Raw genomic sequence first — 56761 nt, forward strand, 5'->3', positions numbered from 1 at the left:
TGGATGAACATTATGACCAGCTCAAGTTCGGCATGTGAGGATGGCCGCCTTCAGGCGGCTCAAATTCTTGCCCCTTTGAGGGGCTAACAAAATAAAGCCCCCGGCTTTGCCGGGGGATATTTACTATCGTAAAGGGTCAAATAGTCCCTGATGATAAGAAGAGAATTGGTAGCGATACAGCTCGCCGCCTCAGTACCTACGCTCTGAGGTTTAGTGATATTGTGATTTCGCGAAGGGGAGAAATTGGCCGCTGTGCCGTCGTCAGGGAAGAGCAGGATGGTTGGCTCTGTGGAACGGGATGTTTCGTCATTAGGACTTCATCTACAGTAAATCCTGATTTTATTGCTCACTTGTTGCGCTCGTCTTGGTATCGGGGGCAGCTTGAGAAACTGTCGTCAGGCGCAACAATGCTAAATCTTAGCAATAAAGCTATTTCTAATTTAAAGATCTCGCTGCCAGGCATAGAGCAGCAGAGTGAGTTCGTTAGGCAGATAGCGGACCTTGCAGAAGAGTGCTCTAGAGTTGAAGCCATCTACCAACAAAAACTCACCGCCCTCGCCGAGCTCAAGCAGTCCCTGCTGCACAAGGCCCTCTCCGGCGAGCTGACGGCCAGGGAAGCCGAGGCGGTGGTGGAGGAGGCGACGGCATGAGCACCGAGAGCCAGACGCCTATCGTCATCTATCAGGAGGCCGACCAGGCGGTCGAGGTGCGGCTGGTGAAGCCGGAGGTGAGGAACAGGGCAGCGGCCTGGACAAGGTGGTCGCCGAGGTCGAGCTGTACCAGTTGCCACCGCCGTTGTTCCGGGAAGGCGACAACTCCATGCAGGTGGTGCTCTATGGCCCTCGGACCTTTGCCAACATGACGCCAGATGAGCGAATTCGGGCCTGCTATCAGCACGCCGTGCTGAGGTTCCTCAGCGGCGGGGAGCGGATGAAGAATGCGACCCTGTGCGAACGTTTCGGCATCGACCCCAAGAATGCCTCCCAGGCCTCGGCGGTGATCAAGAAAGCACAGGAGGCTGGGTTGATCAAGGTCGCGGACCCAGAGCACCCACGTGCCGGGTATGTGCCCATCTGGGCCTGATTTCTTGATCGGGTTTTGATTCCAGGGGGAGGAGTAGGCATCGTCTCTGAGGCTATGTTCCTAAAAACAATAGGTTAGCCTGTGCTTCTGGGCTTGTGATTTCTTTATCGTGTTTTCATCGGCAGGCCGCTCTTCGAGCAGATGGGTGGCCAAAGGGCCAGCGTCACCGTGCGTCGGCGAGTCAGGGGGGCCGTTGTCGATCGAGCAACTTGTAAGGATTTCTTACACGTTGACCCCGTGGTTGGACATCTCGCCGCCGAATCGAGATAGTGAGTTGAAGGGCACTTAAGGACGCAAGGAACGCACCATAGTGAAGCCGCTCATGAACGAGGCCGATACCCGCGCCGAGCTGATTGACCCCGCCCTCAAGGCCGCCGGCTGGGGCGTGGTCGACGGCAGTCGGGTACGGCGCGAGGTCATCACCCTGGGGCGGCTGCAGGGCGCCGGGCAACGCACCCGCGGCGACATCGCCGACTACGTGCTCTTCTACAAGGGCCAGAAGCTGGCGGTGATCGAGGCCAAGAAACGCGACCTGCCGGTCACCGAGGGTCTGGCCCAGGCCAAGCGCTACGCCGAGCGGCTGCAGGCCCGCTTCGCCTACGCCACCAACGGGGTGGGGATCTACCGGGTCGACATGCACACCGGCGAGGAGGGGCCTGTAGCCGACTACTCCACGCCGGAGGCACTCTGGGCCGAGACTTTCCCCGAGCAGAATTCCTGGCGCGAGCGTTTCGGTGAGGTGCCGTTCCACGACAACGGCGGCCAGTGGCAGGCGCGCTACTACCAGCACAACGCTATCAACCAGGCCCTGGAGGCGATCGCCGCTGGCCGTAGCCGCGTGCTGCTCACCCTGGCCACCGGCACCGGCAAGACGGCCATCGCCTTCCAGCTGGCCTGGAAGCTGTTCCACAGCCGCTGGAACCTGGCGGCCTGGCAGGGCGACGCCGCCACCCGGCGACGCCCGCGCATCCTCTTCCTGGCCGACCGCAACATCCTCGCCGATCAGGCCTACAACAGCTTCTCCGCCTTCCCCGAGGATGCCCTGCTACGCATCGCACCGGACGTGATCCGCAAGCACCGTCGAGTGCCCAAGAACGGCAACCTCTTCTTCACCATCTTCCAGACCTTCATGAGCGGGCGCGACGACGAGGACAACCCGACGCCCAGCTTCGGCGAGTATCCGCCGGACTTCTTCGACCTGATCATCATCGACGAATGCCACCGCGGTGGCGCCAACGATGAGAGCAGCTGGCGGGCCATCCTCGAGTACTTCGCCCCGGCGGTACAGCTCGGCCTCACCGCCACGCCCAAGCGCACCACCAATACCGACACCTACGCCTACTTCGGCGAGCCGGCCTATGTCTACTCGCTGAAGGAGGGCATCAACGACGGCTTCCTGACCCCGTTCAAGGTGCGCCAGATCGCTACCACCCTGGATGACTACGTCTACACGCCCGACGATGAGGTGCTGCAGGGCGAGGTCGAGCAAGGCAGGCGCTACGCAGAGCCTGACTTCAACCGCATCATCAGGATCAAGGAGCGCGAGCAGTACCGGGTGAAGGTATTCATGGAGATGATCGACCCGCGCGAGAAGTCGCTGGTGTTCTGCGCCAACCAGGAACACGCTCTGGCGGTGCGCGACCTGATCAACCAGATCAAGACGAGCCCTGACCCCAACTACTGCGTGCGGGTGACGGCCGACGATGGCGCCGAGGGTGAACGCTTTCTGCGCCGCTTCCAGGACAACGAGAAGAGCATCCCCACCATCCTCACCACCTCGCAGAAGCTCTCCACCGGGGTGGACGCCCGTAACATCCGCAACATCGTGCTGATGCGTCCGGTCAACTCGATGATCGAGTTCAAGCAGATCATTGGCCGCGGTACCCGCCTGTTCGAGGGCAAGGACTACTTCACCATCTACGACTTCGTCCGCGCCTACGAGCACTTCAACGATCCGGAGTGGGACGGTGAGCCGATAGCCCCGGAGCCTTGCAAGCGCTGTGGCAACAGCCCCTGCACCTGCGTGGTGACACCGCCCGAGCCCTGTGAGATCTGCGGCAACAGGCCCTGCACCTGCGAGAAGGCCCCGCCGGAACCCTGCCCGGTATGCGGCGAGGCGCCTTGCCAGTGTGACGGTGGAGGCGAGCGCCTGGTGGTGGAGATCGAACTCGCCCCCGGCAAGTACCGCCAGCTGCAGCACATGAGTGCCACCACCTTCTGGAGCCCCGACGGCAAGCCGATGTCGGCGGCGGAGTTCATCAGGCAGCTCTACGGTGACCTGCCGGACCTCTTCCAGGACGAGGACATGCTGCGAGAGCTGTGGGGCCGGCCGGATACCCGCCAGGGGCTGCTGGAGGCCCTGACCGAGAAGGGCTACGGCGCCGAACAGCTCAGGGATATCGGCCGCCTGGTCGGTGCCGAGAACAGCGACCTCTTCGACGTGCTGGCCTACGTCGCCTTCGCGCTGCCGCCGATCAGCCGCGAAGAGCGTGTGACCGCTCACCGCGAGCGCCTCTTCGCCGACTATGACTATCGCCAGCGGGAGTTCCTCGGCTTCGTGCTCGGCCACTACATCCAGGACGGCGTCGGCGAACTCGCCCAGGACAAGCTGCCGAAGCTGATCCAGCTGAAGTACCAGACGCCGACCGACGCCATCGCCGAGCTTGGCAGCGTCGAGAACATCCGCGAGGTATTCATCGGTTTTCAGGCGAGGCTGTATGAGTCGATTGAGAAGTAGTAAAAATAATCGATAGCTGTCGGGCCCCAGGTGATTGATTACCCGGGGCCCGACAGCTAGGGAAATGAGAGACGTCCCCCTCATTGCACTGGCCGGCAGAGGCTGGGGATAGGCGTCTGTGGCGCCATTCCCGCCATGCTGTGGGCCGCGTGGCAGTGCCTCCCTCCTATAGGGTGGCTATCGCTGGCCGCCGCTGCCGATCGTGAGCCGCAGCGCCTGGAGCCCGTCCAGCTCCATGCGGACCTCGTCCGAGAATACCGGGTGACCGGTGAGGCGGAGTTCCACGCTGGCCTCGGCTCCGCGGTAGATGACCTCGGCCACCACCCTGGCCTCGTTGCTCACCGGGGCCTGCGGGGGGTAGTCGACCCGCGCCACCTGAAGCGCGGTGAAGCCGAGCGCATCCAGCTCCTCCTGGACCAGCTGCTTCACGGCCACGCCGTAGTAGAAGTAGAGCCCGCCATAGGCCAGGCCGGCGAGCAGAGCGAGATAGAAGACGAAGCGGCCCATGGCCTCCTCCCTGGTAGCGTGGGTCGGGTTTCCTGCCGGTGGTGTTTATATCACAGGCGAGGCGGCCAGGCGCCCTCGCGGATCACCGGGTAGCCGTCCACGTCATGGTTGTAGAGATAGAGCCAGGCTGGCCCGAAGGAGGTCGGGTAGACGACGCGATCGAAATCGCCCTGCTTCGGGGACCTGACGCGGTAGTCCTCCAGCCGATCGAGTCGGGCCAGTTGCGGCGCCGTGACCCGGAAGACTTCCACCGCGATGCCCCGGGAGGGTTCCGGCTTGGCGCCGGGGAAGGGCCCGAGGTCATAGAGCGTCGCCGTGGTGAGGGTGTCCGTGCCGAGGAAGTCGGCGCCATGGAGCCAGTGGTGGTTGCGCAACCCACGCTTCAGGGTGCCGTAGACGGCCACCAGCGGCGTTCGGGTGACGGCGAGGGTGGGGGTGTGCATGGCGAGGCCTCCGGGGGCCGCGGCCGCCCTATGGCAGGCGGGCGCGGCCGAGGGTGTTGGCATCGGTGCCGAACGGCACGGGCATTCTCTACGTAGTCTGGCCCATCCGGGGCTCGCCATCCGCCCGAGCGGGGCTACTCGGCTCCGTGAGTGTAGCAATCTTCCCGCGAGGCCCGACGGGGTGCCAAGGGGGGCGCCGTTTGCGATAGCCTGGGATGATCGTGGGACGAGAGGAGGACGAGATGTCGCATGACGGGTGCCTGGGAATCCTGCTTCCCGAGGATGGACCGACCGACTACGAGTGGTATGAACTCGGCCCGGGGCGAGGCGCCGGCGCCGATGATCTGCCCCGGATCGAGGTGGGGCAGGTGCCGAGCGATGGCCACCATGCGCCGGCGGCGCTGACGGCGCTCGGGGCGACGGAGCGGCTGGCGCCGGTGGGCGAGCGGCTCGTGCGTGAGAAGGGAGCCCGGGCCGTGGTGTGGGCCTGTACCAGCGCGAGCTTCATCGGCGGGCTCGACTGGGCCCGGGACCAGGCCGACGAACTGGAGACGGCGCTGGGCGTGCCGGTGACCAGCACGGCGCTCGCCTTCGTCGAGGCGCTGTCGGCGCTCGGAGAGCGTCGCGTGGACCTGCTCAGCCCTTACCCGGAGGACGTGACCCGGCGGCTGGTGCACTTCCTGGGGGAGGGCAAGGTGGAGGTCGGGCATGTCAAGGCGCTCGATTGCCCCTATGCCGCGGATTCGCACCGCCTCGACATCGTCGAGGCGGTGCGGGCGTTCTGCGAGGCGTATCCGGATTCGGCCGCGCCGCTGCTGGTGCCCGACACGGCGGTCAACACCCTGCGGCGGCTGGATACGCTGCACCGCCAGGCCGGCCGCGTGGTGCTGACGGCCAATCAGGTGAGCCTGTGGGCGGGCCTGAAGCGGCTGCCGTGGTCGGGGCTTCCGGAACGGTATGTGAAGGGGCTCGCTTCCCGGTGATGACGGCCTCGAGGCAGGCGGTCGTGGCCACCCGCCCGAACTCGATGCGGACCGTGCCGGGGTTCGTGACAAATTGTCAGCCGACAAGACATTCTCGCCGATCGGTTGTCGTACCTCGGGCAACCCTCAAGGAGACGTTCGATGATCCGACTCGCACTGAGCGCCATGGTGTTCGCCCTGGGGGCCGCCTCGGCACTCGCCCAGCCCGGTACCGACGAGCAGGACCGGGACAGGGCGGGAGCGATGACGCCGGAAGAGCTGCAGCAGGAACCCATTGCCTTCGAGCTCGATGTTCCCTATGCACAGACCGACAACCCGCGCCAGCGCCTCGATCTCTACCTGCCGGAAGCGCCGGCCGCGGAGGCGTTGCCGGTGCTCGTCTTCTTCCACGGCGGCGGCTGGTTCCAGGGCGACAAGGCCGATGGCGCCGCGCGGCTGATACCCTTCGTGCGGGGCGGCGACTATGCCGCGGTGTCGGTGGGCTACCGGTTGTCGGAAGAGGCCATCTGGCCGGCTCAGCTGCACGACGGCAAGGCGGCCATCCGCTGGATCAAGGCGAACGCCGACGAACATGGACTGGATCCCGATCGGATCGCGGTCTGGGGCCGCAGCTCGGGCGCCCATCTCGCCCTGATGCTCGGCCTGACCGGCGACGAGTCCGAGCTGGAGGGCGACCTCGGCCCCTACGAGGAGGTGACCAGCAAGGTCGCCGCGGTGGTGAACTTCTTCGGCGTGACGGACATGCTGGCCCTGGTCGACCAGCCCAGTGATTTCGATCGTTCGGGCCCCGAGGCGCCCGAGGCCCGGCTGCTGGGCAGTGCCCTACCCGAGAGCGAGGAGCAGGCGGTCGGGGCGTCACCGGTCACCCATGTGAGCGCCGATGATCCGCCGGTGCTCACCCTGCACGGCGACGAGGACACCGTGGTGCCCTACGACCAGGCCGTTCGCCTCGACGTCGCCCTGACCGATGCCGAGGTGCCCAGCTACTTCATCACCGTTCCGGGCGCCGGCCATGGCGGTTTTCCGGAGGAAGCCGAGAAGCGCCTGGCGATCTTCCTGTCCCGGGTGCTGCTGGGCGAAGAGGGCGAGATTCCCACCGAACCGCTGGTGACGCAGGCGGCGAACGAGTGAGCGGTGCCGCCACACGTCGGCCCGAGATCGCGGAGGTGATCATCCGATGAAGAACCTGTTCGCATCGATCCCCGACGGCCTCGACGACGAGCTGTTCGAGGAGATCGTGCATGGCGAGAGTGTCCGTGTGGAGCGCATCGTGTCACGTGGGCACAGCTCACCCGCCTCGGGCTGGTATGACCAGCCACAGCACGAATGGGTACTGGTGCTCGAGGGCCAGGCGATCCTGGCGTTCGAGGATGGTGAGGAGGTGACGCTTGGGGCCGGCGACCACCTGGAAATACCGGCTCACCGGAAACACCGGGTCAAGTGGACGACCCCGGAGCGGGCGACCCTGTGGCTGGCCGTCCATTATCCGGCATGAGTGCGTTTCCCGGGCCCGAGCGCGCGTGCCGACTCTCGTGATCGTTGGAGGTGAAACCATGCTGCTCGAAGGATCCTGTCACTGCGGTGCAGTACGCTTCAGCGTCGAGTCGCCGCACCCCTACCCCTACCAGCGCTGCTACTGTTCGATCTGCCGCAAGACCGCGGGGGGCGGTGGCTATGCGATCAACCTCAGCGGCCGTGCCGACACCCTCAGGATCGAGGGCGCCGTGCACAAGAAGGTCTACCACGCCGTGATCGATGGCGAGGAGAGCCCCGGCGAGCGGCACTTCTGTGCGCACTGCGCCAGCGCGCTCTGGGTCTTTGACCCGCGTTGGCCGGAGCTGGTGCATCCCTTCGCCTCGGCGGTCGACACCGAGCTCCCGGTGCCGCCGGAGCGGGTTCACCTGCTGCTGGAGAGCAAGGCCGGCTGGGTGGAGCCCGAGGTGCGTGACAACGACAAGTGCTTCGACGGCTACCCCGAGGAGAGCATCGCCGAGTGGCATGAGCGGCGGGGACTGGTGAAGTAGGGTGGACGCACGGCGGGGCGGTGTTGTCCCCTTCCTGTGCGACAATAGTGCCGTACCGGCGCAAGAGGTGGCGCAGAGTGGCGTCGACGCGAGAGGAGGGCCCACGCATGGTGGATCGGACCTCGGCCGAGGAAGGCATCCCGGTCGGCATCAGCACCTGCCTGATGGGCGAGCCGGTTCGCTACAACGGCGGGCACAAGCGCTCCCGCTACTGCCTGGAGGTGCTGCAGGGGTGCTTTCGCTTCGAACCCTTCTGTCCCGAACTGGCGGCGGGGCTGGGCGTGCCGCGCGAGCCGATTCGCCTGGTGGGTATCCCCGGCGAGACGCCGCGGGTGGTGGGCACCCGGGACCCTGGCATCGATGTCACCGACCGGTTGGCCGAGGTGAGTGCGGAATTCGCTGCGTGTCACCGCCATCTGCGCGGTTTCATCCTGATGAAGGGCTCGCCGAGCTGCGGGCTGGCGCGGGTCAAGGTCTACCACGAGAACGGCATGCCGAGCCATGCCGATGCGGGCGCCTTCGTGCGCGCCCTGCGCCGCCACTTCCCCGAGCTGCCGCTGGAGGAGGAGGCGCGCTTGAACGATGCGGTGCTGCGCGAGAACTTCATCACCCGGGTCTACGCCTTCGACGACTGGAAGCGTCAGGTGGAGGCGGAGCCCGGCTACCACGCCCTGCTGCAGTTCCACAGCCGCCAGAAGTACCTGCTGATGGCCCACCACGTGGAAGCCTACCGCGAACTGGGGCGCTACCTGGCCGAGGCCCATGCGCTGCCGCTCGAGGAGGCGATGGGCCACTATCTCGAGCGCTTCATGGCGGCGCTGTCCCGGCCCGCCACGCGCAAGACGCACACCAATGCGCTGATGCATGTGCTGGGCTACCTCAAGCACGCCCTCGACGGCGAGAGCAAGCGGGACCTGCTGCAGGTGGTGGAGGAGTATCGGCTGGGGCATGTGCCCCTGGCGGTGCCCATTCGCCTGATCAATCATTACGTCAAACGCCACGGTTCGGACTATGTCCGCCGGCAGACCTACCTCGACCCGCACCCCTATGAACTGGGGCTGCGCAACGCCATCTGAGGCCGTTTCTTGCCGATTTCCCACGCCGACCGCCTTGCCCGGCTCACCGTCCTGCTCGCCGAGTGGCAGGGCGCCTGGCGGCCGCTGCCGTTCCAGTATCGCCAGCCGCCCTGGACCGGGCGCCTTCCCGGGCTCGAGCGGGCGCTGCTGGCGCTCTCCGATGAGGCCTGCGAGCGGTTGCAAGCGGCCCCCTTCGACGATTCACCACTCGCGGCCTGGCTGCCGGTGGTCCAGCTTGGCGAGCTGGTGGAACTGCCCGAGCTTCCCGGCGCTGACGCCTGCCTGCCGGAAGCCTGGAGCCAGCACATCGGCGGGCGCAAGTGGCGGCAGATCCAGGCCTTCGTATCCCGCATGACGGTGGCCCCGGGCCAGGCCCTGGTGGAGTGGTGTGCCGGCAAGGGCCACCTGGCACGGACCCTGGCGCGTCGGCACGGGGCCGAGGTCACGGCGCTGGAGTGGCAGCCGGCGCTGTGCGACGACGGCCGGGCGCTGGCCGACCGCCAGGGCGCGGCGGTGCGCCTCCAGGCGCAGGACGTGCTGGCACCGGCGGTCGAGCGGTGGTTGACTGCCGATACCCATGTTGCCGCGCTGCACGCCTGCGGCGATCTGCATGTCCGCTTGCTGGAAGTGGCGGCAAAGCACGACAGCACGGTGTCCCTGGTGCCGTGCTGCTACCAGCGCACCCAGGCCGAGCGTTATCGGCCGCTGTCGTGTCGTGGCCGCGAGCTGGCCGACCGGCACGGCCTCGCGCTCTCCCGGGACGACCTGGCCATGGCGGTGCAGGAGACCGTCACCGCGCCGCGCCACGCGCGGCGCAATCGCGAGCGGGCCAATGCCTGGCGGCTGGGGTTCGATCTGCTGCAGCGGGAGCTGCGCGGCGTCGACGACTACCTGCCGCTGCCCAGCCTGGCCCATGGCCGCCTGCCCGAGAGCTTCGCCGGCTTCTGCCGCTGGGCGGCGGAGCGGAAGGGGCTGAGACTGCCGGCCTGCGTCGACTGGTCGGCATTCGAACGGGCGGGAAGGCGGCGCCAGAACGATGTGACCCGACTGGAGCTCGTCCGTCATCTGTTCCGCCGCCCGCTGGAAGTCTGGCTGGTGCTGGATCGCCTGTTGCTGCTCGAGGAGGCCGGCTTCACGGTGGAGCTCGGTACCTTCTGCGACCGCGCGCTGACCCCGCGCAACCTGCTGCTGCGCGCCCGGCGAGCCTGACCCCAGCACGCTTCAGAAGCGCGATGCCGGCAGCCAGACATCCGCTCGGGCCCAGGCCTGCTCGAACCGCTCCGCGACGCTGGCGGCCGCTTCCTCCTCGCCCTGGGCGGCCAGGCTCTGCGCCAGGCCCTTCAGTGACCAGCCGTTGTCCGGGTGGATCTCCAGGGCTTCGCGATAGACCGCCTCGGCCACCTCGGGCCGGTTCGCCTCGAGCAGTATCGCGCCGAGCACATGACGGGCCGGGATCGGCCAGGGCTCGGGCTCCCGATAGGGCAGGCCGTCTTCCAGGACGATCGCCTCGTGCAGTGACGCCACGGCGTCCCCCTGCCGTCCGTCGGCGGCGGCGATCTCGCCGCCGAGGATGTGCTCGGCGATGCCGAGCAGGGCGCGTCGGTAGGCGGCGTCTTGAGGTGTCTCGTCGCGGACGCGGCGGATCGCCTCCAGCGCTTCCCCGGCCCCGCGCGGGTCGCCCGTGCGCAGGGCGGCAAGCCCGCGGGCGAACTGCCCCATGGCGGAGGGGAAGTCCTCTTCCGACACGGGAGATCGCTCGAGCAGCTCCTCCCAGCGGCCGAAGCGGGCGAGCTGCAGCTCGTAGTGGAACGCCATGGCGGGAGAGTCGCGGGCCAGGTCCCGGGCCGCCGACAGGGCCACGCCGCTCTGCCCGTCCAGCCCGGCGGCATGGACCAGCATCGCCGTGTTGTGGGTGGCATAGACGCTGACCGCCTCGCCGTACCGTGCGGCCTGGTCCATCAGCCGCGCCCGCTGGTTGGCGTGCACGGCGTCGCCGTAGCGGCCGATGTTCACATGGATGTGCGAGGGCATGTGCTGGATATGGCTCACGCCGGGAATGGCATCGGCCAGCCGGTCCGCGCAGCCCTCGGCGCGCCCTGGGTCCCAGGCCTCCACGGTGTGGATGTACAGGTGGCAGGCGCCGGGGTGGCCCGGGTCCCCGGCCAGCACCGCTTCCAGCGCCGTGGTCGCGTCTCGGGCCTCCTCATGGGGCCGGCCGTCGGCGTCGACCAGGTCCCAGGGGCGCAGCATCAGCAGCGATTCGGCATACAGGGTGCGCACCTCGGGGTCGTCCCCAAGCACGGCCACCGCCTCGGCCATGGCCGCGGCATAGCGTTCGGTCGCCGCCGCCCCGTCGCCGGAATCCGGGTAGCGCACGGCCATGGCCTCGATCAGCGCCCGCTCCCATGGCATGGCGCCCTCGGCCCGCTCCCGGGCCAGCCGTGCGGCGCGGGCGGCATCGTCGGGATCGCCGACGCCGCCGGGGGCGTTCAGGTAGGGCCCCAGTGCCCAGGCCTCGCCCCAGTAGCACAGGGCGCACCCCGGATCATGCGCCTGGGCGGCCCGGAACGACCTCGCGGCCTCGCGGCGGGCGAAGCCATAAGCCAGCCGCAGCCCCTGGTCGACATATGCCTGGGCCGACTCCGACTCGGTGCTCACCGTGCGCCCATAGTCTCCCAGGTTGGTGTAGCGGGGAGCGGCGTCGCCTGCCTGGGCAGGCGCGAACGCACAGCCGGTCGTCACGCTCAGGGCGAGGCCGGCAACGGCTCCGGTGGTCGGGCGTGTCTTCGAGAAAGCGGTCAGCAATCGCGTGGGCATGGTGGGTTCTCCCGAATCGTTGGCGCCGCTCGCTGCCCCGCCGGCTATTCCTTCTCGCGTGTTGCCAGCCAGTCGTCGAAGTAGTCGTTGATGCGCCCCAGGGTGCGGGCGTACCACTCCTCGTCCTTGGCCAGGGCCCGTTCGGCGTTGAGCGGATGGGTGGGAATGTGCAGGCGCATGTCCACGCCGCTGTCGGGGTGGGTGGTGACCCGGACGGCGGCCGAGCGGCGAGCCGGGCCGTAGGGGATGTGCCGCGCCAGCTCGGCGAGGCGCTCGGTGGTGGTGGCGAAACGGAGGAAGTCCCGGGCGGCCTCGGGGTGGGGGCTGCCGCGGGGAATCACCCAGGTCTCGTGTTCCTGGACCTGGGCGTCCCAGAGGATCTCGATCGGCGCCCCCTGGTTGACCATGGCATCGAAGAAGCGGCCGTTGTAGCCCGACGCCATGACCACCTTGCCTTCGGCGAGCAGCCGCGGCGGGGTGTCGCCGGCCTCCCACCAGTGAATCTCGTCGAGGTCGCCGAGCCGCTCCAGCGCCAGGCGCAGGCCGCGCGGGGTGCTGAGCAGGCCGTAGAGCTCCTCCCGGGGCACGCGGTAGGAGAGCAGGGCCCATTCCAGGTTGACGGAGGGCGTGCGCTGCAGGGCGCGCGGCCCGGGAAAGCGCTGCTGGTCGAAGAGATCGGCGATGGTGGTGGGGCGCTGACCGGGGAAGGCGTCGCGCCGGTAGGCGACCACGGTGGCGAAGATGGTGTGGGTGATGGCACAACGGCCGAAGGCGTCGGGCAGGAAGTCCCGCGCGGGTGAGGTGCCGTCCGGTGCCGGGGCCAGCAGCGAGGGCGAGAGCGGTCGCAGCAGGCCCTCCTCGCAGGCGGCCATGGCCTCGCTGCGGGTCATGTCGATGAGGTCCCAGGGCACCTCGCCGTCCGCGGCGGCGCGGCGCAGCCCCTCGAGCCCGCCGTCGTACTGCGCCACCTCGACCCGTCGGCCGGTGCTGGCGGTGTAGGGGTCGAAGAGGGCGGCCCGTTGGGCGCGCTCGTAGGCACCGCCCCAGCTCAGCACGGTCAGGGGGGAATCGTCGGCGGCGCCGGCCGGTGCCGCCAGCAGCACCAACCCCAGCACGCCGGCCAGCCACCGGTGTCGTTCAGCCCGTGCCATGTTCCTCCCGTCGCATCTCGTCGCTGTGGCGTAGATAGGCGCGGGCGATGCTCGCCTCGTAGACTACCCCCAGGAAGGCATCCTCCGCGGCCTCGTCGACCACCGGCAGGGCCTCGCCGGTGACATCCTGCAAGCGCGCCATGGCGTCCCATAGCGAGGTATCCGGGCGTAGCCGTGGCCGCTCGGCGGTGGCGACCTCGCCCACCGCGCGGGAGCCGCCCCGCGCCTCGCGGGCGGCCTCCAGGTCGGCGAGGGTGACGCAGCCCCGATAGCGACCCCGGGCGTCGACCAGGTAGGCCTCGCCGTGCCGGGCCCGGCCGAGCCGGCTCACCGCCTCGGCCACCGGGGTCTCCGGCAGCAGGGTCACGCAGTCCCGGGTCAGGTGCTCGGCTACCGGGGTGCCGCGCAGGACGGCGCGTCCGCGACCGGCCGAGAGGTCCAGGCCGCGCATCTCGAGCTGGATGTCGAACAGCGACCGTCCGAAGAGCTGGGCGGCGATGGGGCTGGCCAGGGTCACGCTGGCCAGGGCGGCGGTGGTCAAGGCATAGCTGCCGGTCAGTTCGAAGACGATCAGCAGCGTCGTCAGCGGCGCGCCGATCACCGGCGCCGTCACCGCCACCATGCCGCAGACGGCATAGAACACGAAGGTCTCCTGGGGGGCGCCGCTCAACTGGCCGACCAGGCTGCCGCACAGGGCCCCGAACAGGGTGCCGATCACCAGGGCGGGGCTGAACACGCCACCGCTGAAGCCCATGCCCAGGCAGAGCGCCGTGGCGGCGATCTTGAGCCCCAGCACCAGCAGCAGCTCGGCCCCGCCGAAGGCGCCGGCGATAGTGGCGAAGCGCAGGGTTTCCTGGCCCATGCCGAGGATGTCGGGGATCCAGAGGGCGGTGAGCCCCAGCAGGGCACCGGCCACCATCGGGCGCAGCGGCGGGGCGAGCGGCAGGTTGCCGGCCAGGCGTGCGACACCGAGGATGGCGCGCATGTAGGCGCCGGCGACCAGGGCACCGAGGCCGCCGATGACGAGGAAGACGGCGAACTCCCAGGGCCTGGGCACGGCGGTGTCGGCGACATGGAACAGGGCGCCGCGCTCCAGTACGTTGGTGGCGATCACGTAGCCGACGATGGCGGCCGCGGCCACCGGGGCGAAGGCGCGCAGGGCGTAGTGGCGCAGCACCACCTCGTGGGCGAAGACGATGCCCGCCAGGGGGGCATTGAAGGCGGTGGCGATGGCCGCGGCGACCCCGCAGGCGATGGTGATGTTGTCGTCGGAACGTCCCAGGCGCAACAGCCGCGCTCCCAGCGAGCCCAGGGTGGCGCCCAGGTGCACCAGGGGACCGTACTGGCCCACCGAGGCCCCCGACCCCAGCGAGATCATCGCGCTCAGGGCCGACAGGCCGCCGGCCCTGGCCGGTAGCCGGCCGCGGCGGGTCTGCACCGCCGCAATCACGTCGGCCGGCGCATGAGGCCGCCGTTCCGGGATGGCGAGGTGCAACAGGCCGACGATCAGGCCGCCCAGGGTCGGCACGGCGATGGTGAGCGCGATCAACGCCCCGGCGTGGTCGAACATCATGCGGCTGCGCGGCGAGATCAGCAGGCTATCGTTGAGCCACAGCACCGCGGTGACGAAGCCCACGGCGAAGAGGGCGGCGATGGCGCCGATGACGGCCCCCAGGAAGACCAGGCCCAGGAAGCGGACGACCGCCAGGGGGCCGCGGCCGGGGCCGATGCGTGCCGGAATCGTGTCCATCTTCAAGGTGTAGGTGCGAAGGGGGGGCAGGGCAAGCGCGGACACGATGGGGGCATGGGCCTCTTCCGGTCGTTCCGGCGCCGGCGGCGTATCGGCTCATGGGGTCTGACTGGTACTCTCTGGATCCATGACGCACACCAATCTTCCCCTCGATCCCGAACGCCTGCCCCGGCTGGAAGCGACACCGCTGACGCCCGTGTCGCCGCGGCTGGCCCCCTGCCAGGCCCTGCAGCAGCTCTGGCGCTGGCTGCTGCTGGCGGTGGTGGCGAGCCTGGTCCCCCTGGCGGAAACGCCGCTGGCCGACTGGCAGGGGAGGCTGGCCGTCGGCGTCGCCGGCCTGGGGCTGGCGATGGTCGTGCTGGCCTGGGTCGAGGCGCGGCGGCGCGCCTACGGGCTGCGCGAGCACGACCTCTGCTACCGGCGCGGGCTCTGGGTCAGGCGCACCCAGGTGCTGCCGCTGGTGCGCCTGCAGCACGTGGAGACGCTGAGCAACCCTATCGAGCGGGCCTTCGGCCTGGTGCGCCTGGCCTGTTTCACCGCCGGGGGGCGTGGCGCCGACCTGATGCTCGAGGGCTTGCCCGCCGAGCGGGCCGAGGCGGTCAAGCAGCATCTGCTGGCGCGTCTGGAAGGAGAGCCGGCCACGGCACGGCCCGTGCCGCCGGAGGAGGAACGCCCATGACCCGCGCTCCGGGGGATGATGGCCTGGCCGACTGGCAGCGTCTCTCGCCCTGGGCCATCGGGCTGACGCTGGCGACCACCACGGTCACGCTGATCCGCCAGCACCTGCCGCTGCTGCTGGCGGCCGGGGCGGGCCTGGCCGTCAGCGAGCGTGTCGGGTTGCGCGAGGCGCTGCTGGGCGGTGGCCTGCTGGCCCTGGGGGGGCTGCTGTTGAGCCTGCTCTACTACCGGCGCTTCCGTTTCCGCTTCGACGCCGACGTCCTGGTGATCCAGAAGGGGCTGTTCGTCCATCGGGAGTTCAAGGTCGCGGCGCGCCATGTGCAGCAGACCAGCGTGCAGCAGCCGCCCTGGATGCGGCCCTTGGGCGTGGTGCAGTGGGAGGTCGAGACCCTGGCCGGCGAGGCCGCCTCCATCGCCTTGCCCGGCATCCGCCGCGAGCTGGCCGAGGCGCTCGAGGCGCGTCTGGGCGGGGCCGCTTGCCGCGAAGGCTCGATTGACGGCCGGTCGGCGTCGCCCGAGGCGACCTCGCCGGTGGTGCGTTTCACCATCACCCCCGGGGCGCTGGTGTTGCACGGGCTGACCAGCCGGTCGCTGGTGGTGATCGCCGCGCTGCTCTCGCCCCTGGTGCGGCCGCTGGAGCGCTGGCTGCATGACCGCTTGCCGCAGCTCGACCTGTGGGCCTGGCTGCCGTCGTCCCCGCTGCTGGCGGTGGCGGTGGGTGTCGCCGGCGCGGTAGTGGCGTTGATGCTGCTCGCGGTGCTGGCGGCCTGGTGGCGCTTCCATGGCTATGTGCTGCGTGACGATGGCGAGCGGCAGGTGCAGGTGAGCGGCTTGCTCCACCGCCGCTCGCAGACCCTGACCCTGCACCGGCTGCAGGTGGTGGAGTGGGTGCAGACCGGGCTCGGCCGTGCCCTGGGACGGGGCTACCTGGTCTGTCACCAGTTCGGTGCGGTGGAGGGCGGTGAGGTCGCCGAGGCCAGGCGTTTCCTGGTGCCCGGCCTGATCGCGACCCGGGCCGATGCCCTGGTGCTCCCGTTGTGGCCCGGGCGGGCCGCCCCGCCCTCGATGACGGCACCGCTGCAGCGGGTGAGCGTGCTCTACCGCCGGGTCCTGCTCCTGCGCCTGCTGCTGGCCCTGAGCGTGGGGCTGGGGCTGCTCGGCTGGACGGCGGGCGATGCGCTCGCCCGGTGGCCGGCCTGGGGGCTGGGACTGACGCTGATGGGGCTGGTCGTGCTGGCGGCGGGCGCCGCGCATCTGCGCTGGCGCTCGCTCGGCTGGGCGCGTCGGGGCGACTGGCTGAGGGTGCGTCATGGTCTCTGGGGGCGGCGTACCAGCCTCTTCCCCGCCGAGCACCTGGTCGCGCTGCAGGTGCAGCAGAGCTGGCTGCAGCGCCGCCGCGGGGTGGTGACCCTGCAGCTCTACCTGGCCAACGGTCGCCTGAGTCTGCCCTTCGTCGAGGAAGGGGCGGCCCTGTCGCTGGCCAACCGACTGCTGGCGAGCGTCGAGGGGCTACCGGACGAAGGGGTGGCCACGGCGTGATGGCGGCGGCCGGCTTCAGGGTTCCCGCTCTCCGCGGGTCGCCCTGAGCAATATCCAGTCCATGCCCCGCGTGGGCAGCAGCCGCTTCAGGGCCGCGAACAGGTGGGTCGGCACGGTCACGCGGTAGCGCGCCCTGGGGCGCTGACTCTCCAGGGCATGCAGCAGCTTGCCTACCACGGCATCGGCCCCGAGGGTGAAGGGTGCCGCGGGACCCTCGCCGGCCAGGCGTGCCTCCACGGCGCGATAGGTCGCGGCATGGTAGCTGCCGGCGGTGTCGATGTTGTCGCGGAAGGCGCGGTAGGCGTTCTCCCGGAAGCGGCTGGTGATGGGGCCCGGCTCGATCAGGCTGACGTGGATGCCGGTACCGACCAGCTCCTGGCGCAGGGCATCGGTCAGGCCCTCGAGGGCGTACTTGGAACAGACGTAGGCGCCGCGGTAGGGCAGGGCGGCAAAGCCCAGCACCGAGCTGTTCTGCACGATGCGCCCGCCGCCCTGTTCGCGCATCGCCGGGATGACGCGGGTGGTGAGCTCATGGGTGCCGAGCAGGTTGGTTTCCAACTGGGCGCGCAGCACCTTGCGCGAGAGGTCCTCCACGGCGCCCGGCTGGCCGTAGGCGCCGTTGTTGAACAGCGCATCGAGGCGTCCTCCGGTGCGGCCCAACACCTCCTCGACACAGGCGCCGATCGACTCGCTGCTGGCCAGGTCCAGCGGCAGGGCTTCCAGCCCCTCGTCGCCGAGCCGTGCCACGTCGTCCCGCTGGCGGGCGGTGGCGAAGACCCGCCAGCCGCGCCGCACCAAGGCATGGGCGGCCGCATGGCCGATCCCGCTGGAACAGCCGGTGATGAGCACGCTTGGCGTTGCCGAGCCGCTGTGGTCTTCCATGTGTCCGCTCCTTCCTCGCTTCTGGTTCGGCAGCACTCTGGCGCGTGTCTCGGCATTGGGCAACCCCGGAGGCGTGACGAGGACACCGGCGAGCTGACGGTGACGCCGTCCGGCCAGTGAAATGCGGCGATTGCGTATAGACTGAGAATTGGCCGCACCTCTCAGTATCCCTCGGCAGCGAGCTGGCCCCGTCGTCGATGCCGAGGAGTCTCCGGGTCTACCGGCGAAAGGGAGGGCGGTGCCGCAGGGGCCGCAGGGAGCCAGTTTCCTATCCAGACGTGAAGAGGAGGCTGTCATGAAACGACTCATCGTAGGGCTTCTGGCGTTGGCCCTTGGGCTCGTGTCGCATCACGCGCTCGCCCAACGTCAGTTCCTGACCATCGGCACCGCCAGCGTGGTGGGCATCTACTACCCCGTCGGCGGGGCGACATCCCAGATCATCAACCAGGCCGATATCGGCCTGCGGGCCACGGTCGAGGCCACCGGAGGCTCGGCCTTCAATGTCCGCGCCCTGGCGGCCGGTGAGCTGGACCTGGCCCTGGCCCAGTCCGATGTGGTGTTCCAGGCCTATGAAGGCCAGGCCGGTTTCGAGGGCGAGGCCGTGGATCGGCTGCGCACCGTGATGGGGCTGCATGCCGAGCCGCTGCATCTGGTCTGCGCCCGTGACGCGGGGGTGAGCAGTGTGCGCGATATCGTCGGCAAGCGCGTCAACATCGGCAATCCCGGGTCCGGTATCCGCTTCACCGTGGAGCAGGCCCTGGAGGCACTGGATATCAGCCTCGACGATTTCGAGGCCCAGAGCCTGACCGCCCCCGAGGGGGTCGATTTCCTGCGTGACGGCCGGGTCGATTGCTTCTTCTACACCATCGGCATCGGCGGGGCGGCGCTGCTGGATATCAGCACGTCCCAGGACGTGGTCTTCGTGCCCATGGATGAGCCCGAGTTCGAGAGCCTGGTGGACGAGTTTCCCTACTTCGCCTTCACCGAGGTGCCGGCCGGCACCTATCGGGGCCAGGACGAGGCCGTCACCCTGTTCGGGGTGAAGGCGCTGTTCGTGACCACCACCGATCTCGACGAGGAGGTGGTCTACAACATCACCAGCACGATCCTCGACAACCTGGAGGACTTCACCCGGATCCACCCGGCGCTCAACCACCTGACCGAGGAGGACTTCCTGAGCGGGCTCGGGGCCCCGCTGCATCCCGGCGCCGAGCGCGCCTTTCAGGAGGCCGGGCTGCTCTGAGATCGATCGCGTCGGGCTTGGCCAGGGGGCGCTCGTGCGCCTCCCTGGCCTATCTGACGGCTTCTGCCGGGAGGCGCCATCATGGCCGAACACGATCCGCGCCAGGAGGCCGCCTCGTCATCCGGGGACGCGCGGCAGTTCGATGCCGAGGCGGCGCGCCGGGCGCGGCAACTGGTCGAGGAGTTCGAGACCGGAGCCAGGGTGCCCAGCGGTCTCCTGCTGTGGGCGATCGTCGGTCTGGCGCTGGCCTGGTCGCTGTTCCAGCTGGGGGTGGCCAGCGTGCTGGCGGTCGACGTGGTCATCCAGCGGGCGATCCATGTGTGCTTCGGCATCACCCTGGCCTTCCTGGTGTTTCCCGCCGTTCGCGGCCGCAAGGGACCCTCCCCGTTCCAGCGGATCGTGCTCGGCGTCATCAGCCTGGGAGTGGGGGCGACCACGGTGATGCTGGTGGCCGAGGTCACTCCCCTGGCATTACCGGGCTGGTTGGCGATCGGGGTCGGGGGGCTGCTCTGCGCGGCGGTGCTGGCGACCCTGCGCCTCGATCAGGTCCATCGGGTGCCCTGGTTCGACCTGCTGTTTGCCCTGCTGGCGGGGCTGGGCGCGCTCTACCTGGTATTCGACTACCATGGCCTGCAGATGCGGCAGGGCCTGGCGCTGCCCCGCGAGATCTGGATCGGCCTGCTGTTCATGCTGCTGCTGCTGGAGGCGACGCGGCGCAGTCTGGGACCGGCGCTGGCGGTGATCGCGGGGATCTTCTTTCTCTATCAACTGGTGGGGCCACGCGGCGCCGTTCCCTGGCTGGCCGGCTGGGTGCCCGATCTGCTGGCCCATCGCGGTGCCAGCCTGCAGCGCGCCATCAGCCAGCAGTACGTGACCACCGAGGGCATCTTCGGCGTACCGGTGGGGGTGTCCACCGCCTTCGTCTTCCTGTTCGTGCTGTTCGGCTCGATGCTCGACAAGGCCGGGGCCGGCAAGTACTTCATCGACGTCGCCAACTCCTTCCTCGGCCACCTGCGCGGAGGGCCGGCCAAGGCCGCGGTGGTCGCCTCGGGGATGACCGGGATGGTGTCGGGCTCGTCGCTGGCCAATGTGGTGACCACCGGCACCTTCACCATTCCGCTGATGAAACGCACCGGCTACCCCGCCTACAAGGCCGCGGCCTGCGAGGTGGCGGTGTCGACCAACGGCCAGCTGATGCCGCCGGTGATGGGGGCGGCGGCCTTCATCATCGCCGAGTTCGTCGGCGTGCCCTATATCGAGGTGGTCCGGGCGGCGGTGATCCCGGCCTTCGTGGCCTACTTCGCGCTCTTCTACATCATGCACCTGGAGGCGCTGAAGCTGGGCCTGCACGGCATCCCGCGGGACGAACTGCCACCGCGGCTCAAGACCTTCATCGGCGGGATCCACTTCCTGATCCCGGTGGCGGTGCTGGTCTACTACCTGGTAATCGTGCGGCGCACCCCTGGCTATGCGGTGATGGTGGCGATCCTGGCGCTGGCGGTGCTGATGCTGGTGCAGGAGCCTGTCAAGGCCTTCCTGCAGGGGCGCCCGCTGCTGCCGGCGCTATGGCACGGCGTGGTCACGTTGTTCCACGGCCTGATCGCCGGGGCGCGCAACATGGTGGGTATCGCCGTGGCGGTGGCGGCCGCCGGCATCATCGTCGGCTCGGTCAGCCAGACCGGGGTGGGGCTGCGCCTGACCGAGATCATCCAGATCATCAGCGCGGCCATGGCCGGCGGCATCGGCCTGATCACCCTGCCGGTGGTGGAGTTCCTCGGCGGCGACGTGGGGCGCTTCGACACCACCACCCAGTTCGTCATCGTGCTGCTGATCACCGCGGTGGCCAGCCTGATCCTCGGGCTGGGGCTGCCCACCACCGCCAACTACGTGGTCATGGCGACTCTCACCGCGCCGGTGATCTACAATCTGGGCAACGAGTTCGGCTTCGCCATTCCGCTGCTTGCCGCGCACCTGTTCGTGTTCTTCTTCGGCATCCTGGCCGACGACACCCCGCCGGTGGGGCTGGCCGCCTACGCCGCCGCCGGTATTGCCCGCAGCAACCCGATCCGCACCGGGGTACAGGGCTTCGTCTACGACATGCGCACTGCGATCCTGCCGTTCATGTTCATCTTCAACACCCAACTGTTGCAGATCGACGTGGAGGGCTGGTTCCACATCCTGCACATCTTCGCCAGCGCCCTGGTGGGCATGCTGGCCTTCGCGGCGGGGGTGCAGGGCTTCGTGCGCATCCGTACCCTGATCCCCGAGCGGCTGGTGCTGCTGGGCGTCGCCTTCATGCTGATCCAGCCCAACTGGTTCACCGACATTCTCGGCGTCAGCCTCTACGCCCTGGTCTATCTGTCCCAGTGGGCCCGGTTGCGGCATCGAGCGGGTGCGGCGCGATGAGCGGGAGGTGCCAGTGACGCGTCAAGCAGGCATGGCGGTGATGATCGGGCTCGTGGCGGGACTGCTGCTGGCCTTGATGGCGCTGGGGGGAGGCTACTGGATGATGTTCCAGATGCCGGGGGTTTCCTACCAGGGTACGCCTCCTCCGCTGGACGACGAGGGACAGGCCCTGCGTGAGCGCCTCCGGGAGCATGTCCGGGTGCTGGCCGACGAGATCGGCGAGCGACACTACTGGCGCCCTGAAGCGCTTCACGCCGCGGCCGATGCCATCGAGCGGGCCTTCCGCGAGGCGGGTCACGAGCCGGTCCGGCACCCCGTGCCGACCCGGGGGCGGGTCTTCGACAATATCGAGGTGCGCCTGCCGGGCAGCGGGGCGACGGACGAGATCCTGGTCATCGGTGCCCACTACGACACCGTGCGCGGCACCCCCGGCGCCGACGACAACGCCTCGGGCGTGGCCGTGCTGATCGAGCTGGCGCGGCTGCTGCGCGAGGCCGGCCTCGAGCGAAGCCTGCATCTGGTCGCCTTCGTCAACGAGGAGGCCCCCTTCTTCGGCAGTGACGCCATGGGCAGCCTGAGGTATGCGCGCGAGGCCCGGGCGCGGGGCGACGACATCGTCGGCATGATCTCGCTGGAGATGCTGGGCTACTACGTCGACGAGCCGGGCAGTCAGCGCCATCCGCCGCTGCTGGGCCATTTCTATCCCGACCGGGGGGACTTCGTGGCCTTCGTCGGCAACCTGGCGTCGCGGCGGCTGGTGCACCAGGCCATCGGCGCCTTCCGCGAGGATGCCGAGATCCCTTCGGAGGGGCTGGCCGCGCCGGAGTTGCTCGGCGACATCCGCCGCTCCGATCACTGGGCCTTCTGGGAGATGGGCTATCCGGCGATCATGCTCACCGATACCGCCAACTTCCGGAACCCTGGCTACCACGGCCCCCACGACACCCACGACCGCTTGGACTATGAGGCCATGGCGCGACTGACGTCCGCGCTGGCCAGGGCCGTGGAGAGCATGGCGCGACGCGGAGCCGGCGGTGAGCGTTGAATGCTCCAGCCTCGCCGCCTGGCCATCTCGCCTACTGTGACATCATCGGACATGGTGCAGGCCAGGGCAGGCGTCAGCGGTGAGGCGGCGACGTGATGAAGGGTGTCGTACTGGCGTTCAGCGTTCTGTTGTTCGTGGCGATGGTCGTCGTCGCCCTGTGGCCGACGACCGGCGGGCGATCGCAGGACCCGCCGGTGGCCCGCGGTGAGCTCGACCCGGCGGTCCTGGAGGGGCGGCACGGCGCCCTGGTGGACCAGGTGGTGTTCACCCGGGAGGCGGACGTGGGTCGGGTCACCGGGCTGATCGAGGCCGGTTCCCATCAGGTCTTCACCCAGGGCATCTCCAGCACCACGGTGTTCCATCGCCTGCGCGACTCGCTGCATACCGCCTATGACCTCTCCTACGGCACCGCCAGCGAACTGACCCTCAACCCGGCCGGCCCGGAGCTGGCCACCGGTGAGCTCAATCCCTTCCATGTGCCGGCCATCCGCGAGGCACTCAATCGACTGGTCGACCGCCGGCATATCGCCGAGGAGATCTTCGGTGGCCTCGCCGTTCCCCGCTACCTGCCGCTCTCCACCGCCTTTCCCGACTATGCGCGCCTGGCCGACGAGGCCCGTGAGCTGGAACTGCGCTACCGCCATGATCCCGAGGCCGCACGCGAGGTGATTCACCGTGAGATGGAGTCCCTGGGGGCACGCTTCGCCGAGGGCCAATGGTGGTACCGGGACGCGCCCGTGCGCCTGATCGCGCTGATCCGTACCGAGGACGAGCGGCGCCGGATCGGCGACTACGTCGCCAACCTGATGGAGGACCTCGGCTTCGCCGTCGAGCGGCACTATCGGACCGCGGAGGAGGCCTCGCGACTGTGGATCGCCAGCGACCCGCGGGCCGGTCACTGGCATCTCTACACCGGCAGTTGGATCACCATCGCGATCCTGCGCGACCAGGCGGATGTCTTCAGCTTCTACTACACCCCGCGGGGGCGTGCCGAGCCGCTGTGGCAGGCTTACCGGCCGGTTCCCGAGTTCGACGAACTGGCCGACCGCCTGGAGCGGCGCGACTACCGTACCTGGGTGGAGCGTCAGGCGATGATGACCCGAGCCCTCGAGCTCGCCATGGAGGATTCGGTGCGGGTCTGGCTGGTGGATCAGCTCAATGCCTCGGCCCGTGCCGCCAACGTCGAGGTCGCCGTGGACCTGGCCGGTGGTCTGTCGGGCTCGGCGCTATGGCCCTACACCCTGCGCTACACCGATCGGGTGGGCGGGCAGATGGTGTTCGGCACCCCCAACCTGCTGACCGAACCGTGGAATCTCGTGGCGGGCAGTAACTGGATCGCCGACCGGATGATCATGCGGGCGACCCAGGATCCGGTGCTGATCCCCGACCCCTTCACCGGGCTTTACCTGCCCCAGCGCCTCGAGGGCGCCGAGGTGACCGTGGAGGAGGGCGTGCCGGTCGGTCGCACCCTCGACTGGCTGAGCGTGGAGAGCGCCGAGGAGATCGTCGTTCCCGAGGCGGCCTGGATCGATTGGGACAGCGAGGCCGGTCGCTTCGTCACCGCCGGCGAAAAGCACCCCGAGGGGATCACCGCGCGCACCCGGGTGCGGGTGGCGTACGAGGAGGCGCTGTTCGAGCGGCGCTGGCACGACGGCACGACACTGTCGCTGGCCGATTTCATCCTGCCGTGGATCCTGACCTTCGAGCGTGCCGACGAGGGGAGCCGGCTGTTCGACGTCGCCCATCTCCCCACCTTCGAGGCCTTCCAGCGGCACTTCCGCGGCTGGCACATCGTCTCCCGCGACCCGCTGGTCGTCGAGATCTACAGCGACCAGATCTACCCCGATGCCGAAACCATCGTGGCGTCCCGGGCGCCGGTGCCGATACCCTGGCATACCCTGGCGCTGGGTATCCTGGCCGAGGGCAGCGACGAGCTGGCGTTCTCGTCGAACAAGGCCGACCGCCTGCGGGTGGACTGGATGAGCCTGGTGGCGGGGCCCAGCGTACCGATCCTGGAGCGCCATCTGCACCGGGCACGCGAGCGCGGCACCCGGCTCTATCCGGGGGCGCTCGCAGAGCTGCTCGACGAGGAGGAGATCGCCGCGCGCTACCGGGCCCTCGCCGACTGGCATGCCGAACGCGGCCACTTCTGGGTCGGTAATGGCCCCTTCGAGCTGCACTCGGTCCACCCGGTGGAGGGCAGTGTGGTGCTGCGCCGCTTCGCGGAGTTCCCCGACCCGGCCGACAAATGGCTGCGCTTCTCCCGCCCGGAGATCCCCGAGCTCGACCTCGATGGCCCCCTGGTGGTGGAGGTCGGGGAGAGCGTCGAGTTTCTCCTTGCCGTCACCTTCGACGGCGAGCCGTACGCCGCCGAGGGTATCGAACAGGTGCAGTTCCTGCTCTTCGACGGCCGCGGCGAACTCGCCCGTCGCGGGGAGGCCGAGGCACTCGGCGATGGTCGGTGGCGCATGACGCTGTCGTCGGAGACGGTGGCGGCCCTGGGGGCCGGCGCCAACAGCCTGGAACTGGCCGTGACCAGCCGCCGGGTGGCGCTGCCGGTCTTCGCCTCGCACGTCTTCGCCACGGTACCGGTCGGCGGCCGGGAGGGGGCACCATGAGCGATTCACGCCGCACGCCACTGCGCCGGGGCCTGTGGCGCGATCTGCGCCACCTGCTGGTGTATGCCGTCAAGCGCCTGCTGGCGCTGCTGCTCACCGTGCTGGTCGGGGTCTATCTGACCATCGTCATCGCCAACATGGGCGGTCAGGTGGATGAGCTGCGGCTGGTGCAGATCCGCAGCGAGGCCGCCGAGGCGGTGCGCGCCGACCCCGCCTTCCAGGACCTGCCCAGCGAGGAGCGCAACGAGCTGATCGAGCGCCGGGTCACCCTGGAGGTGGAGCGGCTGCGCCTGGACCAGCCCTTCGTGGTGCGCAGCGTCGACTACCTGCAGCGCGCCATGCGCCTGGACCTGGGGCGTGCCGAACAGATGCACAGCGACCGCGGCTCGCGGGAGGTCTACGCCATCATCGTCGAGCGGCTGCCGGCGACCCTGCTGCTGTTCGGCAGCGCCAACCTGCTGGTGTTCTTCACCTCGGTGTTCGTGGCGCTGTCGCTGTCGCGTCGCTACGGCAGCGCGCTCGACCGCAGCGTGATCGCCCTGGCGCCGACCTCGGCGGCCCCGGGCTGGTTCTACGGCATCTTCCTGATCCTGGTGTTCGCCTTCGTGATGCCGCTGCTGCCCGCCGGTGGCATGGTCACCGCACCGCCCCCCGAGGGGCGCTGGGCGTATGCCGCCAGCGTGCTGCGTCATATGCTGCTGCCGCTCACGGCGATGTTCCTGTCGTCGATCTTCGTCTCGATCTACTCCTGGCGCACCTTCTTCCTGATCCACTCCAGCGAGGACTACGTGGAGATGGCGAGGGCCAAGGGGCTGCCGTCACACCTGATCGAGCGGCGCTATATCCTGCGTCCGACCCTGTCGCCGATCGTCACCAGCTTCCTGCTGATGCTGATCGGCCTGTGGAGTGGCGCCATCATCCTCGAGCAGGTGTTCAACTGGCCGGGGCTGGGGTCGCTGCTGTTCCAGGCCATCGGCTTCCGCGACACCCCGGTGATCATCGGGGCGGTGGTGATCTTCGCCTATCTGCTGGCGGCAACGGTGTTCCTGCTGGACATCCTCTACGCGCTGCTGGACCCGCGCGTGCGCATCGAGGGGGATCGGCGATGAACGGCGGACGGTGGCGCGACGGCTGGCGGCAACTGCGCCGGTACCCCTCGGCGCTGGTGGGCCTGGCGATCATCGCCGCGCTGGTGGGGCTGTCGCTCTACACCGTGATCGCCATCCCCTACCCCGAGGCGCTGGACAAGTGGCGCGGCGGCGAGCACTGGCAGCTGCACCCGGTCAACGCCGCCCCGGGGTGGCTCGACCGGCTGAGCGGCGAACGCCAGGCGCGCACCCTGATCGTCGGCAGCGATGGCGCCGAGGTGGAGGAGGCGCCCTTCGAAGGCGGGCGTCGCCTGCGCATTCCGCTCGCCTTCGACTACGACTTCGACGGCTTTCCGAGCGAGATCAACCTGTTCCTGCGCGCCGAGGGGCACGAACAACGCCCCTTCGCGCGCTTGCTGTGGCAGGCGCCCGACGGTCGCGAGATCTCGCTGGGCGGGCATCGCATCGGTCGCGAGGAGCGGGTCTCGATCTCTCAGGACCGTGCCCTGGAGCGCCGGCTGGGCGGGCGGGTGCCGCATATCGGGCTGCTCGCCGAGCCCGACGGCAAGGCCACGCCGCGGGTCCAGCCGGGACGCCATACGCTGCTGCTGGATGCCGTGGTGTTCGATGACCGGGCCGGCATCGACGCCGAACTGGTGCTCTACGGCCGGGTTCACGGCATCGCCGGCACCGATCATCAGCGGCGCGACCTCAGCCTGGCGCTGCTGTGGGGCACGCCGGTGGCGCTGGCCTTCGGCCTGCTGGCGGCGGTGGGCACCACCCTCACCACCCTGGTCATCGCCGCGATAGGGGTCTGGTATCGCGGCTGGATCGACGCCACCATCCAGCGCCTCACCGAGGTCAACATGATCCTGCCGATCCTGCCGATCCTGGTGATGGTCGGCACCCTCTACTCCACCAGCATCTGGTTGATGCTCGGAGTGGTGGTGGTGCTGGGGATCTTCAGCGCCGGCATCAAGATGTACCGGGCGATGCTGCTGCCGATCCGCGAGGCGCCCTATATCGAGGCGGCCCAGGCCTACGGCGCGGGCAACCTGCGCATCGTGATGCGCTACATGATCCCGCGCATCCTGCCGGTACTGATCCCCACCTTCGTCACCCTGATCCCCACCTTCGTGTTCCTGGAGGCGTCGCTGGCGGTACTGGGGCTCGGCGACCCGGTGCTGCCCACCTGGGGCAAGGTGCTCAACGACGCCCAGTCCCAGAGCGCGCTCTACAACGGCTACTACTACTGGGTGGTGTCGCCGGCGGTGCTGCTGATGCTCACCGGCCTGGGCTTCGCGATGCTCGGCTTCGCCCTGGACCGGGTCTTCAACCCGCGATTGAGGAGCCTGTGATGAACGACTCGACCCTGCTGCGCGTCGCTGACCTGCAACTCCACTACCAGACTCGCCAGGGCGTGGTGCACGCGGTGGACGGTGTCGACCTCGAGGTGCGGCGCCACGAGGCGTTGGTGGTGCTGGGCGAGTCGGGCTGCGGCAAGAGCTCGCTGGCCAGGCTGCTGATGCGGGTGCTGCCGCGCAATGTGCAGCACACCGGGGGACGGGTCATGCTGGGCGAGACCGAGGTGACGGCGCTCTCCGACGAGCGCTTCCGGCGTGAGGTGCAGTGGTCGCGCATGGCGCTGGTGATGCAGGCCTCGATGAATGCGCTGAACCCGGTGGTGCGGGTGGGCGAGCAGGTCGCCGAGCCGTTGCGGGTGCTGCGGCGCTGGTCGCGGGCGCGGGCGATGGAGCGGGTCGCGGAGGTCTTCACCCTGGTCGGGGTGTCCACCGACTTCCTGGCGCGCTACCCCTTCGAGCTCTCCGGGGGCATGCGCCAGCGCGCGGTGCTGGCCATGGCGCTGGTCGCCGAGCCGGAACTGGTCATCCTCGACGAGCCCACCTCGGCGCTGGACGTGCTGACCCAGGCGAGCATCATGAATGCCCTCAAGCGGGTCAAGCAGGAGCAGGGCACCAGCTTCATCCTGATCACCCATGACGTGGCGACTTCCAGCGAACTCGCCGATCGGGTGGCGCTGATGTACGCCGGTCAACTGGTGGAGGTGGCCGACGCCGATGCCTTCTTCAGCCGGCCGGCCCACCCCTACTCGCAGATGCTGATGGCCAGCGTGCCGCGGCTGCGCCAGCGCAGCCGGCCCGAGTCGATCCCCGGCCAACCGCCCAGCCTGTTCGAGCCGCCGAGCGGCTGCCGCTTCGCCGGGCGCTGCCCACATCGCTTCTCCCGCTGCGCCCGGGACCCCGCATCGATCCTCCTCGGCGAGCGGCACCGTGTACGCTGCTGGCTGTACGACGATCCTCGACCAGGAGGCGCGTGATGACGGCATCCCCGAGCATTTTCCACCGGGAGTCCGACGCGACACCGCTGCTCGCGGCCAGCGACCTGCATACCTGGTTCGAGCTGCGCCGGTGGGGCTTCCTGCGCGCGGGGACGGTGCGCGCCGTGGACGGGGTGAACTTCGCGCTCGGCCACGGCGAGGCGGTGGCCTTCGTCGGCGAGAGCGGCTGCGGCAAGAGCTCGCTGGCCCGCACCCTCCTCGGCCTGCATCGGCCCACCCGGGGCGAGGTGCGTTTCGACGGTCGCTCGCTGGGCGACCTCGATGGCGCCGAGCTCAAGGCCTACCGCGCCAGGGTGGGCTACGTACAGCAGGACCCCTACGGTGCGCTGCCGCCCTTTCTGGACGTGCGGCGGATTCTCGCCGAGCCGCTGATCGTGCATGGGGTCAAGGGGCGCGATGAGCGCGAGCGGCGCGTCCAGGCGGCGCTGGAAGAGGTGCGGTTGTCACCCGCCGACGAGTACCTCGGCAAGTTTCCGCATATGCTCAGCGGTGGGCAGCAACAGCGGGTGGTGATCGCCCGGGCGCTGATCCTCGAACCCGCCATGATCATCGCCGACGAGCCGGTCTCGATGCTCGACGCCTCGGTGCGCATCGAGGTCCTCGACCTGCTGCGCGGCATCCAGGCCAGGCGCGAACTGACCCTGGTGTTCATCACCCACGACCTCTCCACCGTGCGCCACTTCGCCGAACGCATCTTCGTGATGTACGCCGGGCGGGTAGTGGAGAGCGCCGCCGTGGACGAGCTGCTCGAGCATCCCCAGCACCCCTACACCCAGGCACTGCTCGCGGCGATCGCCGACCCCGACGCGGCCAACGCCACCCGCCAGCGCGAGGTGCCCGGCGGCGAACCGCCGAGCCTGATGCATCCGCCCGCAGGCTGCCGCTTCCACCCGCGCTGCCCCCACGCCATGGCCGGCCTGTGCGACCGCGACGAGCCCCCCGACTTCGCGCCGCGGCGTCACCACCTCTCGGCCTGCTGGCTGCACCGGTGACCCGGTGGGAGGCCGTCAGGGCCCGAGTTCCACCCGCAGCGGCTGGCGCTCGGCCTCCCAGCGTCCGGCATCCAGGGTGTTGCCCTCGGCGTCCTGCACCAGGTAGCTGCGGTGGCCGTGATGACGCAGGGCGCGGCTCAGCCGCTCGAGGCCCGGGGCGTCGTCGGCGCTGACCAGGCCGATCCGGGTGCCCGGCAGCGTCCACATCCGGGCATGGCCGGCCCGTTCCAGGGCGCGAGGCGGGGGCGGCAGCGCCTGCCTCTCCAGCCAGTCGGCCACCGCGGTGGTGGACCCGATGACGAGCAGGGGAGCGTCGCCGGGTCGGTCGTCCGTGGTCGTCTCCGCCTCGCGGCCGAGTATCCGCCGGTCCGGGGCAAGCGGGGCCCCGTCCAGCACCAGCAGCCGGGTCGCCGGGTCCAGGGTCAGGCCGCGCAGGATGGCGGGTGGCTCGCTCAGGCGGCGCAGCAGGTGGTGGTCGGGGTCGACGCTCAGGGCCGTCGGCGCCCGGTCGCTCCCGAGCGAGAAGGTCGTGCGGTGAGCGTCGAGGCGGACCGTGGCTTGGATCGGCTCGCCCGCGGTCTCGATCACCACGGGCACCTCGAGCGGCCAGGGGGCGTGCTCGCCGTGCTGGGCCAGCGCGCCGCCGACCCGAAAGCCGGCCTCGCTTGCGTCCAGCGCCACCTCGTGGAGGGTCAGCTCCGGCCGTCCCGGGCGGGTCAGCCAGGCGCTGAAGAAGTCCGTCAGGTCGTCGTCGGCCGTCGCCTCGAATGCCGCCTGGAGATCCCGCCAGGCGGCGGTACGGAACATCATGGCATCGGCGAGGCGACGCAGCCCCGCATCGAAGGCGTCGTCGCCGATCTGTCGGCGCAGCATGTGGAAGACCATGGCGCCATGCTGGTAGCCGATCAGTCGTCCCACCGGGTCCTGGCCGCCGCGAAAGCTCGCCAGGGAGCGCTCCTCGGCCGCCGGCAGCGACGCGAGGTCGGCCAGCCAGCGCCGCCGGGTCTCGTGTGCCTCGCCGCGCGCCTCGTCCAGGGCATAGTCGGCCAGGTAGGTGGTCAAGGCCTCGGACCAGTTGCCGCCGTCATGATCGACGCCCACCCCGGCGCCCCACCAGGCGTGCATCAGCTCGTGGGCCAGCGAGGTGTGGGGGATGAAGGGCAGCGGGATGACCCGCTCGCCGAGCAGGGTGAAGCCGGGGAAGGCGAGCCCCACCGGTTCGGGGAAGGCGGCGAGGGTGAAGCTCTCGAACGGATAGCGGCCGAGCCGCCGCTGGAAACGCGCCAGGTGGCGTGCCGTGTGCGCCAGGTAGGTGTCGGCGAAACGCTCGTCCAGGGCGGCGGGGAAGAGGGTGCGCAGCCGAATGCCCTCGGCCTCACGCTCCCGCGACCGCCACGGCCCGACGGCGATCTCGACATCGCGGGTGTACGGGTGCGCATACCGCGAGGTCACGCCTGCGCCGTCCTCGCGCTCCTCGACCAGCGAGCCGATGGCCACCGCGCGCTGGCCGTGGGGCAGGTGGATCGTCAGCGCGAGCGGGCCCGGTGGTGGGGCCTCGACCCGCGGGTACCAGCCGCCGCGGGTCGGCAGCAGGCTGCCCGCCGGCGACACGCGCAGCCGGGTATCGTCGGAACGCGCCGGCAGGGTGCCGCGCCAGTGGATGGTCACGGCCCCGGCTTCATGGGGGGAGGTCTCCTCGGGTGAGGGCGGCAACCGGTAGTGTCCCGGCGCCGGCCGGGCCACGGCGACGGGGCGACCGCCGCGCTCCACCCGCGTCACTTCGAGGCCGTCCAGCAGGTGGAAGTCGTTGCCCGAACGCAACGCCAGTTGCATCTCGCCGCGCAGCTCGCGACTGGTCGGGTCCAGCCACAGCGCCAGCGTGCGGGCCGTCTCGTCGGCCGTGGCGCTGCCCCAGGCCATTGCCAGCAGGGCGAGGGCGAGGCAGCCGGGACGGGGTCGCCGTCGGCGAGACGCCGAGGTCATGGCGAGGTGACGGGGAAGCGGGCGAGGATTTCCCGCACCCGGCCGTCACGCTGGATCTCCAGCGGCAGCAGGGTGCCCGGCACCATGCGCTGCATCACCCCGGTGAGGTTCCCCGGAGCGGCCATGGGGTGGCCGGCGGCCCGCACGATGACATCACCCTCTTGCAGGCCGGCCTCGGCGGCCACGGAGTCCGGCCCGACGCCCTGAATCGCCACGCCGTCGGCGTGAGCGCCGATCAGCACGCCGAGGCGCAGTGCCTCGGGTGGCTCGTGGGGCGATTCGTCCCCCAGCAGGTAGTAGGCATCGGCCAGGCCGGGCGCGGGCGAGTCGCAATCGCCGCTCCGTGTGATCGGCAGCAGGCTACGGTGGTCATCCACGCCCAGGTCGTCGAGCTGATGCGGCACGCCGTGGCCATGGGTGAGGTGGCCCTGGCCGATCAGGCCCACTACCAGGGTGTCGTCGGCGACGGCTTCGGCCAGGGCGGTAGCCATGGCCCGGTCCCAGACCTGCTGGGCGTCGATGAAACGGGCCAGGTCGCCGTCGCCGGGGTGCCGGTCATGGATCTCGGCCAGGGCGTCGCGGTAGGCCTCGGGTGCCGCCACCGGTGGCGTGATGCCGAAGCGCTGCTCCTCGGGGACGGCGCTCCAGCCCTCTTCCACCAGTCGCCGGCGCAGCTCGGGCGTGACGTTCAGCGCCAGCAGCGGGATCCGCTGCATGCGGGCGAAATGCAGGATCGGGAAGTAGAGCGTGGGGTCGAAGCCCCAGGCGTCATGCCACCGGCTGGCCTCGATGAAGCCGGCCTCGTCCAGTTCACCCGCTACCCAGGCATCCAGGGCCGGTTGGGCGTCGCGGGGCAGCATCTCCAGTCCGATCGTCAGGTGCGGTCGATGGGCATGCAGGCCGGCCAGGGTGTGAAGTTGCCAGCGGTGGTGCGCCAGGCGATCGTGCTGCTCGCCGAGCAGCACCACGTCATGCTCGGCCAGCTTGGCCATCAGCGCATCCGGGGCAATGGACTCGCCGCCATCCAGGTACCACTGGCCCGTCGCGGGGCACGCCTCGGCGTTCGCCGACAGCGGCAGGACGAGCCAGGCCATGGCGAACGGGACGGGCAGGACGAAGCGTCGGGCGCGGGAAAATCGCGGCATGTCATCTCCTGGCGGGGGGTGGTGAACCTTCGAGGGCGGGACTTGTTACCTTACCCCAGACGAAAAGAGGCCGCGATCGAGCCGATCACGGCCATGGTGGGAAGCCGGGTTGCCAGCCCCGGACACGCTCGAGCCCTGGCCTCAGCGATGTCGGCTTATCTGTCCATGCGGCACCTCGGCCATCAGGCGCTCGAATTCGCTGCCGCTCATGTGAACCAGGGTCTCGTGGTCGCCGGCCTCGAAATAGATGTCCGGCTGATGGCGTAGTATGTCGTCGATGTAGACCTGCAGACCATAGGCCTGGCCCACCGGCGTCGTGGCGCCCGGGTCGCAATCGTTGAAGCGACTCGTCACCTCATCTTCCGAGGCGAGGGTGACCTTCTCGTGGAACAGCTGCGAGAGCTTGTCGAGATCCGCTTCGCAGTCGCTCGGGACCACGGCGACATGGTAGCCGGAATCGCCGTGCAACATGACGGCCTTGGCCAGTTGGCTACCGGCGACATGGGCCTGCTGGGCGATGCGGCTGGTCGTGACTTCGCGCGGGTGAGTGACCTCCTCGAAGTCGATATCACAGGCCCGGAGGTACTCGCGAATCGTCATTGGCATGGCCATGACACTTTCTCCTTCGGCCTCGAGGGCCGAAAACGACTCAATGGTAGATGCCTCCCTTCGCGTTGAGCTCCACTCCCCAATCATAGTCAAGCCCAATCATAGTCAAGCATAGTTCCGATGTACCGCGGTGGCATCAGCTCATGGCGTTGCCTGGCCCGGATATCGCGCCGGTCGAGTGGGCCATACTCGGGCCGCCTCGAAGGCGCTATCATCGGCCGATGGGACCTCGGGGGAGACGACGATGCGACCAGCGATACGACGACCACTCGCCTGGCCTCGGTGGGGGCTGCTCGCGGGCTGCCTGGCGCTCGCGGCCTGCGGCGACGATGACGGGCTCGTCGAGGTGCCGCTGCCCGTACTGGCGACGAACCCCGAGGCCCACGACGGCAAGCGGGTGGCGACCCAGGGAGTCGTGCGCCATTTCGAGGACCCCCTGCATTACTGGATCGAGGACGAGGACCTGCATCGGGTCGAGATCTTTCCTCACGAGGAGATCGCGCCCCACCTGGGCGAGGCGGTGCGGGTGGAGGGGCGTTTCCGCTTCTCGACCAGCGAGGGGCGACGGCTGACGCTGGACAGCGTCGAGCCGTTGGGCACCATCGGGCCAGCGGACAGCGGCGAGTGATCGGACGGCCAGGGAGGCGGCGCGTGCAGGGTAGAGCGGTCATGGCTCGGCTGGGGGCGACCCCGCGGTTGCCGGCGGGGCAGGGGCGGATCGAGGCGATCGACCTGGCCCGCGGCGTGGCCATCGCGCTGATGATCCTGAGCCATGCGGTCAGCGGACTGCTGGGCATCCGTGAGGTGCCCGACTGGGGCATGGTGCCGATCCACCTGCTCACCAAGTTCTCTTCGTCGCTGTTCATCACGGTCTTCGGCATCGCCCTGGCGGTGGCCTTCCTGCCGAAGACCGAGGCCCCGGACTGGCCGCGTCGGCGCCTCAAGCTGATGCTGCGCGGGCTCGAGGTGCTGTTCTGGTACAAGGCGCTCACCGTCGTCGAGATGCTGCCGCTCTACTCGGCACGGGACATCCTCGACACGCTCCTCTACCAGCGCTTCCCGATCTGGGTCGAGATCCTCGGCTTCTATGCCATCGCGCTGCTGTGGCTGCCCTGGGTCCTGCCGCTGTGGCGGCGACTGCCACTCTGGGCGCGATTGGCGGGCCCGCTGGCGATCGCCTTGTTGTCGGGCTGGCTGGAGCGGCACTTCGCGTTCTGGGGCATCGGCCCGCTCAAGGCGATCCTGGTCGAGGATGCGGGCCACTACGCCTGGGGCCAGCTCTCGCGGCTGCCGCTGGTGATGGTCGGGCTGCTGATCGGCGAGGCCGTGCTGCGCGGCTACTGGCAACCAGCGGCGCGCCGCCGGCTGGTGCTGGGGCTGGCGGGTGTCGGGGCGGCAATGCTGCTGGGCTTCGTGGCGGTGTCGCTGCCCGGGCTCGACGAGGCGCTGGTGGCGGTGGCCTGGAACGTCGGCAAGCACCCGCCGGAGCTCCCCTTCATGCTGTTCAGCCTCGGCGGCGCCCTGGTGATCCTGGCGCTCTGCCTGCTCGGTGGCGAGCGCGGGGCCGCCTGGCTGCGGCCGATCACCACCATCGGCTCCGATGCGCTGATGGCCTTCATCTTCCATATCGTGGTGATCTTCCTGATCCTGCGCTTCCTGCTCGAGGCCTGGCAGGTCTACACCTATCCGCAGGTGCTGGGTATCGGCCTGGCACTGATCCTGGCCACCGCTGGCTGGATCGCCTTGATCGGCTGGATCCGGGAGCGACGCTGATGCGTGCGCTGGCCCTGGGGCTCGCCCTGCTGGTGCTGCCGTTCCCGGCCCTGGCCGAATCCGCGTGGGCGGCACGACTCGAGGCGAAGCTGGCAGCTCTCGAGGCCGGGTTCGACGGCGAGCTGGGGGTCGTCGTGCGGCCGCTGGGCAGCGACGAGCGCTTCGGCTGGCGGGCCGACGAATCCTGGTACCTGGCGTCGCTGATCAAGGTGCCGGTGGCCATCGAGCTGATGGCACGGGTCGAAGCGGGCGAGAGGGCGCTGGACGAGCGACTGGTGCTGCGCGAGAGCGATTACGTGGACGGTGCCGGGCCCACCAACTGGGCGCCCCCCGGGGCCGAGCTGACGCTGCACGGCCTGCTCGAGGCGATGCTCACCGTGAGCGACAACACCGCCAGCGACATGCTGATCGGCCTGCTGGGGCTCGAGGCGGTCAATCGGCGTGCCGCCGCCATGACGGGGGAGGGCGGCCTCGGGCCCATCACTACCCTGCTGGAGGTGCGCCGCCAGGTCTACGGGCGGCTGCATCCGGCGGCACGGGCCCTGGGCGGCATGGACTTCATCGAACTGCGCAAGATCGACGACGACGCGGCACGCCTCGACTGGCTGACCGAGCGCCTGGGGGTTTCCCGCGAGGCGCTGCAGCTGCCCTCCCTGGATGCCGCCTTCGATGGTTACTATGCCACAGAGCTCAACAGTGGCCGGCTCGATGCCTTCGCCGAACTGCTCGCCGTGCTGGGCGAGGGCAGGGCATTGGGGCCGGCGGCCACCGGCCGGCTGCTGGCGATGATGGAGCGGACCACCAGCGGCGAGGCGCGCCTCAAGGCCGGCCTCGGTGCGGGGATGCGCTTCGCCCACAAGACCGGTACCCAGCAGCGGCGCAGCTGCGATGCCGGTATCGCCATCCACGGGGAGGGCGCCGCCACCCGGCGAGCCGTGATCGTCGCCTGTACGCGGGGCGAGGCGGATGTCGCACGCTCCGAGCGGTTGCTGGCCGCGATCGGCCGGGCGATCCGCGAGGTCGGATTGCCATAGCCCAGGGGACTGTCTTAGCCAAAGGTATGAGTCGTTCGGGCGGCATTGTCATTGACAGCCTTCCGGGGACGGCCTAGGCTCAGCAATGAGTGTTACCGGTAACATCGCTCGTGCCCACAGCCAGCCGATGCCGGTACTCGACGATCAAACAAGACGCTTGCCACAGCGCAGGATCCAACAACGTACAAACAGCCTTGGAGATACACGCCATGACAGCCATCTGGCGCAGCACGCTCACCCTGGCCGGCGCGGCCACCCTGTCCCTGGGCATTGCCCAGGCCCAGACACCGGACCTCTCGGACCCGCCCGCCATCGAGGGCGAGACCATCGCCGACCACGGTAGCCACACCATCCGCATGGGCATCGGCCTGGCCGAGAGCTCACCGCAGTACCTCTCCAGCCAGTACTTCGCCGATATCCTCGAGCAGCGCACGGAGGGTCGCCTCACCGTCAACATCTTCCCCAACAGCCAGCTGGGCGACGATGTGCAGATGATGGAGATGCTCCAGACCGGTACCCTGGACATGACCTATCCCTCCTCGTCGCCGGCTACGACCTATGTGTCGGAACTCGCGGCCTTCGACCTGCCGTTCCTGTTGCCGACCCGCGAGGCGGCCGTCGCGGTGATGAACAGTGATGTCGCCCAGTCCATGCTCGACGCCTTCGACGGCACGGGCATCAAGGCGTTGACCTTTTCCGAGAACGGCTACCGCCAGCTCTCCAACAGTGCCCGCCCGGTCGAGTCGCCGGAAGACGTCGCCGGCCTCGATGTGAGCGGCCTGACCATCCGTACCATGGAGAACCCGGTGCACCTCGCGATCTGGCAGACGCTCGGTGCCAACCCCACGCCGATGGCCTTCGGCGAGCTGTTCTCGGCCATGGAGCAGGGCGTGGTCGACGGTCAGGAGAACCCCTGGAGCACCATCCTCACCTCCAACTTCCATGAGGTGCAGGACTACGGTTCCGAGACTCGCCACGTCTATACGCCCTTCATCATGATGATGTCCGAACGCACCTGGGACCGCCTCGCGCCGGAATACCAGGAACTGGTGGAGGAGGCGGCCCGCCGGTCTGCCGAATACGAGATCCAGCTGGCCACCGAGTATGACGACTGGTCGCGCGAGCAGCTCGAGGAGCGTGGCATGCAGATCACTCGCCTGAACGACGAGCAGATCGCCGCCTTCCAGGAGGCCGTGCAACCGGTCTATGACGAGTGGGCACCGCGCATCGGCGAAGACCTGATCGCCGAGATCCAGGCCATCGTCGCAGAGACCACCAACGACTGATTCTTCCCTCCCTATCTACTGACTGGGCAGCGGCAGGGGGCATCGCCCCCTTGCCCTGTCGCAGGAGCGCTGCATGTCAACGTCCACTCCTCCGCCCGTCGATCCCGGCGTGTTTCTCGACGACCCCAACCGCGCGCCCCTCGAACTCGACATCGAGGCGCGCAAGGGGCCGGCGATCTTCCGCTGGCTGACCGTGATCATGGAACAGCTGATCGCCGCCATCCTGGTCGCCCTCATCGTCTCGGTGTCGGCCAACGTCATCGGCCGCTCGCTGCTGAACCGCTCGCTGCCCTGGGCCGACGAACTGGCGCGCATGTTGTTCATCTGGCTGATCTTCCTCGGGGCCGCGGCGGCCTTCGCCCGCTTCGAACACATCGCGGTGGACTTCCTGGTGCGCAAGCTCCAGCCGCGCGGGGCCTATCTGCTCTACATGCTCCAGCACCTGATCATCACCGTGCTGATGGGCATCATCGTCTGGGGCGGCTACCTGGTGATGTCGCGCTCCACCGGGCGCACCGCCATCCTCGGCGTGCCCTGGAACCTGATCAACGTCTCGCTGGTGCTCTGCGCCGCCTTCATCGCCGCGGTGGCGCTGTGGCGTGCCTGGCAGTGCGTGCGGCTGATACACGATCCATCAGCGCCTGTACGACGCGGAGGGGTCTGAGCCATGTTGTGGATCTTCCTGGGTATCCTGTTCGCCTCCATCGCCATCGGCCTGCCGATCGCCTTCGGTCTCGGCGTCGCGGCGGTGGTCATGGCGGTGATGTCCGACATCCCGCTGTCGATCCTGATCGAGCAGTCGATCCGCGGGGTCAACAACTTCCCGCTGCTGGCGATTCCGTTCTTCATCCTGGTCGGGGAGGTGATGAGTGCCGGCGGCATCGCCCGACGGTTGATGGACCTGGCCGGGGCGCTGGTCGGCTTCATCCGCGGTGGCCTGGGCCAGGTGGCGATCACCGGCTCGATGTTCTTCGGGGGCATCAGCGGCTCGGCGGTGGCCGACACCGCCGCCACCGGGGCGATGATGATCCCCTCGATGAAGCAGCAGGGCTATTCCGCCCCGCATGCTACCGCCATCAACACGGTGTCGTCGGTGATCGGCATCATCATCCCGCCGTCGATCCCGCTGATCCTGTTCGGCATTGTCACCGAGACCTCGATCAGCCGCCTGTTCATCGCCGGCATCGTGCCGGGGCTGCTGATCGGCTTCGGCCTGATGGTCACCACCTTCATCATGGCCAGCATCGAGCACGCCGGGCAGACGCGCAAGTTCCGCCTCGACCTGCTGTGGCAGGCCTTCAAGTCGGCCTGGCTGGCCCTGGTGCTGCCGGTGATCGTGGTCGGTGGCATCATCGGCGGGGTCTTCACCGCCACCGAGGCGGCGGTGGCGGCGCTGCTCTACTCGTTGGCCATCTCGCTGGTGGTCTACCGCGAATTCCACGTCCGCGACCTGTGGGGGATGCTGATCCGCACCGCGCGGCTGACCGGCATGGTGCTGCTGCTGCTGGCCTTCGCCACCGTGATCGCCTGGTTCCTGACCATCAACATGGTGCCCCAGACCCTGGTGCGCCAGGTGCAGGCGATCACCCAGGAGCCCTTCTGGCTGCTGATGATCGTCGCCGGCCTGCTGCTGCTGGTGGGCTTCGTGATGGACCTGACCCCGGCCATGGTGATCATGGCGCCGATGCTGACGCCGATCGTCACCTCGGTGGGTGTCGACCCGGCCTACTTCGGCGTGCTGATGGCCTTCATCCTCGGCATCGGCCTGCTGACCCCGCCGGTGGGTACCTGCCTCTATGTCGGCTGCGGGGTGGGCAAGGTCTCGATGGAGGCGCTGGTGCGGGCGATGCTGCCCTACTATGCGGCGCTGCTGGTGGTACTGGTGGTGCTGATCGCCTTCCCGGGCCTGGTCACCTGGCTGCCCGATCTCACCGCCGTCCGTGGAAACTGAGTACGGCAACTGACGACGGGAGGTCATGTGAAGGCTGCCACGTACCGCATTCTGGTGATGGGCGTATCGGGTTCGGGGAAGTCCCATGTGGGCCGCCTCCTGGCCGAGCGACTCGGTGTCGACTTCATCGATGGCGACGACCACCACTCGCCGGCGAGCATCGACAAGATGGCCAACGGCATCCCCCTGGACGACGCGGATCGCCGCGAGTGGCTCGAGACCCTGGCGGGCTGTTTCGGCGACTACCGGCGCCGCGAGGCGTCGGTGGTGATCGCCTGCTCGGCCTTGAAGCGACGCTACCGGGACACCCTTCGGGGGGGCGACGGCGACCTCGCCATCCTCTTTCTCGAGGGCGATCGCGAACGGCTTCGCCAACGGCTCGGGAGCCGGGAGGAGCACTTCTTCCGGGGTGAGGCCATGCTCGACAGCCAGTTGAGCGATCTCGAGCCTCCCGGTCGCGACGAAGCCGTCGTCGTGGATATCGGCCAGACGCCGGAGCAGATCGTCGAGGCGTTCCTGCTGACCCTGGAGGGGCGCTGACACCGGGGCGGGGATCGTGAATCGTCGCGGGAAGTCGGCTATGGTAGCCGGCTTCCAGACACCGCTCCATCGATCGAGGCACCGGAGGCCGTGAAGAAGAGACGACCGACACTCCAGGACATCGCCGACCGGGTGGGCGCGACGAAGATGACCGTCAGCCGCTGCCTGCGCAACCCCGAGTCGGTCTCCGAGGCGCTGCGGGAGCGCATCTTCGCCGTGGCCGAGCAGATCGGCTACATTCCCAACCGGGCACCGGACCTGCTGTCCAAGGCGACCAGCCGCTCGATCGGCGTGCTGGTGCCGTCCCTGACCAACCAGGTGTTCGCCGACGTCATCGTCGGCATCGAGGCGGTGACCGAACCGCTCGGCTACCACCTCATGCTCACCCACTACGGCTACAGCCCGGAGCTGGAGGAGCGCAGCCTGGCCTCGCTGCTCTCCTACAACGTCGATGGCGTGATCCTCTCCGACAGCCGCCACACGCCACGCAGCTGCCGCATGCTGGAGACGGCGGGCATCCCCTCGGTGGAGATCATGGATACCCACCTGTCGCCGATTCACCAGGCGGTCGGCTACGACAATGTGGCCGCCGCCCGCGACATGGTCGCGGAGATGATCCGCCACGGCCGCCGCCATATCCTCTACCTGGCGGTGCGCCTCGACGAGCGTACCCGCCAGCGCGAGGAGGGCTACCGCCAGGCCATGGAGGCCCATGGCCTGACACCCATGACCCTGCAGCGGACCCAGCGCTCCTCCTACAGCGTGGGGGCCGCCCTGTTGGCCGAGATCCTCGCCGAGCACCCCGAGACCGATGGTATCTTCTGCACCAACGACGATGTGGCCGTGGGGGCCTACTTCGAGTGCCTGCGCCGTGGCGTCCCGGTGCCCGGCCGATTGGCGATCGCCGGCTTCCACGGCCACGACGTGGGCCAGGTGATGTCGCAGCGGCTCGCCAGCGTGGTCACCCCGCGCGAGGCGATCGGCGAGCGCGCCGCCCGCGAGCTGCTAGCGCGCATTCGCGGCGAGGCGCCGGGCGAAACCGTCATCGACCTGGGATATCGCATCGAGGTCGGCGATACGCTCAGGTAAGCTGTCGATATGCGTTCCGGCTATGAGTCGACTAGCGTGTCGCAATTAGCAAGTGGCGCCCGACACGGTAGGCTATAGGGAATCCGCCGTGACGATCCGACCCTGCCGGGGCCGGTCTCACCGCCTACATCACACGAGGAGTGCCTCTATGTCGTTTGCCCGCCGTCTTTCGTCGCTGCTCGCCCTGGCGACGCTGCTGGGCTTGTTCGCCGTTCCGGCAGCGGCGGAGTCCGGCCGTCTGCACCTGGTGGCGACCACCGGCATGATCGCCGATGCCCTGCGCCGGGTCGGCGGCGAGCAGGTCGAGGTGCGTGGCCTGATGGGCGAGGGGGTCGACCCCCACCTCTATCGCCAGACGCGCAGCGACGTCACCGCCATGACGCGAGCCGATGCGGTGTTCTGGAACGGGCTCTACCTGGAGGCGCAGCTGGAAGAGTTCCTCGGGCGCCTGGGCCGGCGCAAGCCGGTGTTCGCCGTGGGCGAGGCGGTGCCGGCCGAGGTGCGGCGGGCCGACGAGGAGTACCCCGACCAGTCCGATCCCCACGTATGGATGGATCCCGGCCGCTGGCGGTACGTGGTACTGGCGATTCGCGATGCCCTGAGCGAGCTCGCCCCCGAGCATGCCGAGGCCTTCGCCCAGCGTGCCGACGACTACCTGGTCGAGCTCGACGCGCTCGATGCCTATGCCCGCGAGGTGCTCGCCAGCGTGCCGGAGGAGGCCCGGGTGCTGGTAACCGCCCACGACGCCTTCGGTTACTTCGGCGATGCCTATGACTTCGAGGTGCTGGGCATCCAGGGCTTCTCCACCGAGAGCGAGGCCGGTCTGGCACGGATCGAGTCGATGGTGAATGTGCTGGTGGAACGGCAGATCGGCGCCATCTTCATCGAGACGTCGGTGTCGGACCGCAACATCCGGGCGCTGATCGAGGGGGCGGCGGCCAAGGGCCACGAGGTGCGCATCGGCGGCGAGCTCTTCTCCGACGCCATGGGACCCCGGGGTACCTACGAGGGTACCTGGCTGGGCATGATCGACCACAACGTCACCCTGATCGCCCGGGAGCTGGGCGGCGAGGTACCCGAGGGGGGACGCCTGGCTCGCCTCGCCTTGGCCGAGGAGGCGCCATGAACCGCGCACCGAGGGTCAGCGAGGAGGTCGCGGCCAGCCCCCTGGCGGTCCAGGGCCTGACCGTCAGCTATGACCGGCGTCCGGTGGTCTACTCGGTGGACTTCGTCACGCCGCCGGGCAGCATGACGGGAATCGTCGGGCCCAACGGCGCCGGCAAGTCGACCCTGCTCAAGGCGGCGATGGGCATCACCCGGCGGCTCACCGGCGACGTACGCGTCTTCGGCGAGCCCATCGAGCAGATGTCGCGACACATCGCCTACGTGCCCCAGCGCAACAGCATCGACTGGGACTTCCCCGCCACGGTGATCGACGTGGTCACCATGGGGCTGTTCCGCGACCTGCGCTGGTGGCAGTTCACTCGCCGGCAGCATCGCGATCGCGCCATGGAGAGCCTGGTCCGGGTCGGCATGGAGGCCTTCGCCGACCGCCAGATCGGCCGGCTCTCCGGGGGCCAGCAGCAGCGGGTGTTCCTGGCCCGGGCGCTGACCCAGCAGGCCGAGCTGACCATCCTCGACGAGCCCTTTGCCGGCGTCGACGCGGCCACCGAGAAGGCCATCGTCGAGGTGCTCAAGCGGCTGCGCGCGGAGGGCCGGACCCTGCTCTGCGTGCACCACGACCTCGCCACGGTGCGTGACTACTTCGATCACGTGCTGCTGCTCAACGTGCACCGGATCGCCGCCGGCCCCGTCGAGGAGGTGTTCACCGAGAACAACCTCCAGGCGACCTACGGCGGTCGCCTGAGCGCCTTGCAGCTGACGCGCCTGGTCGGCGATCCCGTGACCCAGCGGAGCGACTGATGGAGACCTGGTGGCAGGCGTTGACCTTCTCGCTGGGCTACAACACCAGCCTGGTGACCCTCGGCAGCATGCTGCTCGGCGCCGGCGGGGGGATGATCGGCAGTTTCGTGCTGCTGCGCAAGCGTTCGCTGGTCAGTGACGCGATCAGCCATGCGACCCTGCCGGGCCTCGCCCTGGCCTTCATCCTCGCCGGCCTGTGGCAGGGCGACGGCCGCTGGCTGCCGGGGCTGCTGCTCGGCGCCGCCCTGAGCGCCGCCGTGGGGCTCTGGGCGGTGCAGACGATCAGCGCGCGCACCCGGCTCGGCGAGGACGCCGCCATCGGCGCGATCCTCTCGACGTTCTTCGCCTTCGGCGTGGTGCTGATCACCGTCATCCAGTCGATGCAGGTAACCGGCCAGGCCGGGCTGACCGGTTACCTGGTCGGTGCCACGGCCGGTATGCTGGCCTCCGAAGCGCAGCTGATCGCGCTCTGTGCCCTGGGGTTGTTGCTGGCGATCTTCGTGCTGCGTCGCGATTTCCTGCTGGTCTGCTTCGATGCGGAGTTCGCCCGTACCCAGGGGGTGAGCACCTGGCGGGTCGACCTGCTGATGCTGCTGCTGCTGATGGCGGTGGTGGTGATCGGGCTCAAGGTCACCGGGCTGATCCTGATCGTGGCGCTGACCATCATCCCACCTGTCACCGCACGCTTCTTGACCGACCGTCCGCTGCGCATGGTGGCACTGGCCGCGCTGCTGGGGGCGCTGGCCGGATACCTCGGGGTGACGCTGTCGAGCGTGCAGGAGGGTCTGCCCACCGGACCCTTGATCGTGCTGGCCTCCTTCGCGCTGTTCATGGTCTCCTTCCTGTTCTCGCCGTGGCGCGGGGTGCTCGCCACGCTGCTGGCCCATCAGCGCTTCCGCCGCCGGGTCCACGTGCGCCAGGGTCTGCTCGCGCTGGCCCGCGAGGAGCCGATCTTCGACAACCTGACCCTGAAGTTGCTGCGGCGTCAGGGGTATATCCGGCGCGATGGCGTGGCGACACCGCCGGGTCGCGCCGCGGCGCGCGATGCCGAGCACGAGGAGCGGCTGTGGGCGCTCTACCGCGAGCGCCATCCGGACGACGCCCTGCACCAGGAAAATTCCGGCCTCACCCCCATTTCCCGGGTGCTCTCTGCGGACGCGATCATGGCGCTGGAGGCTCAGTTGCCACCCAGAGCGGAGGGGGGGCGATGAGCGACTTCATGATGTTCAGCCTGGTGCCGCTGACGGTGGCGGTGATCATCGGCATGACCTGTGCGTTGCTGGGCAACTTCCTGGTGCTGCGCCGCCAGAGCCTGATCGGCGACGCCATCAGCCATGTGGCGTTGCCCGGCATCGTGGTCAGCTTCCTGCTCACCGGCACGCTCGCCTCCACGGCGATGATGCTGGGGGCCGGCGCCTCGGCACTGGTCACGGTGGCGATGATCGAGCTGATCCGGCGGCTCGGCCGGGTGGAGATCAGCGCGGCCATGGGAGTGACCTTCACCAGCCTGTTCGCGCTGGGCGTGCTGCTGCTGGAGTGGCACCAGGCCAGTGGGGTGCACCTGGACGTGGAGCACGCGCTCTACGGCAACCTGGAGAGCCTGATCTGGTTCGACGGCACGGGGCCGGCCGCCCTGTTCGACCCCGTGGCCCTCGCCGACCTGCCGCCGCAGTTGGCCCGGGTCGCCTGGGTGGGCCTGCTGGTGGGGGGCTTCGTGGCGGTGTTCCGCCGCCAGCTGGTGCTCGGCAGCTTCGATCCCGACTTCGCCGCCAGCGTCCGGGCGCATCCCGTGCTGGTCGACCTGTTGCTGGTGACCATGGTGGCGGTGGCGGCGATCGCCGCCTTCGAGGCGGTGGGCTCGATCATCGTCATCGCGATGTTCATCTGCCCGGCCGCGGCGGCACGGCTGATGACCGATCGGCTCGGGGCCCAGATCGCCTGGAGCCAGCTCTTCGCCGTGATCTCGTCGGTGGTTGGCTACCTGCTGGCGGGGCACGGCCTCGGCTGGCTGGGTTTCGATGCCTCGGTGAGTGCCGCCGGCACGATCGCCACCCTGGCCGGATTGATCCTGCTGCTGGCCTGCCTGTTCGGCCCGCGTCGGCATCGGATGGGGAGTGCCCGAACCGTCTGAGGCGCCGTCGCATCACGACATGCACGAGGAGCACCCGATGGAGATTCGCCCTGCAGCCACCCTGGCCATGGTACGGGACGGCGCGGCCGGCCTGGAGGTGTTGCTGCTGCAGCGCACCTGGCAGGCGGCCTTCCTGCCCGGCTACTTCGTCTTTCCGGGCGGCGCCGTCGATGCCGTCGATGCCGTCGATCGCCATGACCGTGAGCTGATGGCCGGCGCCAGCGACGCGGCGATCAGCCAGACCCTGAGTCTCGACGAGGGCGGCGCCGACTACATGATCGCCGCGCTGCGCGAATGCTTCGAGGAATCCGGCCTGCTGCTGGCCATGGACGGGGAAAGGCGGGTGCCCGGGCCGGACCACCCGGCACTGGCCGAGGGCCGGTCGGCCCTGCTGGCGGGCGAGCTGGGATTTCTCGAGCTGTGCCGGCGCCATGGGTTGATCCTGCCCCTGGACCGGCTCGCCTATGTGGGCCACTGGATCACCCCCAAGGGACCGCCGCGGCGCTTCGATACCCGCTTCTTCGTGGCCCGGGCGCCGGAGGGCCAGGGGGTGGCTCCGGACGGCAGCGAGATCATCGACCATGTATGGATCGCCCCCGGCGAAGCGCTCGCCGAGCACCGCGCCGGTCGCCGGCCCCTCGGTCATCCCACCCTGCGCACCCTGCGCTACCTGGCCGACTTCGACAGCGGCGAGGCGCTGCTGCGTCACGCTCACGCCAATCCCCCGGCGCCGCGGCCGAGCAAGGCCTGGCCGGCGCGCAAGGGTGGCGAGCCCTGGCGGGTCGAGCCGGACGCCCCGGCTTACGTCGAGGTGCGCCGGCTCGATCCCGAGCGCCGCGGCACGGCCCGCGCCGAGATCGTCCCCGGTGAGCCGGTCACCCTGGCCCCGGGTGTCGTCCGCCTCACCGCGCCCAACCCCGGGGTGATGACCGGCCCCGGCACCAACAGCTACCTGCTGGGGGAGGGCGGCGACTGGACGGTGATCGATCCCGGCCCCGATCTGCCCGCGCATCTCGAGCGCCTGCTGGAGGTCACCGGCGGGCAGATCACCCAGATCCTGGTCACCCATACCCATCGCGACCACTCGCCGGGGGCGGCGGCGCTCAAGACGCGTACCGGGGCCCAGGTGCTGGGCATGCCGCCGCCGCCGGGGCGCAGCCAGGATGCCGCCTTCGCCCCGGATGCGGTACCGCGGCACGGCGGGCGCATCGAGACGGCGGCCGGCCTGCTCCGGGTGCTGCACACCCCGGGCCACGCCTCCAACCACCTCTGCTACCTGCTGCTGCCCGAGCGGCTGCTGTTCTCCGGCGATCAGGTGATGCAGGGCTCCACGGTGGTGATCAACCCGCCGGACGGTGACATGGCCGCCTACCTGGACGCGCTGCATGCCCTGCTGGACGAGCCGATCGCGCATATCGCCCCCGGCCACGGCTTCCTGATCGGCCAGCCCCACTCGGCCATCGACTTCCTGATCACCCACCGCCTGGCCCGCGAGCACAAGGTGGCTCGGGCGCTGGCGCGCCACGGCCCGGCGACGCTCGAGACCCTGACCCGCCATGCCTACGACGACGTGCCCGAGGCCCGGCAGGGTATCGCCGAGCGCTCGGCCCTGGCCCATCTGCTCAAGCTGGAGCGAGACGGGCGCGCGCGGCGTCGCGGCGATGAGTGGCTCAGCGCCTGAAACCGGGTTAGAGCGTGCGCCAGGGGGAGGGCGGCGGCGCCTGCAGGGTCTCGAGCAGGGCCTCCAGGGCCTGGCCGAGGGCCTCCCGGGAGGCAGCGCCGCCCAGGCACAGGCGCACCGCCTGGGGCGCCGGCTCGCTGCCCACGCAGAAGGGCTCGGGGCCGGTCAGGCGCACGCCGCGCTGTTCCAGGCCGGCCAGCAACTCGGCGGCGCGCAGCCCCTCGGGCAGTGGCAGCCAGAGGTTGTTGCCGTGGGGCCGGCCGGTGGGGCCATAGGCGGCCAGGCGTGCCCGGGCCAGGCGCTGGCGCTCGGCCTGCTCCGCGGTCTGCCAGGCCAGCAGCCGGTCACTGTCATCGCTTGCCACCCAGCGGCACACCGCCTCCACCATCAGCGGCGGCACCATCCAGCTCTGGGCGCGCAGCGCCGCCCCCAGTCGCTCGCGCAGCGCCTCCGGCACCGCCAGGGCGCCGATGCGCAGGCCGCCGGCCAGCACCTTGGCGGTGCTGAAGGCGAACAGGGTGCGCTCCGGGGCGAGCCGATGGAGCGGCGTGCCGCGCTCCGCCTCCGGCAGGTACTGTACTCCGTCCTCCAGGATCCAGAACTCGTGGCGGCGCGCCAGCTCGGCCAGCCGTTCGCGGCGTGCCTCACTCAGCACCGCGCCGGTGGGGTTGTTCTGATCCGGGGTGACGTAGACCAGCCGTGGCGGCTGCTGGGCGCATAGTCGTGCCAGGGCCTCCATGTCCATGCCGTCGGCGTCCAGGGGCACGGGGAGCACCTTGAGATGCGCCAGGCGCGCGGCACCGATCAGCCCGGGGTAGGTGAGGGCGTCGGCGGCGATGCGCTCGCCGGGACGCGTCAGGGCGCGCAGGGTCAGGTCAATGCCGTGCTGGCCACCCTGGGTGACCACCAACGACTCGGGCGTCACCGGCATGCCGAGTCGGGTCATCCAGGCGGCGAGGCGCTCACGGTGGACCGGCAGGCCGCGCTCCGGCTGATACGCCACGGCCCGTTGCAGTACCGCCTCGTCCCGGGCGATCTCGGCCAGGGCGCGCCCCAGGGCGGCGGCGCGCAGCGGATGGGGTGGCGGCAGGCTCAGACTGAGGTCGATCAGGCTGTCATCGGCATCGGGGTGAGTGGCCAGGAAGGGGGGCGGTTCGGCCCCCTCGACGCCGCGCACATAGGTGCCACTGCCGACCCGGGCCGCCACCCAGCCCTGGCGCTCCGCCTCGGCATAGGCGCGGGTCACGGTGCCCACGGTGACGCCCAGGGCATCGGCCAGGCGGCGTTGGGGTGGCAGGCGCTGCCCCGGGGGCAATTCGCCACCCTGGATGGCGCGGGCGATGGCCTCGCTGATGGCTCGGTAGCGCGGACCTGCCGTCTCGAGCTGGGGAATCCAGATTGTCATGGTGACAATAAAATCCTTGCCGGCGAAATTGCACCGATTATGCTGTGAATTGTAGGCAATGAACGCGCTAAAAACCACCAAACATTCCATAATTGTATGGGTGCAATGACATGGAAGCCTTGGCATTCCTCGGGCCCGCGGCCCTCTACATGATCTCGATGACCATCACGCCTGGCCCCAACAACGTGATGTTGACCGCCTCCGGGGCCAACTACGGTTTCCTGCGGACCCTGCCGCACATCTTCGGCATCCTGGGTGGCTGTTTCCTGCTCTTCGCCGGCATTGCCCTGGGGCTGGGGCTGGTGTTCGAACGCTATCCGCTGGTGCAGACGATGCTGCGCCTGATCGGCAGCGCCTATCTGCTCTACCTGGCCTGGTGCATCGCCACGGCCCCGCCGCCCGACCTGCGGCAGCGGGGCGAGGGGCGGCCGCTGAGCTTCTGGCAGGCGGCGGCCTTCCAGTTCGCCAACCCCAAGGCGTGGGTGATGGGGCTGGCACTGATGGCGGGCTTTCTGCCCGACGGTGGGGACACCGTGGCAAACGCCCTGCTGCTGGCCGGTTTCGCCGAACTGGTGGGGCTGCCGTGCATCGCCCTCTGGGCGGGATTCGGTACTGCCATCGGCCGCTGGCTCGACACGCCGCGCGCCTGGCGCATCTTCAACGGCCTGATGGGGGGGCTCACCGCCGCCTGCGTGTATTTCATCCTCGGCTAACTGACAACGCCCTGGGGGCGGCGCCCTCAGGAGGATGCTCTCTCGGTGGTACCTGGGCGCCTGGCCATCAGGGTGATCTCGACATGGGCGCCGCCGTAAAGGCGCGGCGACTGGGTGCAGGTGCGGGCGGGATAGTAGTGATCCTCGAAGAACTCGGCATAGACGGCGTCCATCATGCGGATTTCGTCGAGGTCGGTGATATGCACGTCGACCCGCACCGCATCGTTCAGGCTACAGCCCGCCGATTCGAGCATGCGCTGGATGCGCCGCATCACCATCCGCGTCTCCTCGCGGATGTCGCCGAGCACCGTCTCGCCGCCCTGGATATCCTCCGCGGTCAGGCCGGAGAGGAAGACATAGTCGTCATCGATCACCAGGTGGCAGCCCGGGAAGAGCGGCGCGGGCAGGGTCGGGTCGTTGCGATGGACCGGCATGAGGTCCCTCCGTCTGTCGGGGGTTACCGTCACTATAGCCGTTCGAGGTGTCTTGCCGAGGTGTTCCCGGAGGCGTGCTCAGGAGCCCTGGATACCGCAGGTGCTGCACTCACTGCTGGAATTCGGGAGACAAAGCGTAGCGGTGCTACAGGAACGCCTCGAGCTCCTCGCTGCCCAGGTTGCCGCCGGTGATCACCACCACGACATCGCCCTCCGGCGGCAGCGTCACGGCCTCTTCCAGCAGGGCGGCGACGCCCACGGCGGCCCCCGGCTCGGCGGCGAGCTTGGCCTGGTAGAGCAGGTGACGCATGGCGCGGTGGATGGCGGCCTCGTCCACGGTGGCGAGCGCCTGGACGTTCTGCCGGCTGAGCGGATAGGTGTGCTCGCCGACGATGGCGGCGGCCAGGCTCTTGGCGCAGGTATCGACTCGTTCGAGTTTCGCGGGCCCGCCCCGGGCCCAGGCGTGGGCCATGCTCGCCGCCCCGCTCGGCTCCACACCGATCAGCGAAAGCGCTGGCCGCAGGTGCGAAGTGGCCACACCGATGCCAGCGATCAGCCCGCCGCCGCCGACGGGGCAGAGGATGGCGGTGGCCTCCGGGGCCTGCTCGAGGAGCTCCAGGCCCACGGTGCCCTGGCCGGCCACGATGCGCTCGTCGTCGTAGGGGTGCACCAGGGTGAGGCCGCGCTCCTCGACCAACCGATGCATCAGCGCCCAGGCGTCGTTGATGTCGCCGTGCAGGATCACCTCGGCGCCGAATTCGCGGCTGCCTGCCACCTTGAAGGGGCTGGCGTTCTCGGGCATCACGATGGTCACCGGCACCCCGACCTGGCGGGCCGCCCAGGCCAGGCCCAGGGCGTGGTTGCCGGCCGAGACGGCGCCCAGCCCGCCGTCGAGCTCCCCGCGTTCGGCGGTGCGCAGCCAGTTCAGGGCGCCGCGGGCCTTGAAGGAGCCGGTGCGCTGGAAGAGCTCGCCCTTGAGCCAGACTCGCCGCCCCAGTCGATCGGAGAGGCGGTGGTCGGTCACCAGGGGCGTGGGGGAGAGGGTGTCGGCGAGGCGTGCCTGCGCCTGTTGAAGCCGTGCCAGATCGATCATGTCGTCGCCTCCGCTGCCATGCCGAAGGGCCGTCCGGCGCACGCCGGACGGCCCGTTCTCTCCCGCCAGTGTAATGCTCATGGCCGGCGGGCGAAGTCGTCATTCCGGGTATCGTGCTCGAGCTGGTGGACGCGGATGTCGCGGAAGCCGGAGCGACTGTGGCGAGGGCCACGGCGACGGTTAACGCGGGGGTGGGGCGCGCCCATGGCGGGAACGACGGGGCGAGCGCTCCTCCGGACGCTCGCCCCGTCAGGCTGGCTCAGTAGCCGAGATAGTGCCCGGCGATCAGGGCGACCCAGCACATGGCGTAGACCAGCGCCATCAGTGGCAGGATCACCCGCAGCCACTGGGCATAGGAGACCTTGCCGAGGGCCAGCATGGCCAGGGTGCCGCCCGAGGTGGGCACGATGAGGTTGGTCAGGCCGTCGCCCACCTGGAAGGCGGTGATCATCAGCTGGCGGCTCATGCCGATCAGGTCGGCGAGCGGGATCAGGATCGGCATGGTCACCAGCGCCTGCCCCGAACCGCTGGGGACGAACAGGTTGATGACCCCCTGGATGACACTGGAGGCCACGGCCGCCAGGGCGATCGGCATGTCACCCACCAGGCTGCTCAGGGAGTGCACGATGGTGTCGATGATCTGGGCGTCCTTGAGGATCACCTGGATGGAGGCGGCGACCCCGATCACCAGGGCGCCGGCGGTGACGGTGGACGCCCCCTCCATCATCTGCCTGACCAGCTCGTTGGCCCCGAGGCCGTTGGCGATGCCGATCACGATCGCCATCAGCAGGAACATGGCGGCGATCTCGTTGATGTACCAGCCGCGGGTGAACACCCCGATCAGCATGGCCACCAGGCCACCCACGAAGAGGCCCAAGGTGATCAGGTCGCGGCGCGTCAGGGTGTAGTCCGCGAGCCGCTTGGTGAGTTCGGCGGGCTGGTCGTCCCGATAGTCGACGCGGGTCACGTAGCGGCAGATGAACACGCTCAGGGTGGCGAGGCAGGCCACGACCATCAGGGTCCTCAGCCACCAGCCAGAGAAGGTGGACAGCTCGCCGATGCCCTGCGCCACGCCCACGGTATAGGGGTTGATGGGGGAGAGGGCGAAGCCGATTCCGATGCCGCCCACGGCCATGACCACCCCGACCAGCCGCGAGCAGCCGATGGCGGTGGCGATCAGCACGCCGATGGGCACCAGCGCGATGTTGTTCTCGAAGCCCACGGCCACGCCGAAGAAGCCGTAGATGAAGGTGCCTGCGGTGATGACCAGGTTGCGGCTGCGGATGTCGTTCTCGGCCCCGACCTTGTGCACGGCGACCCCGATGACGTTCTCCAGGGCGCCGGTACGCTGCAGGATGTGGAACAGCCCGCCGGCGATGAAGACGATGAACAGAAACTGGGAGGCGGCGATCAGCCCCTCGGGGATGGCCACGAAGATCCGGAAGACATGGAGATTGGCCACGTCTGCCAGGTACTGGAAGGAGTCGGGAATCACCCTGGTGCGGCCATCGACCATCTCGCGTTGGAACTCGCCGGCCGGCACGATGAAGGTCATCAGGTAGGCCGCCACCAGGATCAGGAAGATCAGGACCATCGGGTCCGGCACTCGCCGGTACCACTTCGGGTCCGACGCTGACGTCGGTGCTGCCGTCTGGGTGTGTTGCTGATAGTGGCTCATGGTCAACCCTCGAGACGTTATCGAATGTTGTTGTGGGTGATGGGACTACTGGGAAATGCCGTCATGCCGTGGCGTGGCGTGGCGCTGGGCCAGGCGCTGGCAGACATGGGTCAGGACCTCGACGGCGGTGGTCAGGTCCCGGGGCTCGATCGCTTCGCCGGGATGGTGGCTGACGCCCCCCTCGCAGCGCAGGAAGAGCATGCCGATATCGCACAGCGAGCGCATGGCCAGGCCATCGTGGCCGGCGCCACTGAACAGCACCCGTGGGGGGATGCCGCTGTCCTGAACGGCCCCCTGCAGCTCGCGGGAGAGCCACTCGGAACACGGCACGGCCGACTGTTCGTAGGTCAGCGCCTGGTCGAAGGTCAGCCGCGCGGCGGTCAGCGAGGCATCGATCCGCTCGAGCAGCGTCTCCCGGGCCCGGCGGCGGATCTCGTCGCGGGGCGAGCGCAGCTCGATGGAGAGCGTCGTGGTCTGGGGAATGACGTTGACGCCGTTGGGGGCGTTCTCGATCTTGCCCACCACGCCGACCAGCTCTTCGGTCTCCCGGCAGAGGGCATCCACCAGCTGGATCACGCCGGCGGCGCCGACCAGGGCGTCCTGACGCACCTCCATGGGCACCGTGCCGGCGTGTCCAGCCAGGCCGTGAATGGTCAACTGGTGGCGTTCGATACCGGTGATGGCGCTCACCACGCCGATCGGCAGGTCGGCGAGCTCGAGCTGGGGGCCCTGCTCGATATGGACCTCGAGGAAGGCGATGACCCCCTCGGCGGCATAGCGGTCCGCGGCGATGCGCTCCGGCCGGCAGCCGAACGCCTCGAGGGCCTGTTTCAGGGTCACGCCGGCGTCGTCGGTGGCCTTCAGCATCTCGGGGTCGAAGGTGCCGGCGAGCACCTTGGAACCCAGCAGGGTCGAGCTGAAGCGCGTGCCCTCCTCGTCGCTGAATGCCACCACATCGATATGGAAGGGGAGTGTGATGGCGTTGTCCCGGAGGTACTTGACCAGCGCCAGGGGCAGGATCACGCCCAGGATGCCGTCGTATCTGCCACCGTTCGGCACGGTGTCCTGGTGGGAGCCGAGCAGCAGCGTGCGGGCCTGCGGATTCGCGCTGGCATGGCGGCCGATCAGGTTGGCGCCGTTGTCCTCGCGTACCGACATGCCCAGCTCCCGCATCCAGGCGGTCAGGGCGTCCAGCGTGGCGCGGTGCTCCGGGGTGGCGCACCGGCGGGTGACGCCGTCGCGCCGCGGGTCGGGCGTTTCACTGCAGCGGGCCACCGTCTCCAGCCACTGCCAGGCCTGGTCGGCGGCCTGCTCGAAAGTACAACTCATGAAATCCCCTTGCCGAGGCGTTGTGTATTTATCATGATAAATGGAGGCTAACGGAGCCTTCCACGCCCGTCAACACACACCACGATGCCGCTTGGAATGCGGAAATGGCTGATATAGCAGTGAAAAACGGGTGAAAACAATTTGTTATGATAAATAGAGTCGTAACAGGGGCGCTCGGCCGTTCGACTAATGTCCAAGTGGGAACGCGACGGAACGCGAGAAGGGCCGGGCAGGCGCGCCCGCCCCGCGGCCGGAAGGGCGCGGAGACGCGGCAGCAAGGAGGGGAATGCCCCGTCCAACCAGTGGGGTCAGTTCAAGCGGTCAGTTCAAGCGTAAGGGCGAGGCGTCTGGCCGGGCTTAGCCAGGGTTAGCCGGTGGGCTTGGCGACGGGATCGGCAAGACGAAGGAGGGATCCCTCGCCGGTGGAGAGGTCGCGCAGCGCCAGGTATTCGCGACTCGGCGTCTCGTCGGTGTCATCGGCCCGGAAGAAGGCCTTGTCGAGCGTCGCCTCCCGCGCCTCCATCAGCGCCTGGGCGGCCTGCATGTGCTCGGCCATGATCCGACGCGCCTCGTCCATGGCATTGTCGCGCAGGGCATCGACCAGCCGGCGTTGGAAGTGGTAGCCGCGCTGGCGCAGCTCCGGATAGGGCTGTTCGTAGATCCGCTGGCAGGTCGTCAGGCTCATCAGCAGCCGGATCATGAAACGGCACATCAGCGCCAGCAGGGGGTTGGGGCAGTAATCCACGAGCACCAGGTGGAACTCCAACTCCTTGATGCGCTGAGTGCGTTCCTCCTCGAGGGAGGCGGGAGGGTGCGTGTAGTAGGCCATGACCGCCTCCAGGCGCCGAAAGGCGGCCTCGTCCAGCATGCCCGCGAGACTCGCCACCATGGCCGGCTGGAGCTGCTTGCGCACCTCGTAGATGTCATGGATGGTCGGCGGACGGAAGAAGAAGTAGTTGCCCAGCAGCTCCATGGCTCGGTCGTCGCTCACCTCGCAGATGAAGGCGCCGCCGCCGGGGCCGGTACGGGTCTGGATCAGCCCCTGGGCCGCCAGGCCACGCAGTGCCTCGCGGATGGTGCCCTTCGAGGCATCCAGCGCCTCGACCAGGTGGGATTCCTGGGGCAGGCGATCGCCCGGGCCGAGCCCATGGCGCGCGATGTACTCCTTGATGGCGTCGCCGATCACCTCGGGGCGTGTGCGGCGAGCGGTGTGGCGGGGTGACTGACTCATCACTCTCCTTCAGGCGGGGCTGACGGGCGGTATATTTATCATGATAAAATGGCGTGCCGCGCCACGGCAATACCTTGCCGCCCTTGTCGACCCTCGCCCCCGGAGTGCTCCCATGACCTTCAGCCTCATCGCCCTGGATGCCGACCGCCGAACCCTGGGAGTGGCCTGTGCGACGGGGGGCCCCGCGCTGGGCGGCTTCGTGCCGCACCTGCAGCCCGGTGTCGGCGCCGCCATCACCCAAGGATACAGCACCAACGTGCTGGCCGCCGAACATGGGCTGGCACGACTGGCCGCCGGTGAGGCGGTGGGCTCGGTGGTGGCCGAGCTGCGCCACGCCGATCGGGGCGAGGCCTGGCGGCAGCTGGCCCTGATGGACCGCCACGGCCGGGTGGCGGGCTGGACCGGGACGCGCAATGTTCCCGTCTGCGACCTGCACCTGGTCCCCGGCCTGGTGGTCGCGGGCAACATGCTGGGGAGTCGTGAGGTGGTGCCCGCCATGGTGGCGGCCTACCATCAGGCGACAGCGGCGGGCCAGACGCTGGCCGAGGCGCTGCTGGCGGCCCTGGTGGCGGGGCAGCGCGCGGGAGGCGACCACCGCGGGGTCTATTCGGCGGCGCTCAAGGTGCGCGCCCCCGGCGGCCTGCCCCTCGACCTGCGCATCGACCAGGCCGACGATGCCGTGGCGGCGCTGGGCGGGCTGTACCGGCGCGTCCACGACGACGGGGACTTCCAGACCTTCCTGTCACGTCTGCCCACCGGCGAGGCACCGCATCGCCACTGAACTCCCTCGAGGCTCCCCGGACACCGGGAAGCGTGGCGTCGCCGCCGGGGTCATTTACCACGGTGGCGAGAGGGTCGGCACCATGCTTTCGTTAAACGCGTCAGCTGTCGATTTCCCCGCCCGCTTCGGCACCATCGAGGTGCGCCCGGTGCGGGAACTGCCGCCCCGAGACGTGGAGTAGCGACATGACCCATGTAGATGGCTTCGTTGCCGTGGTGCCCACCGCCAACCAGACCCGGTCCAGCGCCGCTCCGGCGGGATGCTGAGCCCGGCGGCGATCTGCTCGCGGATCACGTCCATCGGGGCGACGCCCTGGGCCAAGGGGTCACAGCTCGCGGCGCCAGACCTGGCCGATCAGGTCCTGGCCGAAGCTGTGATGGGGAGCTTCCTCGACCAGCTGGAAGCCGGCTCGCTCGTAGAGGCGGCGGGCGCTGGTGAGGACGCTGTTGGTCCACAGGACCATCCTCGCGTAGCCGACCTGGCGGGCGAAGCGCAGGCACTCCTCCACCAGGCGGCTGCCGATCCCATGGCCGCGGGCGCTGGGTTCGACATAGAGCAGGCGCAGCTTGGCCGTCGCCTCGTCCTGCCGGACGACGAACACGGAGCCGACCACGCTACCGTCCTGCTCGGCGATCCAGCAGCGCTCATGGCGCGGGTCGAACTCGCGCAGGTACTTGGCGGCGATCTCGGCGATCAGCGCCTCGTACTCGCTGTTCCAGCCATATTCCCGGGCATAGAGGACGGCCTGGCGATGGACGATCCAGCCCATGTCACCGGGGCGCGGATCGCGCAGCAGGTAGCCGGGCTCGGTGTCACCGAGCAGCGCCCGGATCTGGCCCATGGCGTCGATCAGCTGATCCCGTTCGGCAGGGGAGAGCCGCTCCAGCAGGGTGACCACCTCGCGCTGCGAGGCCTCGTTCAGGGGGGCGAAGGTGGCCAGTCCCTGGTCCGTCAGCTGCAGTTGAGTGGCCCGCCTATCGGAGGGCGAGCGCCGCTTGGCGACCAGCCCCTGCTTCTCGAATCCCTTGATCACCCGGCTCACATAGCCCGCGTCGAGACCGAGCTCCCGGCACAGGTCGGCGCTGGTGAGCAGCGGCCGGTGGGCGAGCTCATAAAGGATGCGCACCTCGGTCAGCGAGAACTCGCTGTCCAGCAGGTGCTCGTGGAGGACCCCGATCTGGCGCGTATAGAAGCGATTGAAGCTGCGCACGATTCCGGCGCACTCTTCCAGGCGAGGCGTGCTCATGGGTGTGATCCCTCTATATATTTGCTTTAAGCAAATATCTAGCTGCCAAAATCAACTATGTCAACACGACCGGTGGGCACACCACAGCCAACCCGCCAGAGGAAGCGCGCATGACGACCCGAGAGACCCTGCGACTCCAGCGGCTCAGCGCCGATGATGTGCCCAGGATGCACGCCCTGCTCACCGTCTTCGGCGAGGCCTTCGACGAGGTGGACACCTACGGCGCGGCGCGGCCCGATGACGGCTATCTGCGCCGGCTGCTGGGCAGCGACACCTTCATCGCCC

Annotated in this window: 51 protein-coding genes (1 of these 51 cut by a window edge); 35 read left to right on the top strand and 16 right to left on the bottom strand. The window is 69.2% G+C overall.

Features of this window, described 5'->3' with window-relative positions:
- Positions 1–164 precede the first annotated feature (164 nt).
- The 3 genes from AC5W54_RS09365 (at position 165) to hsdR (ending at position 3820) form a co-directional block, all read left to right on the top strand.
- A complete protein-coding gene (locus AC5W54_RS09365) occupies positions 165–650 on the top strand; it encodes a restriction endonuclease subunit S (RefSeq protein WP_495961999.1) in 486 nt (161 codons plus the stop codon).
- A gap of 106 nt (positions 651–756) precedes the next feature.
- The gene (locus AC5W54_RS09370; RefSeq protein WP_495961813.1) at positions 757–1083 is read left to right on the top strand and encodes a MarR family transcriptional regulator; all 327 of its coding nucleotides are present in this window, start codon (positions 757–759) and stop codon (positions 1081–1083) included.
- A 322-nt stretch (positions 1084–1405) separates the two neighbouring features.
- Positions 1406–3820 carry an EcoAI/FtnUII family type I restriction enzme subunit R gene (gene hsdR, locus AC5W54_RS09375; RefSeq protein WP_495962000.1) on the top strand — a complete coding sequence of 805 codons (2415 nt, stop codon included), beginning with the start codon at positions 1406–1408 and terminating at the stop codon, positions 3818–3820.
- Positions 3821–3997: 177 nt separating this feature from the next.
- Here the strand turns inward: hsdR and AC5W54_RS09380 are convergent, their stop codons facing one another.
- Together AC5W54_RS09380 and AC5W54_RS09385 are read right to left on the bottom strand one after the other, a co-directional pair.
- The gene (locus AC5W54_RS09380) at positions 3998–4327 is read right to left on the bottom strand and encodes a hypothetical protein (protein ID WP_495961814.1); all 330 of its coding nucleotides are present in this window, start codon (positions 4325–4327) and stop codon (positions 3998–4000) included.
- A gap of 50 nt (positions 4328–4377) precedes the next feature.
- Complete coding sequence (locus AC5W54_RS09385; protein ID WP_495961815.1) at positions 4378–4770, bottom strand: gamma-glutamylcyclotransferase family protein; 393 nt, start codon at positions 4768–4770, stop codon at positions 4378–4380.
- A 242-nt stretch (positions 4771–5012) separates the two neighbouring features.
- On the opposite strand from AC5W54_RS09385, the gene AC5W54_RS09390 reads away from it, so the two are divergent.
- The 6 genes from AC5W54_RS09390 (at position 5013) to AC5W54_RS09415 (ending at position 10062) form a co-directional block, all read left to right on the top strand.
- Entirely contained in the window at positions 5013–5753 is a 741-nt protein-coding gene (locus AC5W54_RS09390; RefSeq protein WP_495961816.1) for an aspartate racemase/maleate isomerase family protein, read from the top strand.
- A gap of 141 nt (positions 5754–5894) precedes the next feature.
- Positions 5895–6884 (top strand): alpha/beta hydrolase fold domain-containing protein, encoded by a 990-nt coding sequence (locus tag AC5W54_RS09395; RefSeq protein WP_495961817.1) that lies wholly within the window; start codon positions 5895–5897, stop codon positions 6882–6884.
- A gap of 46 nt (positions 6885–6930) precedes the next feature.
- A complete protein-coding gene (locus AC5W54_RS09400; RefSeq protein ID WP_495961818.1) occupies positions 6931–7248 on the top strand; it encodes a cupin domain-containing protein in 318 nt (105 codons plus the stop codon).
- Positions 7249–7306: 58 nt separating this feature from the next.
- Complete coding sequence (locus AC5W54_RS09405; protein WP_495961819.1) at positions 7307–7777, top strand: GFA family protein; 471 nt, start codon at positions 7307–7309, stop codon at positions 7775–7777.
- A gap of 107 nt (positions 7778–7884) precedes the next feature.
- On the top strand, positions 7885–8853 hold the full coding sequence (locus AC5W54_RS09410) for a YbgA family protein (RefSeq protein WP_495961820.1): 969 nt from the start codon (positions 7885–7887) through the stop codon (positions 8851–8853).
- 9 nt (positions 8854–8862) lie between these two features.
- Entirely contained in the window at positions 8863–10062 is a 1200-nt protein-coding gene (locus AC5W54_RS09415; RefSeq protein ID WP_495961821.1) for a methyltransferase, read from the top strand.
- 12 nt (positions 10063–10074) lie between these two features.
- Here the strand turns inward: AC5W54_RS09415 and AC5W54_RS09420 are convergent, their stop codons facing one another.
- Genes AC5W54_RS09420 through AC5W54_RS09430 form a run of 3 tightly spaced genes read right to left on the bottom strand, consistent with a single transcriptional unit; the run spans position 10075 to position 14616 of the window.
- Entirely contained in the window at positions 10075–11670 is a 1596-nt protein-coding gene (locus tag AC5W54_RS09420) for a tetratricopeptide repeat protein (RefSeq protein ID WP_495961822.1), read from the bottom strand.
- 44 nt (positions 11671–11714) lie between these two features.
- Positions 11715–12821: an extracellular solute-binding protein gene (locus AC5W54_RS09425; RefSeq protein WP_495961823.1), complete on the bottom strand. Its 1107-nt coding sequence runs from the start codon at positions 12819–12821 to the stop codon at positions 11715–11717.
- Positions 12808–14616, bottom strand: coding sequence for a chloride channel protein (locus AC5W54_RS09430; RefSeq protein ID WP_495961824.1), 1809 nt, complete (start codon positions 14614–14616; stop codon positions 12808–12810). Before AC5W54_RS09430 ends, AC5W54_RS09425 begins: the two co-directional genes overlap by 14 nt.
- Before the next feature lie 82 nt (positions 14617–14698).
- Between AC5W54_RS09430 and AC5W54_RS09435 the strand changes: the two genes are divergently transcribed.
- Together AC5W54_RS09435 and AC5W54_RS09440 are read left to right on the top strand one after the other, a co-directional pair.
- On the top strand, positions 14699–15250 hold the full coding sequence (locus tag AC5W54_RS09435; RefSeq protein ID WP_495961825.1) for a PH domain-containing protein: 552 nt from the start codon (positions 14699–14701) through the stop codon (positions 15248–15250).
- The gene (locus tag AC5W54_RS09440) at positions 15247–16788 is read left to right on the top strand and encodes a PH domain-containing protein (protein WP_495961826.1); all 1542 of its coding nucleotides are present in this window, start codon (positions 15247–15249) and stop codon (positions 16786–16788) included. Before AC5W54_RS09435 ends, AC5W54_RS09440 begins: the two co-directional genes overlap by 4 nt.
- A 15-nt stretch (positions 16789–16803) precedes the next feature.
- Here the strand turns inward: AC5W54_RS09440 and AC5W54_RS09445 are convergent, their stop codons facing one another.
- Positions 16804–17670: an SDR family oxidoreductase gene (locus AC5W54_RS09445; RefSeq protein WP_495961827.1), complete on the bottom strand. Its 867-nt coding sequence runs from the start codon at positions 17668–17670 to the stop codon at positions 16804–16806.
- 295 nt (positions 17671–17965) lie between these two features.
- Here AC5W54_RS09445 and AC5W54_RS09450 point away from each other — a divergent pair, with 295 nt between their 5' ends.
- The 8 genes from AC5W54_RS09450 (at position 17966) to AC5W54_RS09485 (ending at position 29421) form a co-directional block, all read left to right on the top strand.
- Positions 17966–18913: a TAXI family TRAP transporter solute-binding subunit gene (locus tag AC5W54_RS09450; RefSeq protein WP_495961828.1), complete on the top strand. Its 948-nt coding sequence runs from the start codon at positions 17966–17968 to the stop codon at positions 18911–18913.
- A gap of 81 nt (positions 18914–18994) precedes the next feature.
- Positions 18995–21319: a TRAP transporter permease gene (locus AC5W54_RS09455; protein WP_495961829.1), complete on the top strand. Its 2325-nt coding sequence runs from the start codon at positions 18995–18997 to the stop codon at positions 21317–21319.
- 13 nt (positions 21320–21332) lie between these two features.
- Positions 21333–22364 carry a M20/M25/M40 family metallo-hydrolase gene (locus AC5W54_RS09460; RefSeq protein ID WP_495961830.1) on the top strand — a complete coding sequence of 344 codons (1032 nt, stop codon included), beginning with the start codon at positions 21333–21335 and terminating at the stop codon, positions 22362–22364.
- A 95-nt stretch (positions 22365–22459) separates the two neighbouring features.
- Entirely contained in the window at positions 22460–24982 is a 2523-nt protein-coding gene (locus AC5W54_RS09465; protein WP_495961831.1) for an ABC transporter substrate-binding protein, read from the top strand.
- Positions 24979–26091, top strand: a complete 1113-nt coding sequence (locus tag AC5W54_RS09470; protein ID WP_495961832.1) for an ABC transporter permease — start codon at positions 24979–24981, stop codon at positions 26089–26091. The genes AC5W54_RS09465 and AC5W54_RS09470 overlap by 4 nt, the downstream gene beginning before the upstream one ends.
- Positions 26088–27428, top strand: coding sequence for an ABC transporter permease (locus AC5W54_RS09475; RefSeq protein WP_495961833.1), 1341 nt, complete (start codon positions 26088–26090; stop codon positions 27426–27428). Before AC5W54_RS09470 ends, AC5W54_RS09475 begins: the two co-directional genes overlap by 4 nt.
- On the top strand, positions 27428–28408 hold the full coding sequence (locus AC5W54_RS09480) for an ABC transporter ATP-binding protein (RefSeq protein WP_495961834.1): 981 nt from the start codon (positions 27428–27430) through the stop codon (positions 28406–28408). The genes AC5W54_RS09475 and AC5W54_RS09480 overlap by 1 nt, the downstream gene beginning before the upstream one ends.
- Entirely contained in the window at positions 28408–29421 is a 1014-nt protein-coding gene (locus tag AC5W54_RS09485; protein WP_495961835.1) for an ABC transporter ATP-binding protein, read from the top strand. The genes AC5W54_RS09480 and AC5W54_RS09485 overlap by 1 nt, the downstream gene beginning before the upstream one ends.
- Before the next feature lie 15 nt (positions 29422–29436).
- On the opposite strand, the gene AC5W54_RS09490 is transcribed toward AC5W54_RS09485, so the two are convergent.
- From AC5W54_RS09490 to AC5W54_RS09500, 3 genes are all read right to left on the bottom strand, one after another.
- Positions 29437–31404: a M1 family metallopeptidase gene (locus tag AC5W54_RS09490; RefSeq protein WP_495961836.1), complete on the bottom strand. Its 1968-nt coding sequence runs from the start codon at positions 31402–31404 to the stop codon at positions 29437–29439.
- Complete coding sequence (locus tag AC5W54_RS09495) at positions 31401–32549, bottom strand: ChaN family lipoprotein (protein WP_495961837.1); 1149 nt, start codon at positions 32547–32549, stop codon at positions 31401–31403. The genes AC5W54_RS09490 and AC5W54_RS09495 overlap by 4 nt, the downstream gene beginning before the upstream one ends.
- A 141-nt stretch (positions 32550–32690) precedes the next feature.
- A complete protein-coding gene (locus tag AC5W54_RS09500; protein WP_495961838.1) occupies positions 32691–33161 on the bottom strand; it encodes an aminoacyl-tRNA deacylase in 471 nt (156 codons plus the stop codon).
- A 241-nt stretch (positions 33162–33402) separates the two neighbouring features.
- On the opposite strand from AC5W54_RS09500, the gene AC5W54_RS09505 reads away from it, so the two are divergent.
- The 13 genes from AC5W54_RS09505 to AC5W54_RS09565 all read left to right on the top strand — a co-directional run bounded on the left by AC5W54_RS09505 (position 33403) and on the right by AC5W54_RS09565 (position 46566).
- On the top strand, positions 33403–33786 hold the full coding sequence (locus AC5W54_RS09505) for a hypothetical protein (RefSeq protein ID WP_495961839.1): 384 nt from the start codon (positions 33403–33405) through the stop codon (positions 33784–33786).
- 41 nt (positions 33787–33827) lie between these two features.
- Positions 33828–34931 carry an acyltransferase family protein gene (locus AC5W54_RS09510; protein WP_495962001.1) on the top strand — a complete coding sequence of 368 codons (1104 nt, stop codon included), beginning with the start codon at positions 33828–33830 and terminating at the stop codon, positions 34929–34931.
- Positions 34931–35965 (top strand): serine hydrolase, encoded by a 1035-nt coding sequence (locus AC5W54_RS09515; protein WP_495961840.1) that lies wholly within the window; start codon positions 34931–34933, stop codon positions 35963–35965. The genes AC5W54_RS09510 and AC5W54_RS09515 overlap by 1 nt, the downstream gene beginning before the upstream one ends.
- A 209-nt stretch (positions 35966–36174) precedes the next feature.
- Positions 36175–37251, top strand: coding sequence for a TRAP transporter substrate-binding protein (locus AC5W54_RS09520; protein ID WP_495961841.1), 1077 nt, complete (start codon positions 36175–36177; stop codon positions 37249–37251).
- Between the two features lie 73 nt (positions 37252–37324).
- Positions 37325–37915 (top strand): TRAP transporter small permease, encoded by a 591-nt coding sequence (locus AC5W54_RS09525; RefSeq protein ID WP_495961842.1) that lies wholly within the window; start codon positions 37325–37327, stop codon positions 37913–37915.
- Between the two features lie 3 nt (positions 37916–37918).
- Positions 37919–39202, top strand: a complete 1284-nt coding sequence (locus AC5W54_RS09530) for a TRAP transporter large permease (RefSeq protein WP_495961843.1) — start codon at positions 37919–37921, stop codon at positions 39200–39202.
- A 27-nt stretch (positions 39203–39229) separates the two neighbouring features.
- Positions 39230–39742, top strand: a complete 513-nt coding sequence (locus AC5W54_RS09535) for a gluconokinase (protein ID WP_495961844.1) — start codon at positions 39230–39232, stop codon at positions 39740–39742.
- Positions 39743–39832: 90 nt separating this feature from the next.
- Positions 39833–40831, top strand: coding sequence for a gluconate operon transcriptional repressor GntR (gntR, locus tag AC5W54_RS09540; RefSeq protein ID WP_495961845.1), 999 nt, complete (start codon positions 39833–39835; stop codon positions 40829–40831).
- A 148-nt stretch (positions 40832–40979) separates the two neighbouring features.
- Positions 40980–41957 carry a metal ABC transporter solute-binding protein, Zn/Mn family gene (locus AC5W54_RS09545; protein ID WP_495961846.1) on the top strand — a complete coding sequence of 326 codons (978 nt, stop codon included), beginning with the start codon at positions 40980–40982 and terminating at the stop codon, positions 41955–41957.
- The gene (locus tag AC5W54_RS09550) at positions 41954–42754 is read left to right on the top strand and encodes a metal ABC transporter ATP-binding protein (protein ID WP_495961847.1); all 801 of its coding nucleotides are present in this window, start codon (positions 41954–41956) and stop codon (positions 42752–42754) included. The genes AC5W54_RS09545 and AC5W54_RS09550 overlap by 4 nt, the downstream gene beginning before the upstream one ends.
- Positions 42754–43965 (top strand): metal ABC transporter permease, encoded by a 1212-nt coding sequence (locus AC5W54_RS09555; RefSeq protein WP_495961848.1) that lies wholly within the window; start codon positions 42754–42756, stop codon positions 43963–43965. Before AC5W54_RS09550 ends, AC5W54_RS09555 begins: the two co-directional genes overlap by 1 nt.
- A complete protein-coding gene (locus AC5W54_RS09560) occupies positions 43962–44885 on the top strand; it encodes a metal ABC transporter permease (protein ID WP_495961849.1) in 924 nt (307 codons plus the stop codon). Before AC5W54_RS09555 ends, AC5W54_RS09560 begins: the two co-directional genes overlap by 4 nt.
- 37 nt (positions 44886–44922) lie before the next feature.
- Positions 44923–46566, top strand: a complete 1644-nt coding sequence (locus tag AC5W54_RS09565) for an MBL fold metallo-hydrolase (RefSeq protein WP_495961850.1) — start codon at positions 44923–44925, stop codon at positions 46564–46566.
- Positions 46567–46573: 7 nt separating this feature from the next.
- On the opposite strand, the gene AC5W54_RS09570 is transcribed toward AC5W54_RS09565, so the two are convergent.
- Entirely contained in the window at positions 46574–47971 is a 1398-nt protein-coding gene (locus AC5W54_RS09570; RefSeq protein WP_495961851.1) for an aminotransferase-like domain-containing protein, read from the bottom strand.
- Positions 47972–48081: 110 nt separating this feature from the next.
- On the opposite strand from AC5W54_RS09570, the gene AC5W54_RS09575 reads away from it, so the two are divergent.
- Entirely contained in the window at positions 48082–48684 is a 603-nt protein-coding gene (locus AC5W54_RS09575; RefSeq protein ID WP_495961852.1) for a LysE family translocator, read from the top strand.
- A 26-nt stretch (positions 48685–48710) separates the two neighbouring features.
- Here AC5W54_RS09575 and AC5W54_RS09580 read toward each other — a convergent pair whose 3' ends face one another.
- The 5 genes from AC5W54_RS09580 to AC5W54_RS09600 form a co-directional block, all read right to left on the bottom strand.
- Positions 48711–49118, bottom strand: coding sequence for a RidA family protein (locus AC5W54_RS09580; RefSeq protein ID WP_495961853.1), 408 nt, complete (start codon positions 49116–49118; stop codon positions 48711–48713).
- 145 nt (positions 49119–49263) lie between these two features.
- Positions 49264–50211, bottom strand: a complete 948-nt coding sequence (locus tag AC5W54_RS09585; protein WP_495961854.1) for a threonine ammonia-lyase — start codon at positions 50209–50211, stop codon at positions 49264–49266.
- Positions 50212–50470: 259 nt separating this feature from the next.
- The gene (locus AC5W54_RS09590; RefSeq protein ID WP_495961855.1) at positions 50471–51889 is read right to left on the bottom strand and encodes a YfcC family protein; all 1419 of its coding nucleotides are present in this window, start codon (positions 51887–51889) and stop codon (positions 50471–50473) included.
- A gap of 45 nt (positions 51890–51934) precedes the next feature.
- Positions 51935–53218, bottom strand: coding sequence for an allantoate amidohydrolase (locus tag AC5W54_RS09595; RefSeq protein ID WP_495961856.1), 1284 nt, complete (start codon positions 53216–53218; stop codon positions 51935–51937).
- 367 nt (positions 53219–53585) lie between these two features.
- Positions 53586–54449, bottom strand: coding sequence for a FadR/GntR family transcriptional regulator (locus AC5W54_RS09600; RefSeq protein ID WP_495961857.1), 864 nt, complete (start codon positions 54447–54449; stop codon positions 53586–53588).
- Positions 54450–54561: 112 nt separating this feature from the next.
- On the opposite strand from AC5W54_RS09600, the gene AC5W54_RS09605 reads away from it, so the two are divergent.
- On the top strand, positions 54562–55230 hold the full coding sequence (locus tag AC5W54_RS09605; protein WP_495961858.1) for a DUF1028 domain-containing protein: 669 nt from the start codon (positions 54562–54564) through the stop codon (positions 55228–55230).
- Between the two features lie 325 nt (positions 55231–55555).
- Here AC5W54_RS09605 and AC5W54_RS09610 read toward each other — a convergent pair whose 3' ends face one another.
- Positions 55556–56476 carry a bifunctional helix-turn-helix transcriptional regulator/GNAT family N-acetyltransferase gene (locus AC5W54_RS09610; RefSeq protein WP_495961859.1) on the bottom strand — a complete coding sequence of 307 codons (921 nt, stop codon included), beginning with the start codon at positions 56474–56476 and terminating at the stop codon, positions 55556–55558.
- 110 nt (positions 56477–56586) lie between these two features.
- On the opposite strand from AC5W54_RS09610, the gene AC5W54_RS09615 reads away from it, so the two are divergent.
- Positions 56587–56761: the start of an AAC(3)-I family aminoglycoside N-acetyltransferase gene (locus AC5W54_RS09615; protein ID WP_495961860.1), read on the top strand. The gene runs 299 nt beyond the window's last position; the window shows 175 of its 474 coding nt (coding positions 1–175); it begins with the start codon at positions 56587–56589; its stop codon lies off the right edge, out of view.

Source organism: Halomonas sp. LMYGS-3 (genome assembly GCF_059509875.1).

Excerpts from the sequence above, each read along its gene's own strand:
- AC5W54_RS09560 (WP_495961849.1), top strand. The coding sequence starts at position 43,962 with ATGAGCGACTTCATGATGTTCAGCCTGGTGCCGCTGACGGTGGCGGTG.
- AC5W54_RS09445 (WP_495961827.1), bottom strand. The coding sequence starts at position 17,670 with ATGGAAGACCACAGCGGCTCGGCAACGCCAAGCGTGCTCATCACCGGC.
- AC5W54_RS09410 (WP_495961820.1), top strand. The coding sequence starts at position 7,885 with ATGGTGGATCGGACCTCGGCCGAGGAAGGCATCCCGGTCGGCATCAGC.
- AC5W54_RS09595 (WP_495961856.1), bottom strand. The coding sequence starts at position 53,218 with ATGAGTTGTACTTTCGAGCAGGCCGCCGACCAGGCCTGGCAGTGGCTG.
- AC5W54_RS09405 (WP_495961819.1), top strand. The coding sequence starts at position 7,307 with ATGCTGCTCGAAGGATCCTGTCACTGCGGTGCAGTACGCTTCAGCGTC.
- AC5W54_RS09465 (WP_495961831.1), top strand. The coding sequence starts at position 22,460 with ATGAAGGGTGTCGTACTGGCGTTCAGCGTTCTGTTGTTCGTGGCGATG.
- AC5W54_RS09520 (WP_495961841.1), top strand. The coding sequence starts at position 36,175 with ATGACAGCCATCTGGCGCAGCACGCTCACCCTGGCCGGCGCGGCCACC.
- AC5W54_RS09515 (WP_495961840.1), top strand. The coding sequence starts at position 34,931 with ATGCGTGCGCTGGCCCTGGGGCTCGCCCTGCTGGTGCTGCCGTTCCCG.
- AC5W54_RS09425 (WP_495961823.1), bottom strand. The coding sequence starts at position 12,821 with ATGGCACGGGCTGAACGACACCGGTGGCTGGCCGGCGTGCTGGGGTTG.
- AC5W54_RS09485 (WP_495961835.1), top strand. The coding sequence starts at position 28,408 with ATGACGGCATCCCCGAGCATTTTCCACCGGGAGTCCGACGCGACACCG.
- AC5W54_RS09490 (WP_495961836.1), bottom strand. The coding sequence starts at position 31,404 with ATGACCTCGGCGTCTCGCCGACGGCGACCCCGTCCCGGCTGCCTCGCC.
- AC5W54_RS09525 (WP_495961842.1), top strand. The coding sequence starts at position 37,325 with ATGTCAACGTCCACTCCTCCGCCCGTCGATCCCGGCGTGTTTCTCGAC.
- AC5W54_RS09575 (WP_495961852.1), top strand. The coding sequence starts at position 48,082 with ATGGAAGCCTTGGCATTCCTCGGGCCCGCGGCCCTCTACATGATCTCG.
- AC5W54_RS09435 (WP_495961825.1), top strand. The coding sequence starts at position 14,699 with ATGACGCACACCAATCTTCCCCTCGATCCCGAACGCCTGCCCCGGCTG.
- AC5W54_RS09480 (WP_495961834.1), top strand. The coding sequence starts at position 27,428 with ATGAACGACTCGACCCTGCTGCGCGTCGCTGACCTGCAACTCCACTAC.
- AC5W54_RS09395 (WP_495961817.1), top strand. The coding sequence starts at position 5,895 with ATGATCCGACTCGCACTGAGCGCCATGGTGTTCGCCCTGGGGGCCGCC.
- AC5W54_RS09565 (WP_495961850.1), top strand. The coding sequence starts at position 44,923 with ATGGAGATTCGCCCTGCAGCCACCCTGGCCATGGTACGGGACGGCGCG.
- AC5W54_RS09505 (WP_495961839.1), top strand. The coding sequence starts at position 33,403 with ATGCGACCAGCGATACGACGACCACTCGCCTGGCCTCGGTGGGGGCTG.
- AC5W54_RS09555 (WP_495961848.1), top strand. The coding sequence starts at position 42,754 with ATGGAGACCTGGTGGCAGGCGTTGACCTTCTCGCTGGGCTACAACACC.
- AC5W54_RS09380 (WP_495961814.1), bottom strand. The coding sequence starts at position 4,327 with ATGGGCCGCTTCGTCTTCTATCTCGCTCTGCTCGCCGGCCTGGCCTAT.
- AC5W54_RS09610 (WP_495961859.1), bottom strand. The coding sequence starts at position 56,476 with ATGAGCACGCCTCGCCTGGAAGAGTGCGCCGGAATCGTGCGCAGCTTC.
- AC5W54_RS09420 (WP_495961822.1), bottom strand. The coding sequence starts at position 11,670 with ATGCCCACGCGATTGCTGACCGCTTTCTCGAAGACACGCCCGACCACC.
- AC5W54_RS09475 (WP_495961833.1), top strand. The coding sequence starts at position 26,088 with ATGAACGGCGGACGGTGGCGCGACGGCTGGCGGCAACTGCGCCGGTAC.
- hsdR (WP_495962000.1), top strand. The coding sequence starts at position 1,406 with ATGAACGAGGCCGATACCCGCGCCGAGCTGATTGACCCCGCCCTCAAG.
- AC5W54_RS09400 (WP_495961818.1), top strand. The coding sequence starts at position 6,931 with ATGAAGAACCTGTTCGCATCGATCCCCGACGGCCTCGACGACGAGCTG.
- AC5W54_RS09470 (WP_495961832.1), top strand. The coding sequence starts at position 24,979 with ATGAGCGATTCACGCCGCACGCCACTGCGCCGGGGCCTGTGGCGCGAT.
- AC5W54_RS09570 (WP_495961851.1), bottom strand. The coding sequence starts at position 47,971 with ATGACAATCTGGATTCCCCAGCTCGAGACGGCAGGTCCGCGCTACCGA.
- AC5W54_RS09390 (WP_495961816.1), top strand. The coding sequence starts at position 5,013 with ATGTCGCATGACGGGTGCCTGGGAATCCTGCTTCCCGAGGATGGACCG.
- AC5W54_RS09385 (WP_495961815.1), bottom strand. The coding sequence starts at position 4,770 with ATGCACACCCCCACCCTCGCCGTCACCCGAACGCCGCTGGTGGCCGTC.
- AC5W54_RS09500 (WP_495961838.1), bottom strand. The coding sequence starts at position 33,161 with ATGGCCATGCCAATGACGATTCGCGAGTACCTCCGGGCCTGTGATATC.
- AC5W54_RS09495 (WP_495961837.1), bottom strand. The coding sequence starts at position 32,549 with ATGCCGCGATTTTCCCGCGCCCGACGCTTCGTCCTGCCCGTCCCGTTC.
- AC5W54_RS09450 (WP_495961828.1), top strand. The coding sequence starts at position 17,966 with ATGAAACGACTCATCGTAGGGCTTCTGGCGTTGGCCCTTGGGCTCGTG.
- AC5W54_RS09455 (WP_495961829.1), top strand. The coding sequence starts at position 18,995 with ATGGCCGAACACGATCCGCGCCAGGAGGCCGCCTCGTCATCCGGGGAC.
- AC5W54_RS09530 (WP_495961843.1), top strand. The coding sequence starts at position 37,919 with ATGTTGTGGATCTTCCTGGGTATCCTGTTCGCCTCCATCGCCATCGGC.
- AC5W54_RS09550 (WP_495961847.1), top strand. The coding sequence starts at position 41,954 with ATGAACCGCGCACCGAGGGTCAGCGAGGAGGTCGCGGCCAGCCCCCTG.
- AC5W54_RS09585 (WP_495961854.1), bottom strand. The coding sequence starts at position 50,211 with ATGATCGATCTGGCACGGCTTCAACAGGCGCAGGCACGCCTCGCCGAC.
- AC5W54_RS09545 (WP_495961846.1), top strand. The coding sequence starts at position 40,980 with ATGTCGTTTGCCCGCCGTCTTTCGTCGCTGCTCGCCCTGGCGACGCTG.
- AC5W54_RS09600 (WP_495961857.1), bottom strand. The coding sequence starts at position 54,449 with ATGAGTCAGTCACCCCGCCACACCGCTCGCCGCACACGCCCCGAGGTG.
- AC5W54_RS09605 (WP_495961858.1), top strand. The coding sequence starts at position 54,562 with ATGACCTTCAGCCTCATCGCCCTGGATGCCGACCGCCGAACCCTGGGA.
- AC5W54_RS09580 (WP_495961853.1), bottom strand. The coding sequence starts at position 49,118 with ATGCCGGTCCATCGCAACGACCCGACCCTGCCCGCGCCGCTCTTCCCG.
- AC5W54_RS09440 (WP_495961826.1), top strand. The coding sequence starts at position 15,247 with ATGACCCGCGCTCCGGGGGATGATGGCCTGGCCGACTGGCAGCGTCTC.
- AC5W54_RS09510 (WP_495962001.1), top strand. The coding sequence starts at position 33,828 with ATGGCTCGGCTGGGGGCGACCCCGCGGTTGCCGGCGGGGCAGGGGCGG.
- AC5W54_RS09590 (WP_495961855.1), bottom strand. The coding sequence starts at position 51,889 with ATGAGCCACTATCAGCAACACACCCAGACGGCAGCACCGACGTCAGCG.